The 42,147-nt window shown below is 65.3% G+C and carries 39 protein-coding genes and 1 pseudogene; 25 read left to right on the top strand and 15 right to left on the bottom strand.

Going from position 1 to position 42,147, the window contains the following annotated elements:
- Positions 1 to 382 (top strand): MgtC/SapB family protein (locus OEX18_12390; GenBank protein ID MDH4338062.1); only part of this gene is annotated, 382 nt, incomplete at its 5' end.
- Here OEX18_12390 and OEX18_12385 read toward each other — a convergent pair.
- Both OEX18_12385 and OEX18_12380 read right to left on the bottom strand, forming a co-directional pair.
- Entirely contained in the window at positions 379 to 1,560 is a 1,182-nt protein-coding gene (locus OEX18_12385) for a glycosyltransferase family 4 protein (GenBank protein ID MDH4338061.1), read from the bottom strand. The two genes, OEX18_12390 and OEX18_12385, sit on opposite strands and share 4 nt — an antisense overlap.
- Positions 1,561 to 1,565: 5 nt before the next feature.
- Positions 1,566 to 2,483, bottom strand: coding sequence for an EamA family transporter (locus OEX18_12380; GenBank protein ID MDH4338060.1), 918 nt, complete (start codon positions 2,481 to 2,483; stop codon positions 1,566 to 1,568).
- A gap of 89 nt (positions 2,484 to 2,572) precedes the next feature.
- Between OEX18_12380 and mqnE the strand changes: the two genes are divergently transcribed.
- From mqnE to OEX18_12355, 5 genes and pseudogenes are all read left to right on the top strand, one after another.
- Positions 2,573 to 3,775, top strand: a complete 1,203-nt coding sequence (gene mqnE / locus OEX18_12375) for an aminofutalosine synthase MqnE (protein MDH4338059.1) — start codon at positions 2,573 to 2,575, stop codon at positions 3,773 to 3,775.
- Between the two features lie 11 nt (positions 3,776 to 3,786).
- A complete protein-coding gene (locus OEX18_12370) occupies positions 3,787 to 4,509 on the top strand; it encodes an AsmA family protein (protein MDH4338058.1) in 723 nt (240 codons plus the stop codon).
- A gap of 30 nt (positions 4,510 to 4,539) precedes the next feature.
- Positions 4,540 to 5,319, top strand: coding sequence for a menaquinone biosynthesis protein (locus OEX18_12365; protein MDH4338057.1), 780 nt, complete (start codon positions 4,540 to 4,542; stop codon positions 5,317 to 5,319).
- Complete coding sequence (locus OEX18_12360; protein ID MDH4338056.1) at positions 5,319 to 5,807, top strand: VOC family protein; 489 nt, start codon at positions 5,319 to 5,321, stop codon at positions 5,805 to 5,807. Before OEX18_12365 ends, OEX18_12360 begins: the two co-directional genes overlap by 1 nt.
- Before the next feature lie 38 nt (positions 5,808 to 5,845).
- Positions 5,846 to 7,063 (top strand): annotated as a pseudogene (locus tag OEX18_12355) (SulP family inorganic anion transporter).
- Here OEX18_12355 and OEX18_12350 read toward each other — a convergent pair.
- On the bottom strand, positions 6,996 to 9,020 hold the full coding sequence (locus OEX18_12350; GenBank protein ID MDH4338055.1) for a sulfatase: 2,025 nt from the start codon (positions 9,018 to 9,020) through the stop codon (positions 6,996 to 6,998). The pseudogene OEX18_12355 and the gene OEX18_12350 sit on opposite strands and share 68 nt — an antisense overlap.
- A gap of 120 nt (positions 9,021 to 9,140) precedes the next feature.
- Here OEX18_12350 and mqnC point away from each other — a divergent pair, with 120 nt between their 5' ends.
- From mqnC to OEX18_12290, 12 genes are all read left to right on the top strand, one after another.
- Positions 9,141 to 10,244 (top strand): dehypoxanthine futalosine cyclase, encoded by a 1,104-nt coding sequence (mqnC, locus tag OEX18_12345; protein ID MDH4338054.1) that lies wholly within the window; start codon positions 9,141 to 9,143, stop codon positions 10,242 to 10,244.
- A gap of 6 nt (positions 10,245 to 10,250) precedes the next feature.
- Positions 10,251 to 11,087 carry a carbon-nitrogen hydrolase family protein gene (locus tag OEX18_12340; GenBank protein ID MDH4338053.1) on the top strand — a complete coding sequence of 279 codons (837 nt, stop codon included), beginning with the start codon at positions 10,251 to 10,253 and terminating at the stop codon, positions 11,085 to 11,087.
- A gap of 66 nt (positions 11,088 to 11,153) precedes the next feature.
- On the top strand, positions 11,154 to 11,594 hold the full coding sequence (locus OEX18_12335; GenBank protein ID MDH4338052.1) for a DoxX family protein: 441 nt from the start codon (positions 11,154 to 11,156) through the stop codon (positions 11,592 to 11,594).
- A gap of 110 nt (positions 11,595 to 11,704) precedes the next feature.
- Positions 11,705 to 12,088, top strand: a complete 384-nt coding sequence (locus OEX18_12330; protein MDH4338051.1) for a hypothetical protein — start codon at positions 11,705 to 11,707, stop codon at positions 12,086 to 12,088.
- A 20-nt stretch (positions 12,089 to 12,108) separates the two neighbouring features.
- Positions 12,109 to 13,848: an autotransporter assembly complex protein TamA gene (locus tag OEX18_12325; GenBank protein ID MDH4338050.1), complete on the top strand. Its 1,740-nt coding sequence runs from the start codon at positions 12,109 to 12,111 to the stop codon at positions 13,846 to 13,848.
- Position 13,849: 1 nt separating this feature from the next.
- Complete coding sequence (locus OEX18_12320) at positions 13,850 to 17,611, top strand: translocation/assembly module TamB domain-containing protein (protein ID MDH4338049.1); 3,762 nt, start codon at positions 13,850 to 13,852, stop codon at positions 17,609 to 17,611.
- A 48-nt stretch (positions 17,612 to 17,659) separates the two neighbouring features.
- Positions 17,660 to 18,673 (top strand): deoxyhypusine synthase family protein, encoded by a 1,014-nt coding sequence (locus tag OEX18_12315; GenBank protein ID MDH4338048.1) that lies wholly within the window; start codon positions 17,660 to 17,662, stop codon positions 18,671 to 18,673.
- 3 nt (positions 18,674 to 18,676) lie between these two features.
- Positions 18,677 to 19,066, top strand: coding sequence for a hypothetical protein (locus OEX18_12310; GenBank protein MDH4338047.1), 390 nt, complete (start codon positions 18,677 to 18,679; stop codon positions 19,064 to 19,066).
- A 35-nt stretch (positions 19,067 to 19,101) separates the two neighbouring features.
- Positions 19,102 to 20,463 carry a hypothetical protein gene (locus OEX18_12305; protein MDH4338046.1) on the top strand — a complete coding sequence of 454 codons (1,362 nt, stop codon included), beginning with the start codon at positions 19,102 to 19,104 and terminating at the stop codon, positions 20,461 to 20,463.
- Between the two features lie 79 nt (positions 20,464 to 20,542).
- A complete protein-coding gene (locus OEX18_12300) occupies positions 20,543 to 21,208 on the top strand; it encodes an OmpA family protein (protein MDH4338045.1) in 666 nt (221 codons plus the stop codon).
- A 7-nt stretch (positions 21,209 to 21,215) separates the two neighbouring features.
- Complete coding sequence (locus tag OEX18_12295) at positions 21,216 to 21,872, top strand: bifunctional 4-hydroxy-2-oxoglutarate aldolase/2-dehydro-3-deoxy-phosphogluconate aldolase (GenBank protein ID MDH4338044.1); 657 nt, start codon at positions 21,216 to 21,218, stop codon at positions 21,870 to 21,872.
- Positions 21,873 to 21,980: 108 nt separating this feature from the next.
- Positions 21,981 to 24,989, top strand: a complete 3,009-nt coding sequence (locus OEX18_12290) for a T9SS type A sorting domain-containing protein (protein ID MDH4338043.1) — start codon at positions 21,981 to 21,983, stop codon at positions 24,987 to 24,989.
- A gap of 80 nt (positions 24,990 to 25,069) precedes the next feature.
- On the opposite strand, the gene OEX18_12285 is transcribed toward OEX18_12290, so the two are convergent.
- From OEX18_12285 to OEX18_12270, 4 genes are all read right to left on the bottom strand, one after another.
- Positions 25,070 to 25,255 (bottom strand): Arc family DNA-binding protein, encoded by a 186-nt coding sequence (locus OEX18_12285; protein ID MDH4338042.1) that lies wholly within the window; start codon positions 25,253 to 25,255, stop codon positions 25,070 to 25,072.
- Between the two features lie 14 nt (positions 25,256 to 25,269).
- A complete protein-coding gene (locus tag OEX18_12280; protein ID MDH4338041.1) occupies positions 25,270 to 26,145 on the bottom strand; it encodes an SPFH domain-containing protein in 876 nt (291 codons plus the stop codon).
- Positions 26,146 to 26,257: 112 nt separating this feature from the next.
- Positions 26,258 to 27,094, bottom strand: a complete 837-nt coding sequence (locus tag OEX18_12275; protein ID MDH4338040.1) for an ABC transporter substrate-binding protein — start codon at positions 27,092 to 27,094, stop codon at positions 26,258 to 26,260.
- A gap of 60 nt (positions 27,095 to 27,154) precedes the next feature.
- Entirely contained in the window at positions 27,155 to 27,703 is a 549-nt protein-coding gene (locus tag OEX18_12270; GenBank protein MDH4338039.1) for a hypothetical protein, read from the bottom strand.
- 37 nt (positions 27,704 to 27,740) lie between these two features.
- On the opposite strand from OEX18_12270, the gene OEX18_12265 reads away from it, so the two are divergent.
- Positions 27,741 to 28,349 carry a uridine kinase gene (locus OEX18_12265; GenBank protein ID MDH4338038.1) on the top strand — a complete coding sequence of 203 codons (609 nt, stop codon included), beginning with the start codon at positions 27,741 to 27,743 and terminating at the stop codon, positions 28,347 to 28,349.
- Positions 28,350 to 28,401: 52 nt separating this feature from the next.
- On the opposite strand, the gene OEX18_12260 is transcribed toward OEX18_12265, so the two are convergent.
- The gene (locus OEX18_12260; GenBank protein ID MDH4338037.1) at positions 28,402 to 29,553 is read right to left on the bottom strand and encodes an aminotransferase class V-fold PLP-dependent enzyme; all 1,152 of its coding nucleotides are present in this window, start codon (positions 29,551 to 29,553) and stop codon (positions 28,402 to 28,404) included.
- Between the two features lie 131 nt (positions 29,554 to 29,684).
- Here OEX18_12260 and cobO point away from each other — a divergent pair, with 131 nt between their 5' ends.
- Together cobO and OEX18_12250 are read left to right on the top strand one after the other, a co-directional pair.
- A complete protein-coding gene (gene cobO, locus OEX18_12255) occupies positions 29,685 to 30,245 on the top strand; it encodes a cob(I)yrinic acid a,c-diamide adenosyltransferase (GenBank protein ID MDH4338036.1) in 561 nt (186 codons plus the stop codon).
- A gap of 197 nt (positions 30,246 to 30,442) precedes the next feature.
- On the top strand, positions 30,443 to 30,961 hold the full coding sequence (locus OEX18_12250; GenBank protein MDH4338035.1) for a hypothetical protein: 519 nt from the start codon (positions 30,443 to 30,445) through the stop codon (positions 30,959 to 30,961).
- Positions 30,962 to 31,099: 138 nt separating this feature from the next.
- Here the strand turns inward: OEX18_12250 and OEX18_12245 are convergent, their stop codons facing one another.
- Positions 31,100 to 31,279, bottom strand: coding sequence for a DUF5989 family protein (locus OEX18_12245; GenBank protein ID MDH4338034.1), 180 nt, complete (start codon positions 31,277 to 31,279; stop codon positions 31,100 to 31,102).
- Between the two features lie 144 nt (positions 31,280 to 31,423).
- On the opposite strand from OEX18_12245, the gene OEX18_12240 reads away from it, so the two are divergent.
- Positions 31,424 to 32,218: an SDR family oxidoreductase gene (locus OEX18_12240; protein ID MDH4338033.1), complete on the top strand. Its 795-nt coding sequence runs from the start codon at positions 31,424 to 31,426 to the stop codon at positions 32,216 to 32,218.
- 110 nt (positions 32,219 to 32,328) lie between these two features.
- Here OEX18_12240 and OEX18_12235 read toward each other — a convergent pair whose 3' ends face one another.
- The 6 genes from OEX18_12235 to OEX18_12210 form a co-directional block, all read right to left on the bottom strand.
- Positions 32,329 to 33,219 (bottom strand): GAF domain-containing protein, encoded by an 891-nt coding sequence (locus tag OEX18_12235; GenBank protein ID MDH4338032.1) that lies wholly within the window; start codon positions 33,217 to 33,219, stop codon positions 32,329 to 32,331.
- A gap of 178 nt (positions 33,220 to 33,397) precedes the next feature.
- Complete coding sequence (locus OEX18_12230; GenBank protein ID MDH4338031.1) at positions 33,398 to 34,408, bottom strand: polysaccharide deacetylase family protein; 1,011 nt, start codon at positions 34,406 to 34,408, stop codon at positions 33,398 to 33,400.
- Between the two features lie 4 nt (positions 34,409 to 34,412).
- Positions 34,413 to 35,999 carry a hypothetical protein gene (locus OEX18_12225; protein MDH4338030.1) on the bottom strand — a complete coding sequence of 529 codons (1,587 nt, stop codon included), beginning with the start codon at positions 35,997 to 35,999 and terminating at the stop codon, positions 34,413 to 34,415.
- Entirely contained in the window at positions 35,996 to 37,264 is a 1,269-nt protein-coding gene (locus tag OEX18_12220; protein MDH4338029.1) for a glycosyltransferase, read from the bottom strand. Before OEX18_12220 ends, OEX18_12225 begins: the two co-directional genes overlap by 4 nt.
- On the bottom strand, positions 37,264 to 37,650 hold the full coding sequence (locus tag OEX18_12215; protein MDH4338028.1) for a hypothetical protein: 387 nt from the start codon (positions 37,648 to 37,650) through the stop codon (positions 37,264 to 37,266). The genes OEX18_12220 and OEX18_12215 overlap by 1 nt, the downstream gene beginning before the upstream one ends.
- Positions 37,651 to 37,821: 171 nt before the next feature.
- Positions 37,822 to 39,138, bottom strand: a complete 1,317-nt coding sequence (locus tag OEX18_12210) for a T9SS type A sorting domain-containing protein (protein MDH4338027.1) — start codon at positions 39,136 to 39,138, stop codon at positions 37,822 to 37,824.
- 716 nt (positions 39,139 to 39,854) lie between these two features.
- Here OEX18_12210 and OEX18_12205 point away from each other — a divergent pair.
- From OEX18_12205 to OEX18_12195, 3 genes are all read left to right on the top strand, one after another.
- Positions 39,855 to 40,721: an ATP-binding protein gene (locus OEX18_12205; GenBank protein ID MDH4338026.1), complete on the top strand. Its 867-nt coding sequence runs from the start codon at positions 39,855 to 39,857 to the stop codon at positions 40,719 to 40,721.
- Between the two features lie 142 nt (positions 40,722 to 40,863).
- Positions 40,864 to 41,355 (top strand): hypothetical protein, encoded by a 492-nt coding sequence (locus OEX18_12200; protein ID MDH4338025.1) that lies wholly within the window; start codon positions 40,864 to 40,866, stop codon positions 41,353 to 41,355.
- A 35-nt stretch (positions 41,356 to 41,390) separates the two neighbouring features.
- Positions 41,391 to 42,147 (top strand): nucleotidyltransferase (locus tag OEX18_12195; protein MDH4338024.1); only part of this gene is annotated, 757 nt, incomplete at its 3' end.

The following is a 42,147-nucleotide window of genomic DNA, read 5'->3' as shown; positions in this document are numbered from 1 at the left end:
CGGCAAGCCGCTCGACGTCCGCACCGCCGTTCTCATCTGCCTGGGTACGCACGTGTTCATCCGTCTCGGTGCCGACCTCACCACCGAGCGTGTGGACGCGACGCGTGTGCTGGGCCAGATGGTGACCGGGGTGGGTTTCCTCGGTGCGGGTGTGATCCTCACCCGCGGCGGGCACGTGGTGGGGCTCACCACCGCGTCGGTGATCTGGGTGCTGGCGGGCATCGGTGCGGCCATCGGGTTCGGGCAGTACACCGCCGCAATCGCACTTTCGGTGGTGACGTTCCTGGTGCTGAACGTCCTCGAATGGATCGAGAACCGGGTCGAGCACATGCGCCGCGGAGCACACGCGCGCGCCAACGAGCCGGACGAACGCAGGCTCTAGCCGCGCTGCCGCGCGATCAACCGTTCCAGCAGCTCCCGCTCCATCTCCACGCGCCGTTCCCAGCCCGTAAAGCGTTCGCGCGCGAACGCACGCGCCCCTGCCGCCAGGGAATCCCGCGCCGATTCGCTTTCGACGAGCGCGACAATTGCTTCCGCCAGCGTCTCGACGTCGCCATCCGGAACCAGGCGGCCGGTTTCACCGTCGCGCACCACGTCGCTGGTTCCACCCGCGTCGAATGCCACCACCGGCACCCCGCACAACATGGCTTCGCACACCGCCGCCGACTTGTTGCTGCTCCGGCTGGTTGCGAGCAGCAGGTACGAAGCCGCCATCGCATCCGGCACCCGGTCATGGTCGAAGATACCCGTGGTGTGGACGCCGTCCTGCACTTCGGGGCTTTGCAACAGCACGCCCGGCTCAACCCCCACCATCACCAGCGCCAGCGGAAGGACGGCGCGCGCGCGGGCCAGCGCGAACGCATGCAGTACGTCGTTATCCGCGCCGGCCGGGTGTGCGAACCACAGCAGCACGCGCGCGTCCACGGCCAGGTTGAACGCGCTTCTGAATGAGGCACCATCACCGGCCTGCGACGCCCACGCGGGATCGACGCCGATGGGGAGCACGCGAATCTTCTCCGAAGGCACGCCGTGGTTTCTCAGGGCAACGTCGCCACGCGTACCGTCATCGATCACGAGCCACAGGTCGTGCGGAATCCTGAGTGCCGCCATCATTCCCGGGTTGCGGCGCAGGTGTTGCGCGTGCGATTCGGCCGGCCGGCCCAGGCCTCCCACGCCGGGCAGCTTCATGGCCGATGGAACGCCGCAGACCATGCTCACCAGGAATGCGGCGAGGCTGGAAAAGTGGGTCTGTCCGAGCACCGCGTCCGGTTTCGTGTGGCGCGCAAGCTGCAACGCGCGCACCGTTGCCAGCATTGTGAACGCCACCGGCCACACCAGGCGCCGCAGCCACGCGGGCCATCGTTGTGTCGCCGCGTACACGTCATGGAAGCCATACTCGGGGTCCCGGGGTGACACGTCGAGCACTCGCCAGCCATGGGTGGTGAAGCCGCGGACAAAGTGGGCGTGGGCCGCCATCTCGGCGGCGTTCTCGTCGCGACGCGCCCACGGCGCAATGACGAGCAGCGTTCGTGGCCCGGGTTGCGCGGTTTCGCCGGTCACCGGCATCAGCCCGCCGCGGTGGCCGCGCGCCGGCGGGCGTTGCGCGCGCGTCGCATCTCGTGGAATACACCCATCACACCCAGAATCACCAGCACGGAACCGGCGAAGGTCCACAGTGTGATTTGTTCGCCCAGGATCATCCAACCCAGCAGGACGGCGATCACCGGGTTCACGTATGCGTACGTCATGACGACGCTTACCGGCAGCAGTTTGAGCGCCTTGACGAACGACGTAAAGGCGACCACCGAACCGAAGATGATCAGGTATCCCCACGCCGCGAGCGCCGATGGTGTCGGCGTGGGCCGTGGTTCACCAGCGAGCATGGACACGAGGAGCAGCGCCACGCTCCCGAAGAGCAATTGATACGCGGCGTTGGCCTCTCCCGACAGCGTCACCGGGCGGCGTTTCTGGTAGATGGAACCAACACCCCAGCTCATCACCGCGGCCAGCAGCGCAAGTGCCGAGAGGACGTCGGCCCGGGAACCGTGGCGCAGCACCGGGTAGTTGAGAACGGCCAATCCCGCCAGTCCAATCAGCAACGCGCCCAGCAGGCGCAGGGTGGGCGGCCGACGGTCGATGAACGACTCGACCATGGTGGTCCACAGCGGTGCCGAGCCCACCAGCAGCGCGGCGTAGCCCGATTCAGCGCGCTGCTCCGCCCAGGTCACCAGGCCGTTTCCGCCCAGCCACAGGAGCAGACCGGACGACGCGAACACCGCCACGTCGCCCCGCGTGGGACGCAGCTTCTGGCGGGCCAGCGCGCCCCACAGGAGCAGGATGGAGCCGGCCACCAGGATGCGGCTGCCGGCCATGACGAAGGGAGGAAAGCCGGCGCCTTCGCGAACCGCTATGCGGATGCCCAGGTAGGTGCTGCCCCAGACGATATAGACGATGAGGAGGTGGACGAGACCGCGAATCTGCACGGCGGGCCTCCGGAAAAAGCGCAGGGTACTACACTTGAGAACCGGCCCGCCAGTCCGTATACTGCTGCCGTAAGCACCGCACCATGAACATGTTTGAAACCGTATCCGGTATCACCTTTTCCGACCGCGCGCTCATCCCCGTCTGGGAGAAGGTGCGGGCGGGCGAGCGATTGTCCCCGGCCGACGGACTCACCCTGTTCGAGAGCCCCGATCTGACCGCGGTGGGCCGCATGGCGGACCACGTTGCGCGCGCGAAAAACGGCGAGCGGGTCTACTTCGTCATTAATACCCACATCAACCCCACCAACGTCTGTGTGTTGAACTGCAAGTTCTGCGACTACGTGCAGAACCGCAACGCGGTGGGAGCGTGGGAGATGACGCACGACGAGATCGTGGGGCACATCACGCCGGAGATGACCGAGGTGCACATCGTGGGCGGCCACCACCCCGACTGGCCCTTCGAGTACCACGAGGGATACATCCGTGCCATCCGCGAGGCGCACCCGCACGTACAGATCAAGGCGTTCACCGCGGCGGAAATCGATTTCTTCGCCAGGCGCTGGAAACTCACCGCGGAGGAGGTCCTCGACCGCCTCATCGCGGCCGGCTTGAATGCCATGCCTGGCGGCGGGGCGGAGATCTTCTCGAAGCGCGTGGCGAAAGAGCTGCGCTACACCGGCAAGGCGCAGGCGGAACGCTGGCTCGAAATCCACGGCATGGCGCACGCACGCGGCATTCCCTCCAACGCCACCATGCTGTACGGACACATCGAAACCTACCAGGAGCGCGTGGAACACCTGCGGCTCCTGCGGGAACAACAGGACCGGAGCGGCGGTTTCCTGGCCTTCATTCCGCTCGAATACCAGATCAGCGAGGAGAAGCTGGTTCCCCGGCACGCCTCCGCGCTGGACGACCTCAAGACGGTGGCGGTGTCGCGCCTCATGCTGGACAACTTTCCGCACGTGAAGGCGTACTGGATCATGCTGCAGGAAGACACAGCGGGTATCGCACTCAACTTCGGAGCGGACGACATCGACGGGACCATTGCCAAAGAGCGTATTGCCCACGCCGCGGACGCGCGCAGCCCGGCCGGCCTGACGCGCAAGGCATTGATTCGTCTCATTCGCGATGCCGGAAAGACACCGGTGGAACGGGACGCGCTGTACAACGAGATCAACGAGTACGGGGAAGCGGATATCGCGGCCGTGGTGGAGGACACCTACCGGCCCGTGCAACGCAGCCGCGAGTCGCCCCGCGCGGGGCGGCCGCTGGCGAAGAACCTCAAGCGATGAAGGTGTGAGCCATGAAACGGTTTGTCATCGTCGCTGCTGTACTCCTGCTGCTGGGTATCATCGGGATCGGCGTGTTTCTCTATAATAACATCGATCCGATCGTGAAGAGCGCGATCGAGAAGAACGGTTCGGCCATCCTCGGCACCGATGTGAGCGTGGGGTCGGTGGACATCTCGCTCAAGAGCGGGCGGGGAACCATTCGAAACGTGCGCGTCAAGAACCCCGACGGGTATGAAGGCGACGCGTTCACGCTGGGCGAGATCACGCTGGACATCAACGTGGCCTCGCTCACCAAGGATCCCATCGTCATCGACGAAATCAAGATCTCCGCACCCGACGTCAGGGTGGTTCTGGATGAGCGCGGAAGGTCGAACATCGCCGTCATCAAGGACGCGGCGGATCGTCACCAGGCGTCGTCGGCAAACAGACCGGCCGGCAAGCAGGACGCAGGTTACGAAAAGCGCTTTCGCATAGACCGCTTCTCGTTCGAAGAAGGTCACGTGGCGGCCGATGCCACCGCGCTGGGCAAGGGCAGCATGGAGACGACGCTGCCGCCGCTGCGCCTCACCGAGGTGGGTGGCCCCAGTGGGGACACCCCCGACGGCATCGGCAAGACGGTGTCGCGCGCGTTCCTGGGTGCGGTGATGGGTGCTGTCGGCAACAGCCTCAAGGCGAGCGCCATGCAGCAGGGCGAGGATGCGGCGAAGAAAGCGTTGGAGAAGTTGCTCAACTGATTTGCGCGCAAACAGGAGCGCGAGACAACCATGATACGCATCGGGAAGATCCCATATCTCAACAGCATTCTGTTCTTCCACGGCCTCGAGAACGAGCCCGGCGTGCGGCTGGAGCCACTGGTGCCGCGCGCACTTTCCAGCGCGGTAGCTGAGGACGAGGTGGATGCCGGCCCGGTGCCGCTCGTGACTGCGTGGGAGGTCGAGGATCGCTTCTTACCTCTGGGCGATTTCTGCATCTCCAGCATCGACCGTGCGCGCAGCATCCTGTTCTTCTCCAAGCGCCCCTTCGAGCGCCTGGACGGCGCCACCATCGGCGTTACCAACCAGACCTCCACGTCGGTGCGCCTGCTCAAGACCCTCCTGACCAACGCGTGGCGTGTTCGCCCCGCCCGCTTCGCCCACGTGGACTGGCCCAACAACGACGCGTTCCTCCTGATCGGTGACGAGGCGCTGATCCACCGGCGCGGCGTGAAGGACTACCCGCACGTCGCCGATCTCGGCGAGGTATGGCACAAGTGGACGGGGCTGCCGTTCGTTTTTGCGCGCTGGCTGGTACGCGCGGACCTGCCGGACGCCGATAAGGCACGGCTCGTCTCCATGCTGGATGCGTCCATCGCGGAAGGATGGGCGCATTTTGAGCGCGTCGTGGCTCCGCGGGTGGCGGATCTCAACATGAGCATCGAGGAAATGCGCGAGTATCTGCAGGGGTTCCGTTTTCGCATGACCGCGGCGGAGCAGCAGGCGATCGAAAGGTTCCAGAAGCTCGATGCGGCTGCCCGTGAAAACAACACCGCTTCCTCACGGTCCTGATGGCGGCTTCCCGGAAGAAGGCGACGGCCAGGAGGACGGCGGGCAGGAAGCGCGCGGCCCGGCGCGCGCCGGTAACACCGCTCACCCGCGTCACCGGCATCGGGGGCATCTTTTTCAAGAGCGACAACCCCAAAGACCTCATGGACTGGTACCGCAAGCACCTTGGTATCGAGACCGATTCGTCTGGCGGCTGGACGTTCACCTGGCGCGAGAAACGCAAGAGCAGCCGCATCGGCTGTACCGTATTCAGCCCTTTCGAGCGCGCTACGGAATACTTCGAGCCCAGCGAAGAACCCTACATGTTCAACTTCCGCGTAGCCGACCTGGACGGGCTCCTCAAGGCCCTGCGCCGGGCGGGGGTGCACGTCATCGACAAGGTGGAGGAGCATCCCTACGGCAAGTTCGGCTGGATCATCGATCCCGAAGGCCGCAAGATCGAGCTGTGGGAGCCACCCGACGCCGACGATCCGTTCGGCGAAGCCTCGTGAGGAACGCGTAGGCTGCCCCGCGGCGCCGCCCGATGTCCATGTCAGAATCCAACTTCGAGCCCAAGCTCGTCACCGTCCTGCGCGAAGGGTACACGCGCAAACTGTTCGCGCACGACCTCGGCGCCGGGTTCGTGGTCGGCATTCTTGCGCTGCCGCTGGCGCTGGCGTTCGCGGTTGCCTCGGGGGTGAAGCCGGGGCAGGGCGTGTTCACGGCGATCGTCGGCGGGTTCATCATCTCAGCACTCAGCGGAAGCCGCGTGCAGATCGGCGGGCCGGCCGGCGCCTTCGTTGTCATCGTATACGGCGTCGTGGCGCGGTACGGTTACGACGGACTCGCCGCCGCCACCCTCATCGCCGGGGTGCTGCTGATTGCGATGGGACTCGCGCGCCTCGGCACCGTAATTAAGTTCATTCCCTACCCGGTGACGGTCGGGTTCACCAGCGGCATCGCCCTCATCATCTTCTCATCGCAACTGCGGGATTTCTTCGGCCTGCAGATGAATGCGGTGCCCGCCGACTTCGTCCACAAGTGGGGCGCATACGCCGCCGCGGCTGGCACCTCGAGTATGCAGACGGTCGCGGTGGCGGTTGCCACCATTGCCATCGTCCTGTAGTGGCCCCGGGTCACCGCGCGCGTGCCGAGCCCCATTGTGGCAATCCTGGCCACGACTGCGGCCGTGCACCTGCTGCACCTGCCGGTCGAGACCATTGGCGCGCGCTTCGGCGAGGTTCCCAACCGGATCCCCCTGCCGCGGCTGCCCGATGTGGACTTCGAACTCATACGCAGCGTGTTTCCGGCCGCCGTCTCGATTGCGTTGCTGGCGGGCATCGAGTCGCTGCTTTCCGCGGTGGTGGCGGACGGCATGACCGGACGCCGTCATCGCTCCAACACGGAACTGATCGCGCAGGGAGTCGCGAATATTGCCGCGCCGGTCTTTGGCGGGATTCCGTGCACGGGCGCCATCGCGCGCACCGCCACCAACGTCAAGAGCGGCGGGCGCACGCCCATCGCGGGCATGGTCCACGCCACGGTTCTGCTGCTCATCCTGATCCTGTTCGGAAAGTGGGCCGCGCTGGTGCCCATGGCCACACTGGCGGGGTTCCTGGTGGTGATCGCCCTGCGCATGAGCGAATGGCGCCTTGTCGGATTCGTCTCCGCGATGAACCTCGCGGAGAGATGCTGCGCCGCTACATGTAGCCCAGCGTGCGCAGCATTTCGATGTCCTCGTCATCCAGTTGAAAACTCTGGTTGCTGATGCCGCGCGATTGCCGGAAGGCCACCGCGTTTTGCGCGTGTGTGTCGAGCAGCGCGCGCGCGCGCGCGGCCACGGCGGGCTGGTCGAGCACGACGTTGTGAAGCTCCGATGGGTCGTCCACCAGGTTGAAGAGCTGTTCCCGCCCGGTGGTGGTGGAGCGGATGAACTTCCATCCTTCGAAGGTCACCGACTCGAAGTTTGAACTCCACAGCGTTCCGCTCGCAAAGATGGGACGGCTGCGGCCGTCCGCGCGCCCACCCGCGAGATAGGGCACCAGGGAGACCGCGGTGGGGGCGTCGAGGGCGGGAAGCTCGCACAGCTCGAGCACGGTGGGCGCCACATCGTAGACGGCCACCGTGTTGTCGACTTCGCCCCGGGCCGCATTGCCGGGCGTCTTGATGATCAGCGGGACCCCCAGCAGTTCGTTGTACAGGGTGTGCCCGTGCTCGAAACCGTCGTGCTCCCAGAACTCCTCGCCATGGTCGACGCCGAAAACGATGAGGGTCTCGTCGTACAGCCCGCTCTCGCGCGTCCAGTCCAGCAGACGTCCGATCTCCGTGTCGACATAGCGGGCTTCGGCATCGTACAGCGAGCGCACCCACACGCGGTGCGCGGGGTCGCCGACCAGATCCACCGAAGGGCGCTTGGACGCGGTGTTCTCCAGGACGAAGCCCATTTCGTCGTGCACGTTCATGCGCTCGACGAACTCCACCGGGGGCGAGTAGCGAAGATGCGGATCGAGGTAGTGAACCCACAGAAAGAAGTCCTCGTCGCGGTGCGACTTCATGAACGCGATGGCCGAATCCGTCAGGTCGCCCGTCGCGGTCTCGGACCGGAGCGGCTCGTCCTGCAGCCGTGACGCCAGGTAGTCGCCGATGCACACCGGCGCGAACGGATCCACCGTGAGCTGGTAGTTGTCAAACCCCTGCGCGAACCCGCGGTGTGGCGCCAGGATCATGTTGGCGACCAGGGCCTGGGTCTCGTACCCGGCGTCCTGGAATCGCTCCGCCAGCGTGACCACCGTGTCGGCGAGAACCGCGTTGAACCTCACCACACCGTGATCGCGCGCGGTGAGACCGGTGAACATCGACGCAAACGATGGCAACGTCCACGACGATGCCGCCATCGCATCATGGAATACCACACCGTCGCCCGCGAGCCGGTCGATACCCGGGGTATTCACGGTGGTGGACCCGAAGGCCGATACGGCGTCACGGCGCAGCGTGTCCACCGTGAGCAGGATCACGCGGCGAACCTTGTGCGGCGCCGTTTGTGCGCGTGGCGCCGACAGCTGCGGCCCGCCGGCGACCATCAGGGCGCCCACGGCGCCGGCCGCGAGATACGCCCCGAAGATCGCGCACACCGCGGCTTGCCAGCGCCGCTGACTCAACGACATTGCTACGTGCACGAATAAAGCCGCGACGATCAGCAACGCCGCGAACAACAGGTAGAATCTCGCCGACGTCACATCCCCCAACCCGACGAGTCCGATCCACGCAACCACGAGTGCGGGCGGCAGCACCAGCGGTGCGGCGCGCCCCACGCCGCGCGACACCGGGTAACTCGCCGCGCGGGAGCCCGCCAGGTCGAGCGCGATGGCGCCGGCACCCACCGCGCCGGCGACGCCGACGCGGAGAATCATCTCAAACAGGGTGGACACCGGGGATCCCGGCAGGGGAATTTCCAGAGTGATCAGGAAGACACCCACGCCGGTTGCCGTCGCGACGGATGCCGCCTGCTCGGGTGCCCGGCGCGCAATCGGCGCCACGAGGAGCCAGCGAACCGCCAGGTAGACCAGGAGCGTCGCGGCCGCCACCAGACCCGCGGCGGCGGCGGAGTAGGAAATGGAGTCGAAGCGCGAGCCCGTGGCGATGAACCCGGTCACGGAGTCGATGCTGGCGACCGCGATGGCGGCGGCGAAGCCAGGAACGAGGGATCTGAGGAATGCCCGCTGCAAGGCGGTGGCCTCCCGTCGGGAAAGGAGGTGTGGACATGCGAGGAACCCCTCCATGATGCGAAATGTGGGAGGGGGTCGCAAGCCCTTTTGACCGCCCGGGCGGTATGGTAAGATACCGGCATGCTGCGTGCCATTCAGGCAAAAGTCACTGCGGGACAGCGAATTACGCGCGAAGAGGGGCTGTATCTCCTGCGCGACGCGCCCCTGCTCGAACTGGCGCCGCTGGCGATGACCTGGCGCTGGCGCCACAATCCCGCGCGGCGCGTGTCCTTCGTGGTGGACACCAACCTCAACTACACCAACGTCTGCGACGCCTTCTGTACGTTTTGCGCGTTCTACCGCACTCCCGGGCAGCAGGGTGAGTACACCTATACCATTGAGCAGATGATGGAGCAGTTTGCGCGGGCGCGCGAGATGGGTTGCACCACCGTGCTCCTGCAGGGTGGGCTCAACAACGCCATTCCGTTCGACTACTACACCGACCTGGTCCGCGAGACGCGACACCGGTTCCCCGACATTCACCCGCACTTCTATTCGGCGCCCGAGGTGATGAAGATGGTGGAGGTGTCTGGTCTTTCGCTGGATGACGTGATCGCGCGTCTGTACGCAGCGGGACTGCGCTCGATTCCCGGTGGTGGTGCGGAAATTCTGGCGGACCGCGTGAAGCCGCACATCTCCAAACTCTGGCCCAAGGCCACCACAAAGGACTGGGTGGACGTGCACCGCGCGGCTCACCGGGGAGGACTGCGCTCCACCGCCACAATGATGTACGGCCACGTGGAAACCGACGAGGACGTCATCGAGCACCTCGACGTGGTGCGGGCGCTGCAGGACGAGACCAGGGGCTTCACCGCGTTCGTGCCGTGGAGCTACAAGCGCGACCAGAACCCGCTGGCGCGCAAGGTGAAGACGGAATCAGGGCCCAACCGTTACCTGCGCATCATTGCGTTGTCGCGCATCTACCTGGACAACTTCCAGCACGTGCAGGCGTCGTGGTTCTCGGAAGGCAAGAAGACCGGCGTGGTGGCGCTGCAGTTCGGCGGCGACGACTTCGGCGGCACCATTTTCGACGAAAACGTGATGCAGGAGGCCGGCTTCTTCAACCGCACCACGGTGGACGAAATCACCGCGCTCATCCGCGACGCGGGCTTCACCCCCGTGCAACGCACCACGCTCTACGAGATCATTCGCGAATTCACACCGGAAGCCGCCGCCACCTCCTAGCCGCCAATGTCGCAGCCGCTGCGCATCGCCCTCATCCAGCAACACGCCACCGCCGACCGCGCGGACAACGTCCGTCGTGGCCTCGCGTCCGTGGAGCGGGCGGCCACAGACGGCGCGCGCATCATCGGTTTTGCCGAACTGGCCTTCGAGCCCTTCCATCCCCAGCATCCCGCGCGGGGCGGCGACGTCCTGGGCCTGGCCGAGCCGGTTCCGGGGCCGACCGTGGAACGCTTTGCGGAACTCGCGCGGCGCCTGGGGGTGGTGATCGTGCTCAATCTCTACGAGCGAGCGGGTGAACACGCGTACGACGCCTCGCCCGTGATCGACGCCGACGGGACCCTCCTGGGCGTAACGCGCATGATCCACATTACCGACTACGCCTGCTTCCACGAGCAGGACTACTACACCCCCGGCGACACCGGCGCGCCGGTATACAACACGAAGCACGGACGCATCGGTGTCGCCATCTGCTACGACCGGCACTATCCCGAGTACATGCGTGCCCTCGCGCTGCAGGACGCGGATGTGGTGTTCGTGCCGCAGGCGGGCGCGGTGGGGGAGTGGCCCGAGGGGCTGTACGAGGCGGAGATGCGCGTGGCGGCGTTCCAGAACGGCTACTTCACCGCGCTGGTGAACCGCGTCGGCAAGGAGCCGCGGCTGGACTTCGCCGGCGAGTCGTTCGTGTGCGATCCCGCCGGGCGCGTGATCGCGCGCGCCGCGAGCGGCCGCGACGAAATCCTCTCCTGCGACATCGACCTCGCTGAGATCGCGCAATCCCACGCCCGTACGCTCTTTCTGCGCGACCGCAGACCGGAGTTGTACAAAGATTGGCTCTCGCGGTAGCCTCCCTCCCGCGGGGCGCGGATCTTGCACGCCCCGGGTTCGATCCCTTTCCAGTGGAGGTCTCAGATGTTCGGAAAGATGACGTCGGCCGCTCCCGTTTCCATGGATTTCGGGTTGCTCCTGCTCCGGGTGGGCATCGGAGCCTCCATGTTCCTCTTCCACGGCTACGACAAGATCATGGGCGGACCGGAGAAGTGGGAAGCCGTCGGTGGGAGCATTTCCGTACTGGGGATCTCATTTGCCCCGGTATTCTGGGGGTTCATGGCCGCCTTCTCCGAATCCGTCTGCTCCCTTCTTCTCATTCTGGGACCCCTGTTCCGGATGGCGGCGCTGCTGCTGGGATGCACGATGTTTGTCGCCGTGCTGCGGCACCTCAATCTTCCCGCGGACAACCCCGCATCCGGCTGGTCCGGGGCCTCGCACGCGCTGGAGCTGTTGACGGTGTACATTGCGCTGTTCTTCACCGGCCCGGGGCGGTTTGCGTTCAAGCTGGGCCGCGTGAAATAGGCGCCCCCGGACGGGCCCAGGCCGGCGACCGCGGGGCGGGCGGGTGAGAGGTGACAAACCCCGCGCCCATGGGCTACGATTGTGCCTTCCCCGGCTGGGAAGGAACAGCGATGCCCGTCACCACCCATGTCAACCCCGAGAACTCGCTCGTTACCTTCGAGTGCAGCGGAACGCTGCTGCTCGCAGAAGTCGAACAGGCCTTCGAAGCCATGATCGGCCATCCGTCCTTCCGTCCCGGCATCAACGCCATGTGGGACATCCGCAACGCGTCCATCGGGCTCTATGCCCAGCAGATCCCGGACCTGCTGCGGATGATCCGCGAGCGCCAGTCGGATCGCGGGAAGGGCTACCGGGTGGCGATTCTGGTATCCGGCAGCCCCGATTTCGGCCTGTCCACGCTATTTGAAATGAGCGCGCACGCGATGCCGTTCGAGGTGCGCGTCTTCCGCAGTCACACGCAGGCCACGCAGTGGCTCGCCGGCCAGGCGGTATGACGCGGCGCGCGGAGTAACCGTTGCGCGGACGTTGCGGCTGGCTGGCGGTCGCGCTGGCGACACTGCTTGGTGCGGCAACGGCGCATGCCGCGCGCGTGGACTATCGCATCGAGGGAGTCGCCGATAAGGACATCGTGAAGAATATCGAGGCGGCGCTATCCGTCGCGCAGGTCAGGGGAAAGAAGGACCTGAGCGAGGGCGCCATAGAGCGCATGCACAGGCGTGCGCCGGCCGAGATCGCGCAGGCGGTGGCGCCTTTTGGCTACTACCGCGCCGCGGTGAACGATACCCTTGTCTTGCGCAGCCGAAACCACTACCGGGCGCTCTACACGGTGGATCTCGGCGAGCCGGTGCGCGTGCGCAATGTATCGGTGACCGTTGTCGGCGAGGGTAGCACCCGGCCCCCGTTACCGAAACTCGCTTCGGAGTACCCGCTCAAGACCGGAGACGTACTGGACCAGCGCCTCTACGCGCGACGCAAGAACACGTTCGCGGTGGCCGCCGCGGACAGCGGCTACCTGGACGCGACATTCAGCGCCAGCACCATCCTCATCGACGTCGACGAAAATGTCGCCGACATCAACATTGCCTTCGACACCGGGCCACGCTACACCTTCGGCCCCGTCATGTTCGACTCCTCCGGGGTCGACGAGCGGGTGCTGCGCACATTCGTAACTTTCGAACGCGGCGACCCCTTCAGCTACGACCGCCTGCTCGCCTTCCAGTCGGCACTCGGTGGCGCACCCTACTTTGCTCGCGTGGAAGCGGTTCCGCGCCGCGATCTCGTCGCCGGGAACCAGGTGCCCATCCAGGTGAAACTCACCCCGCGCAAGCCGAAGCGTTTCGAGATCGGGGTGGGGTATGGAACCGACACGGGGCCGCGCCTTCTTCTCGGCGCCGAGCTGCGCCGGCTGAACCGTTCGGGACACCGCTTCAACGGGCGCATCAACGTGTCCGAGGTGGAGCTGTCAGCGAGTGCGGAGTACTTCATGCCGAGCCTGTATCCGAAGACACACGCATACACCCTTGGCGCCACCATCGCCCGCCTCGATCCCACGCCCTACACGACGGACCGCATCGCGGTGGGTCCCACGCGTTCACAGAAACGCTCCGGCTGGCTGGAATCGATCACCCTCGCCTACGAGCGCGAGGACTACGAGGTTGGCTCGGACACCGGCACCACCAACCTGGTCATCGCCGGCATCACCTATCGATGGAAACGCGCGGACGACGACATCTACCCCCAGCGCGGTATCCGGGTGGACCTCGCTCTGCGCGGGTCGCACCGGGGGTTGCTCTCCACGCAGAGCTTCCTGGCGCCGACGCTGTCGGCCAAGGGCCTGCGTGGTCTGGGTGGCAGGTTTCGCCTGATCGGGCGAGTCGATACCGGATGGGTGGATTCGTCCATGTTTCGTGACCTTCCGCCCACCATCCGTTTCTTCACCGGTGGTGACAACACCGTGCGTGGATACGAATACCTTTCGCTTGGCCCGAAGGACGCCGACGGCCGCGTCGTCGGGGGCCCGTTGCTGCTGGTGATGTCGGTGGAAATCGAGCGCGCCCTGCCGGGGAAGTTCGCGGTGGCGGCGTTCTACGACGGCGGCAACGCGTTCAGCGAAGTCGGCTCGGGTGTATACGAACAGGGTGTGGGTGGTGGCGTGCGCTGGCGCTCCCCGGTGGGACCCATCCGCCTGGACGTGGGCTTCCCGGTGCATCACAACGACTGGCGCATCCATTTCACCATGGGACCGGATCTATAAGATGGCGCGATCGCGACGAATACTCGGCATCGCCCTGGTGTGTGCAGCGGTACTCACGGCGCTGGTGGTGACCCTGGTGTTGTTCGTTCTCTTCACCACCCCCGGGGGCCGCCTGGCGCTCGGTGTTGCAAACGGACGAGGACTTCCGGCGCGCGCGGAGTCGTTCGACGGGTCGCTCGCGTCGCGCTTCGGACTCTACGGTGTCACGCTGCGCGTGGGGCCGGTGGAGGCGTGGATCGACACCGTCCATGTTGCCTGGCGCCCGCAGGCGCTGCGCAGCCGGCGCGTGTCGCTGAGTGTGCTGGAGGTGGCCGGCGCACGGGTGGTGGTTCACGAGGAGGAGACGGTAGCGGTGGCGTCCGATGCGGGCGGTGCCGTGACGGCGGAACAACGCAACAACGACATCACTGCCACGCCGTGGTCATTTGCCGCCGACCGTCTGAGCGTGCGCCGTTCGTCGGTGACCGTGCCGGGTGGCGTTGAACTGCGCGAGGTTGCGCTTGCCGGAAGCGGTGGTCCCGACGGTTACCGCGCGGACGTCGTTGCGGCCGGCGACGCGGGGCCGGTGCACGACGCGCGCGTGTTTGCACGCGCCTCGGGGAATACGCTGGGCGCGACGCTCGATTCCCTCCACGTGCGGGCGCTCGGTGGCGTCGTGCGCGGCTCCGGATTCGTGCGCTGGACGCCGGGTGTTTCGTGGAACGCACGCGTGGAGGGAGACAGTGTTCGCGTGGGCGAGATCGCGCCGGCACCGGAAGAATGGCTGGGCGCCATTTCGTTTCGCGCGCGTGGCACCGGCGCGTTGCTCGGCGACTCGACATGGATCGATGTCGATCTGGCATCACTCGACGGCGTGCTGCGCGAACGCCCGCTGTCCGCGAGTGGCAGGGTGGCCCTGCAGGGGTCGCGTATCGAGGCCTCCGACGCCCGTGTCAGTTGGGGAAGCGCGCGCGCCACGCTCTCCGGCAGCATGGGGGAGATAGCCGACGTTACACTGGATGCCACCGTTCCGTCGCTGGCCGAGATACTGCCGCGCGCGCGTGGTTCCGCGCGGGTCAAGGGTCGCCTCAGCGGAACCCCGTCGAGCATTGAACTGAAGGTAACCGCGTCCGGCAGCGGGGTGAGTGCCGCGGGCCGCAATATCCCCGACGTGGAGGCGGTCCTCGACGCGCAACTGGATGCGGACGGCTACGTGCCCTACGCGGCCGCTGTGCGCCGCGCCGACATCGCCCTTGCCGGGGGGACACTGGACGTGCGCGGCCGCGCGTCGTGGAAAGATGGGATCGACTGGGACGTCGTGCTGGCGGCCGAGGACTTCGAGACCGGGACGCTGGCGCCGGCACACTGGAATGTTCGCGGTCCGCTGACCCTGCAGATGAATGCTTCGGGGAGGCGCACCCCCTCCGATCTGCGCGCCCATGTCGCGATCGAGTCGCTGTCGGGAACCTTCCGCGAGCGCGCGCTCAGCGGCAGCGGCACGGCGGACGTGAAGAACGGCGAGGCGGACTTCTCGAACCTGCGCGTCGACTGGGGCGAGACGCACCTCGCCGCCCACGGGCACTACGGAGACTCAATCGATCTGACGGCGGAATTGAATGCCCCCGATCTGTCGCTGCTGCGCGAGGACCTCTCCGGCTCGGTCACGCTGGATGGCACCGCGACCGGGCACCTGCGCCGGCTCGCCGTGGTCGCCAACTTTGCCGCCGACAGCCTGCGCGTGCGGAACTACTCGGTCGACCGGCTGGAGGGTGACGTTGATTTCGACCCGGAGTTCAGCCGCCCCGCGCAGGTGCGCGTGCTGGCGCTGGGCGCGTCCACCGGGGGAACGCCGCTCGACAGCGTGCGCGTGGACGCCGGCGGCCCGCGCGACGGCCACGTGGCCACGGTGGCGGTTGCGCGCGGCGACCTCAGCGGTGCGATCACGCTGCGCGGCGCCTGGGCCGACTCGGTGTGGACGGGGAGTATTGAGCGCTTGCGGGTGCACCACCACATGGCGGGCACATGGCGCACCCGCGCGCCGGCGCGGCTGCGGGCCGCATCCTCCAGTGCGGCCCTGGACACGCTGGTTCTGGTGTCAAACGGGGCGCGTCTCACCGCCCGCGGCGCGTGGGCGCGTGACGACACCGCCACCGTGTGGGCGAATCTCGATGAATTCCCGCTCGGCAACTTTTCGCACCACTTTCCGGCCGGCACGCGTATCACCGGAACCCTGGGCGGCAGCGCACGTGTGCGCATCGACCCCGCCGGCCGGGTCACCGCGCGCGCCGTTCTCGAGCCGGGACCCGGGCGCGTGACGCTTTCCGGGAAGTGGGTGGAATACGACGGCCGCGTCACCGCGCAGGTCGATGACACCGGCGTCACCGCGGCCGTGGATCTGGCGATCACCCGCGATAGCGAGAGCATTGCCACCGTGGACGGCGACGTGGCAATTCCCGGGTTCGTGTTGGGGCGCGACTCGCTGGGCACGCAGCCCATCGACGGCTCGCTGAACCTGGAATGCTCCGACATTGCCCCGCTGCTCGTGGTGCTTGCACCCGATCTCACCACCGCCGCCGCGGGCGAACTCAACGCGCACGTGTCGACGCGGGGCACCGCGGGCGATTTCAGACTGGCCGGAACCGTGGATCTTTCGCGCGCGCGTTTCGACCTCACTTCCGGACTGCGGCTGCGTGACGTGGCACTGAAACTGACCTCGGACGGTGCCGGGGCGCTCGCGGTGGATGGCGGCGTCACCTCGGGTGGTGGGCGGGTAACCCTGACGGCGTCTTCCGCGCGCGCAGACGGGGCGCGCTTCAATGCCAGGTTCCTGCTGAAGGGGGAGCGCTTCCAGTTGCTCAATCAGCCGGACGCGGAGGTGTTCGTTTCTCCCAACCTCGAGGCCCATCTGTCCGACAGCGACCTCGACCTGACCGGCGACGTCAATGTCCCGTTTGCGCGCATCGAAGTGGCCGAGGTTCCCTCGAATGCGGTTACGGTTTCGTCGGACGTGGTCTTCGTGCAGGACACGCTGGCGACGCGCACGCCGATGCGCGTCAAGACGAAGCTGCGGGTCGCGCTCGGCGACAGCGTCACCTTCGACGGGTTCGGCCTGCGTGCCCGCCTGGCCGGAAGTCTCTCGGTGGAGGACGAAGTCGGCCAGCCCACGCGCGGTACCGGCGAGATCCAGATCAAGAACGGCAAGTACCGCGCATACGGCAATGATCTCACCATCGATCGCGGCCGCCTGATCTTCGGTGGCGGATCCATCGACAACCCAGGTCTCGACGTACGCGCCGTGCGTGGACTTACCACGCAGAACGTGATGGCGGGTTCCAACGAAATGGTGGGCGTGCAACTCTCGGGCACGCTGCGCAAGCCCCAATTCTCGGTGTTTTCCAATCCGCCCATGTCAGAATCGGAAGTGTTGTCGTACCTCATGTTCGGACGCCCGCTGAGCTCGGGCTCCACGAGCGACCAGGCCGCCATGGCCAACGCGGCGCTGATCCTGGGCATGTCGCAGGGCAACCAGCTGGCGGGCGACATCGGCAAGCAGATCATGCTGGACGACGCGTACCTCGAGACTGGCGACACCATGAAGGAGGCGTCTTTCGTGGCGGGGAAGTACCTGTCGCCAAAGCTATACGTGAGCTACGCCGCCGGTTTCTTCGAAGAGACAAACACCTTCCGTGTGCGCTATTCACTCACGGACAGCTGGACACTCCAGGCGGAGAGCGGGCGCTATGCCAGCAGCGATATCCTCTACCGCTTCGAGATGGGCAAATAGGTGCCCCGGGGGTTGGCAAGCCGGTCGGCGCGTGCTACCATTCGCGCCATGAAATCTGACACCGAAGTCAGGACGGCCGGGTTGGCCGCACTACCCAAGTCGGGAATCTCCAGCTTTCTTCGTCACCATTACCGCCACTTCAACGCCGCGACATTGATCGACGCCGCGGACGCGTACAAGAAGCACATCGACGGCGGGGGCAAGATGATGGTGACGCTCGCGGGCGCCATGAGCACCGCGGAGCTGGGTCTCTCCCTGGCGGAGATGATTCGCGCCGACAAGGTGCACACGATATCCTGCACCGGGGCGAACCTGGAAGAGGATGTCTACAACCTGATCGCGCACGATTTCTACGAGCGCATTCCGAACTACCGCGATCTGACCCCGCAACAGGAGCGGGAACTGCTGGATCGTCACCTCAACCGCGTCACCGACACGTGCATCCCCGAGGAAGAGGCCATGCGCCGTCTCGAGCACGTCATGCTCGACGAGTGGAAACGCGCCGACAAGAGCGGCGAACGATACTTCCCGCACGAGTTCATGATGCGCGTGTTGCGATCGGGCGCGTTGAAGCAGCACTACCAGATCGATCCCAAAGACTCGTGGCTTGTTGCCGCCGCGGAGAAGAACATTCCCATGGTGGTTCCGGGCTGGGAGGATTCCACCCTGGGCAACATGTTCGCAGCCGCGGTGATTCGCGGCGACACCCGGGCGACCACCATGCGTTCGGGCATCGAGTACATGGTCGATTTGGCCGCCTGGTACCAGGCGACGGCCGCGAAGTCGTCCATCGGGTTCTTCCAGATCGGCGGGGGCATTGCAGGGGACTTTCCGATCTGCGTGGTGCCCATGATCCACCAGGATCTGCGCAAAGAAGTGCCGGTATGGGGCTACTTCTGCCAGATCAGCGATTCGACCACCAGCTATGGCTCCTACTCCGGTGCGGTTCCCAACGAGAAGATCACGTGGGGCAAGCTGCACGAGGACACGCCGAAGTTCATCGTCGAATCCGACGCCACCATCGTTGCGCCGCTCATCTTTGCACTCGTACTCGACTGGTGATTCATGAAGAAACCTCCAGGGATGCACTGGCTGCCGCTGCTACTGTTGCTTGCATCCTGCCAGGGCTCGGGTGACCTTCCCCTCGCCCAGGTGGATCCCGCCGCCGCGCCGTCCGATCCCACCTTCGACCAGGTAAACGCCATCGTGCAGCGCGCCTGTACGCCCTGCCATAAGGGGGGCGGCGAAAGCGACGGCGGCGATACACGCCTCATCATCGCCGAAGACGACGTGAGCCTGGAAACCTGCGCGGAGATCGTTTCGCAGCGCTCCAGCATTCTCGAGCAGGCGGAGGCCAACCTCATGCCTCCGGGCGCGTGGCCGCGGCTCACCAGCCAGGAGAAACTCATCATCCGCCGCTGGATCGACAACGGAGCACCCGCACCATGCAATTGAGGGTCACGGCCGGAATCGCGGTTGTTTTCATTGGAATGTTCGTCGCACGCGTGGATGCAACGCCACAGTACGCCGCGCGCGCGGGCCGCACCTGCGACAACTGCCACGTTTCCCCCAACAAGTGGGAAAACCCGGCGCTTGCCAGCCGCAAGTGCACCCTTTCCTGCCAGGGCTGCCATACCGACCCGTCCGGCGGCGGCATGCGCACCGTGTCGGGGCGCTTCTACGGGCGCGCCACCATACCCGCCATCGCCACCAGTCCGCGCCCCACGTCCGACTGGGATCGCAACCTGTTCGGACGCCGCGACAAGGCGACGAGTTACAACAGCAACATTCCCTACGGCCCGTCCACCATGGCGGACGCGCCTGCGTACATGGATTCGGTCTCCGACCGCTGGGCCTGGTTCGCGCCGCCGGGCGAGACGCGCTACGGGCCCTTCCAGGGCCGCTACGGCGACCTGCGCGCGGATCCCGTGCTGCGCATCGGCGGCGACTTCCGCATGGGGATGCTCTTCTCGCAGTCGTCGCTGGTGTTTCCGATGCAGGTGGATGTGGGAACCACGGTGCATCCCGTCCACCACGCCACCATCCTGATGAACGTCGGCGCACGCGGCCGCGTAAGCGGGTACTCGGATACCATCGACGATTCACACACGCCTTACTTCCGCGAGTTGTTCGTGATGACGAGCGAGTGGCCCTATCAATCGTATGTGAAGGCAGGGCGCTTTGTGCCGTCGTACGGACTCAGGCTCGACGACCACACCAACCGCATCCGCCGCGAGTTCGAACTGGACGGGTCGCTGCCGGAATCGCGCGTGACGGGTGTCGAAGTAGGCCTTTCCCCCAACTACCCGTTTCTGCAGGCGTCATACTTTGGCATGAACAGCAAGTATACGGTGCCGGATGCGTGGGATATCTTCGACCTCGACGAGGGAACCGGCTATGCCATCAACGCGGGCTTCCGCGAGCTGGGGTGGTCGGTGGGGGCGAGCCTGCTGGCCCGGCGCCGTCCGCTCGATGAGGGCGGTGACACCGACACCTACGGTGGATACGCGGTGTTCAACCCGTGGTTCTACTCCCGCGCGGTTCCCATCACCCTGCAGACCGAACTCGACTTCGGCACGTACCAGCGCGCCAGCGGCCTGGAGGCAAAGAGCTGGGTGTGGTACGGCGAGGTGGACTGGCTGGTGGCCAACGGGCTGAACCTGCTGGTGGCGTGCGACTGGGCCGATCCGGATCGCGAAGTGGCCGACGACGAATCGACGCGCTACCAGTTTGGCGCGCAGATCACCCCCTACCCCGGGTTCACCCTGGACGGCCGCGTTCGCGCCCTGCAGGTGGCGACGTCCACCGGGAGCGGTGCCGACTTCTTCCTGCAACTCCACTTCTGGTTCTGATCGCCGGTTGCCAGTCCACGCCGGCGAGTGCTAGGCTTGCGGTGCCCCGTCTGCTGAATCTCACTCACCTGGAGGACATATGAAGACGCTCGTCAAATGTGGCATTGCAGTCGTCGTGACCATTGCGCTGGGTTGTTCGTCCATGAGCAACACCCAGAAGGGCGCCATTGGCGGCGCGGCCGCGGGCGCGGCCATCGGCGGCGCCATTGGCCATCAGTCGGGCAACACCGCCGTGGGTGCCATCATCGGCGCCGCGGTGGGCGGTGCGGCCGGCGCCTACATCGGCAACTACATGGACAAGCAGGCCGCCGAGATGGAGAAGGATCTCGAGGGCGCAAGAGTGGAGCGCATCGGCGAGGGTATCAAGATCACGTTCGACTCCGGGCTCTTGTTCGACGTGGACAAGTCGGATCTCAAGCAGGCCAGCCGGGATAACCTGACCAATCTGGCGGTGATTCTCAACAAGTACCCGGATACGAACATTCTGCTCGAGGGCCACACCGACGCCACCGGCACCAATGAACACAATCTGGATCTTTCCAAGCGCCGTGCTCAGTCGGTTGCCAACTACCTCGCCGGGCAGAAGGTGATGGAGCCGCGCTTCACCATCATGGGTTACGGCGAGGATCAGCCCATCGCGAGCAACGAAACCGCGGACGGCCGCGCGCAGAACCGCCGCGTGGAAGTGGCCATCTACGCCAACGACAAGCTCAAGAAAACGGCCGAGAAGCAGGCCGGCAACTAGGAGTTTCATGCACACACACACCGCCCCCGATGCAGTTGAGCTCACGCTGCGCGACGTTCTCGCGGACGGCGTGTTTCTGTGCGTTCGTCTCGGGGCTGGCGCGCCGCTGGTCGACGCCTGCCGCGCCGCGGTGCGCGGCGGGCTGTCGGTGCTGGAGATCACACTCACGACGCCCGGTGCGTTGCGCGCCATCGAGGCCATGGCAAAGGAAGCCGGCGCCATCCCCGGCGGCGGCACCGTGCTGACGCCCGACGACGCGCGCCGCGTGGCCGATGCGGGCGGGCGTTTTGCCATGTCGCCGGTATTCGATCCGGACGTGGTGGACGAAGCGCACCGCCTGGGGCTGCTGGCGATTCCGGGCACCTCGACGCCCACCGAAATTCTCGCCGCGCACCGCGGCGGCGCACGCCTGGTGAAGGTGTTTCCCGCCGCGGCGCTCGGTGGACCGGCCTACATCCGCGCGGTGCGCGGACCGCTGCCCGATATCCCGCTGGTGCCCACCAACGGCATAACTCCCGATACCGTAGCCGACTACCTCGCCGCGGGAGCGGTCATGGTGGGTGTGGGGGGCGACGTGTTTCCACCGGGCTTCAGCCTGGAACACGTGGAAGCAGCGTCGCGCCGGGTGCGCGCCGCAATGAACGCCGCGCGCGCTGCGCGCTGACCCGCCCCGGGGGGGGTGTTCACCCCGGGGCAACGGGTGTATAATTCTCACCGTCCAGTCAATCTGAATTGCCGACCGCAGTTCACCCTCCACTCCGGAGGTAATGCCATGGCAAGGGCAGCATGGTTCCTTCCCGCCATCCTGTGCGCGGGTATCCTGGCCGCGAGTTCCGCCCCCGCCCGCGAGGGGCTCCGCAGTCCCGAACCCACACCGGTCGAAGAATTCAGCCGCCCCGCATCCCGGATGCTTGATTCCGGCGCGCTGTTCTCCAGTGCGGCGGCCACCACCACGGTTCTCTACTCCGTCTCTTTTGACATTGGCGCCAGCTGCAACGACATGGGCTGGACCAGTGTGGACAACACGGCGCAACCCGGCGTGTTTTTCCACGTGGATGACTATGCGGGGTTGAATCCCGCGGAGATGTTCCCACTCAGGGGCGCAAAGTCCATGTGGTGCGGGGCGCGACCGCAGACCGTTGGCCCGTTGTGCAACTACAGGACGCTTCCAGGCTACGGCAACGGATGGGATCAGTCGTTTGCCACCAAGAACTGCATCCCGGTTTCCGGTGACGGAATTCTCAACGTCAACCTGATCATTCGCGCGGAGTCCGAGCCGGGCTATGACTTCACGTTCACGGAGTACACGCTCGATTGCACCGGCGCGGATGGATGGACGCAGCTCTCCACCACCACCTATTATGACCCGGTTCCCATCGACGGCGACTTCGACATCGGAACCACGGGACCCATCAAGTTCCGCTTCCATTTCACGTCCGACGGGGCATGGTCGGACGAGGATGGCCTCTGGCCCACCAACGGTGCGGTGCACATCGACAGCCTCGCGGTCGAGGGCCTCGCGCTGGAGGACTTCGAGGACGAAGACGTCGGTGCCAGCGAAACCCAGGACTGGGTAGCGTACGGCAAGCCGGGTTATGGCACCACGGCCTCCCTGGTACTGGGCGCATCCACCCTCCAGGAGGACCCGTGTGTCACGGACCTCTCGTGCATGTGGGCGTTCTTCGTCGGCTCAACCGAGCGGTACAACTGCGGCCTGACCCATCCCGAGCAACTCGCGGTTCCGAAGGGCAACAGTCGCGGCCAGTTCATCAACAACTTCATCATCTCTCCCGACATCCCGCTGATCGGGAGCGGCAACGAAATCAATCTTGAGTTCGACGTGTACCGCGACATGCCGCTCGACAACCTCGTGTTCTATAACTGGGAAGTACGCAATGTCACCACCGGGTGCCCGGAGAACTGGCAGAACCGGACGTCGGTCTATTATGGCGCCCAGAAGGACTGGCTCCGGATGATCCAGCCGGTGGGCGACCTCCTCAACCAGGCCACCGCCACGCACTTCACCGTGGGCCTGTGGGTGTGGGACGGGTGCGAGTTCTGGTGCGGCCAGGTGGGCACTGGAGCGTGCCACAACCACGCGCCGCTCTTCGACAACGTGAAGGTCTACCGTGTTGCTCATGAGGGACCGGCCTGGAGCGTGCTTGACCGATACCAGTTCCAGGACAACTTCGCCACCGACGGCACGCTCACCGGCACGGTGCGCGCCGACATCGCGTACGACCTCCTGCCAAATTCCAATCCTGGCATCCTGCCCGGCGATTCCAGTGTGGTCCGGGTCGAGGACCGGACCGCGGGCCTCGCCACTGATCCTACCTATGGCGGCGCGGCGGTATACGCCTACGTGTCGGTATGGCCGCAGGGACAGACCGGAAAGTCGGGGGCGGGCCTCACCGACAACCCGGTGCGCTGGCCGGTGGTGGGCGCATGGACGGATGCAGCCGGTGTGGAGTGGACGTGTCTCCGGCTCGACAGCCTCCGCTGGCGCGGGAACGTGGGACCGGACTACTGCCTCGACCTCAACGACGATCTCTTCACGCCCGGGGACACCATTTGTTTCTTCTATGCCGCAAAGAACACGAACGGTATTGAGACGTGTGCGTTTGGAAGTGATCTCATGCTCCAGACAGACGACCGCGAAGAAGCGGCGTCCAACCCGGGTGAGTTCACCTGCCTGCCCGCCGGGGGCTACAACCGCGGCGGCGACATTCTCTACGTGGACGGCATGGACGGCCGTGGCGCGCAGCCGGCCTTCGACCTCGCCTTTGCGGCGCTGGGGATCGACGGCAAGGTGGACCGATACGACGTGCGTGCGCCATCGTCCAAGTTGGGCAATCGCCCCGCCGGTCGTGTGGCCAATGTTTCCACCCAGCTCGTTGGACCGTACCGCAAGATCCTGTGGGATACCGGCAACGTATCGGTGACACTGGGTGACGGCGGTGGCAACCCCGAGAAGACCGACGACTACGGCCTGCTCAACGCGTTCCTGGACGGCCTCGCGGAGGACGGCGGCGTCTACCTGTGCGGCGACGACCTGGCGGACGCGCTGAACGGATACGCGGGCGCTTCGGCGATTGCGTTCCGGACCACCAACATGCCGTTCGTGTTGACATCGAACGACCACCGACCGTCGTTTGGCATCTCGCCCACCGGCACGTCGACCGGACTGTGCTTCACCAGCGACCCGACGTTCACGGTGCAGGGCGGGTGCCCGCTGCTCAACGACTTCGACGTGCTCGAGCCGTCGGGCTCGAGTGCCATGGAGATCGCGTACGGCGCACCGGCCGGAACCAACGGTGGCGTGCTGTCCAACGCGCGGGTCAACGGCAACACCGCCACCGTGGGCGTGCTGATGTCGGGCTTCGGCTTCGAGTACGTTGCCGACGATGATTTGAACGGTGTCAGCGATCGCGCCGATCACCTGCACGACATCATTACGTGGCTCGGTAACACGGTGGGTGGTGCAACGGGGGCGGGACCGTCGTATCAGACGACGCTGTCACAGAACTATCCCAACCCGTTCAACCCGCAGACCACCATCGGGTTCTCGGTGAAGGCAAGCGGACGCGTGCGCCTGGCGATCTACGACGTATCGGGTGCGCTGGTGCGCGAGCTGGTCAACGGCGACCGCGACCGCGGAAGTTACACGGAAACGTGGGACGGGCGCGACGCGCGCGGCGCGGCGGTGGCAACGGGCGTCTACTTCTACCGGCTGGAGACATCCGACCGGGCGCTGAGCCGCAAAATGGTGCTGCTGAAGTAACGCGCGGAGGAGCGGTATCGCGCGCCCCATGCGACACGAAGAAGGGCGGAGGGTCTTGCGACTCTCCGCCCTTCGTGTTACTACGCCGGCTTTGAGTCGTCCGGTGGCTCCGGCGCCATCGGCTTGCCGCGCCGTTTGCGCAGCGCCTCGCGCAGGATGTACTCGATCTGTCCGTTCAGGCTGCGCAGATCGTCCTTGGCCCAGCGGTTTAGCTCGTCGAGCAGCTCCTCCGGCAGTCTGAGCAGGTACGATTTCCGTCCGGACATTCCGTCTCACATTCCTACTGGTACAGTGTTCCCGTGTTTACCACCGGCTGCGCCGCGCGGTCGCCGCACAGCACCACCAGCAGATTGCTCACCATGGCCGCGCGCTTTTCGTCGTCCAGGTTGATCATCTTGTGCTCGTCGAGGCGCTCGAGCGCCATCTCCACCATGCCCACCGCGCCGTCCACGATGCGCGTGCGCGCGGACACGATGGCGTCGGCCTGCTGGCGCTGCAGCATCGCGGAGGCAATCTCCGGTGCGTAGGCCAGGTGGCTCAGGCGCGCCTCGTCCACCCTCACGCCGGCCAGGCCGACGCGCTCCTGCAACTGCCGGGTGAGCGACTCGGACACCTCGTCCATGCTGCCGCGCAACGACAACTGCCCGTCCTCGGTGGTGTCGTAAGGATACTCGCTGGCCAGGTGGCGGATGGCCGACTCGCTCTGCACGGTGACGTAGTGGGTGAACTCATCCACGTCGAACACCGCCTGTGCGGTGTCGATCACGCGCCACACGATGACCGATGCGATCTCGATGGGGTTACCGCGCGCGTCGTTTACCTTCACCTTCTCCGCGTTGAGGTTGCGCAGGCGCAGCGACACCTTCTCCTTCTTGTAGAACGGGTTGGCCCAGTGGAAGCCGCTGGTCTTCGCCGATCCTGCGTACTTGCCGAACAGGACCAGCACCACCGCCACATTGGGCTGCAGCGTGAAGAAGCCCGTCAACAGGACGCTCCACACCATGACCGCCAGCGACCACGTGATGATGAAGGACGGGGTTGCCCCCATCGTGACGATCTCTTTGAACCAGAAGCCCAGTGCAATGCCTGCAATGAGAAGCACCGGAAGCATCAACCAGCCACTCAGGGGATGAACTTCTTTTTCCCGCGTAACCATGGAATTTCCTCCTTCACGGAAAAGCTATGATTAGCATATCAAGATGATATCATGTCGTCAAGGGGGTTGCCGGGACAAAAAACGGCAACCTATTTAGTGGCAGGAAGTTAAATCAGACCCAGAGGATATCGAGATCGGGGGTGCGATCGAGGATTCCCGCCCCGACCGCCCGGGTGAAGAGGGTCTCCAGGGCGCGGCGTCCGTCGTCGCCCATGTCGACCGTGTCTTCGTTGACGTACATGCGCACGAACGCGCGGCAGGTCTCGCGGTCGACGCCGCGGCCGAACTGCATGGCGTAGTCGACCGCGTCGTCTTCGTGGGTGCGCGCGAGCACGATGCTCTCCTTGAGGCCGCGCGCCACCGAGTTCATGGTTGCGTCACCGAGGCCGCGGCGGATCACGTCGAGTCCCAGCGGAATGGGAAGGCCGGTGTCTTCCATCCACAGGTCGCCGAGATCCGCAATCTTGTGCAGCCCGCTCTCGGGCCAGGTGAGCTGCCCCTCGTGGATGACGACACCCGCGTCGACACTGCCCGACGCGATCGCATCCATGATGGCCTCGAAGTCCATGATCACCGGTTCGAACGGTGCGGGCATGTACAGGCGGAACAGCAGGTACGCGGTGGTGTGCTCGCCCGGGACGGCCACGCGCAGGCCCTTGAGGTCCGGCATGGTGAGCGACTTGCGCGCCAGCACCACCGGACCGTAGCGGCGGCCCACCGATGCGCCGCAGGACATGATGCGGTAGAGCGATGCCACCGTGGGGTACGCGGCCGCGGATATCGCGGTGACGTCCAGCTCGGCGCCACGCGCCCGGCGGTTGAGGGTCTCGATGTCCTCGAGCACGTGGTCGACGGCGTAGCCCTCGACCTTCACGCGCCCGGAGGCCAGTCCGTAGAACATGAACGCGTCGTCCGCGTCCGGGCTGTGACCGATGGAGAGTTTCTTCATGATGTCCCGCAATCTTCTATTGTGTGAGTGGAATGAAATCCGCCGCGCAAGCGGCGCTGCTTAGCGAAGCACTTCGAACCACGAAGCCGCGACCACGCGCGCATCGCCGCCCTCGCTGAGCGCTTCGATTTCGAGCCAGTAGACCCCGGGCGGAAACTGCCCCGCAAAGAGCTTCAACATGAAGCGGCCGTCGTCGAAGTAGTGTGCATCAATCGTGTCCCGGAAGCGCTCGTCGCCCTTGTCGTTGCGGATGACCACGGCGTTGCCGCCGGGGGCCGGCGCGATACGATCGAGGTCGACGCCCACCACCAGCGCGGGAATCCGCTTCATGTCCAGCACAGCGTCGTGGGTGCGGGCCGGCCGCACCACGCCGTCTTTGCCGGCGATGCGGATGGGGAGTTCCTGCAGGGGGTCGCGCGAGGACACCACGTCGAGCGGCGCCCACTCCGCCACCCGCTGGCCGCGCTCCACGCTGAGAAACACCAGCGCCGCCACGACCAGCACGATGCCGAGGAGCGTTGCCCGGACATTGCGGCTCGTGCCCGCAATCCGCCCGTAGACGCCCGGGGACCGGACCCGGACCGACTCCGAGAAACTTCGGGTCGCCATAGCCAGCCATGCTAGCACACTGTGCTACGATTCCGCCATGAGCCGGTCATCCGTCCCCCATGTCGTCGCCATCGCCGGGCCCTCCGGGTCCGGAAAGACGTCACTGGCGCGGCTGCTGGCCGCCGGCGTCCCGGGTGGCGGGGTGGTGGTGGCGCTGGATGCCTACTACCGGGACCAGCGCGGCGTCCCCGACGACCAGATCAACGTGGACGTGCCCGACGCGCTGGACCACGCGCTGTTGATACGGCAGGTGGCCGCGCTCGCGGCCGGCCAGCCGGTCCGGCAGCCCGTCTACGATTACGCCACCCACGCGCGCCTGGACGACACCAGGCGGGTCGATCCGGCACCGTTTGTCATTGTGGAAGGACTCTTCGCGCTGTACTGGTCCGATGTGCGCGCCGTGGTCACCACGCCGGTCTACCTGAACCTCGCGCACGATGCGTGTCTCGCGCGGCGCGTTGCGCGCGACGTCGCCGAGCGTGGCCGGGAAGCGGACGCCGTGCGCCAGCACTACCAGCGCAGCGTGCGCCCCATGTACGACCGGCACGTCCATCCCACCCGCGCCTACGCCCGCCTCTTGCTCGATGCCACCCAACCGCTCGAAGCGCTCGTGGAGAAGACCCTCGCCGCCCTCGCCGTCCGCTGATCCCGCGCCATGTAACCGGTTGCCCGGCCATCCGGACCGTGTGAACGGGGTATTAGGCAGAAATGAAATTGCGGCGCATGCGCTCGACGATGGCGGGGACGTGCTGGATGCAGGCGTCAATATCCTCGCACGTGGTGAGCGAACTCATTGAAAAACGAAGGCACGAAGCGGCCTCCTCCGGCGAGAGGCCCATGGCGCCCAGCACATGGGAGGGAAGCCCGGCGCCCGATTTGCACGCCGAACCGGCGGAGCAGCAGATGCCCACCTCGTCCAGCAGCACCAGCATGGCGTTGCCGTCGATGCCCGCAAAGCCGATGTTGGACGTGTTGGGCAGGCGTTCCGAGGCGATGCCGTTGACGAACGAGTCGGGGACGAGGTCCAGCAACTCGTGCTCGAAGCGATCGCGTAGTGCGCGCACCTCGGTATGGTAATGCACCAGATTGCCCGCCGCGTGCTCGCAGGCCACGCCCAGCGCCGCGATACCCGCCACGTTCTCCGTACCCGGCCGCCGGCCGCGCTCCTGGCTCCCGCCCAGGAATACCGGCGCCCACCGGGTGCCCTTGCGGATGTACACGGCGCCCACGCCCTTGGGGCCGTGAAACTTGTGCCCCGAGAGGGCCAGGAAGTCCACCCCCAGCGCCTTCACGTCGATGGGCAGCTTGCCCACGCCCTGTACCGCATCCACCAGCACGGGAACGTCGCGCCCGTGCGCAATCTCCACGATGCGGTCGATGGGGAAGATGACGCCGGTTTCGTTGTTGGCGAACATGGTGGCGACGAGCGCGGTGTCGTCGCGCAGTGCCTTGCGCAGCGCGTCCAGGTCCAGCCGTCCCGCACGGTCCACCGGGAGGATGGTGACGTCGAAGCCCAGCGCGCCGTAGCGCTTGACGGGGTTGAGCACCGCGGAATGTTCCACCGCGGTCGTAATGATGTGTCGCTTGTTGCGGTTCATCTCCACCACGCCACGGATGCCGATGTTGGTGGACTCGGTGCCGCTACTGGTGAACACGATCTCGGTGTCGGTGGCGCCGAGCAGCGACGCCACCTTGACGCGCGCGTCGCGAACGGCCGACGCCGGTTTGTCGCCCATGCAGTGCGGGCTCGACGGGTTGCCGTAGTGCTCGGTGAGGAACGGCCGCATGGCCTCGAACACCTCGGGCAGCACCGGCGTGGTGGCGTTGTTATCCAGATAGATCGTGCGCATATGTTGGTTCTCACCCCCGGGGGGGGGGAGTGCGGCCCTCGGCGCTTGCCGTCGAGGATGGACGCATGCTATTTTAAAGCCCGCACGCCGCCGTTACAACCCGAATCCGCCGCCGTTTCCCGGGTCGCACCATGCCATCCAAAGCGTCCTCAAGCAAAAAAAAGAACCCCAAAGGCCGCCGCGTGGGACTCGTCATCGTCCACACCGGCAACGGCAAGGGCAAGACCACGGCGGCGCTGGGCACGGCCATGCGCGCGGTGGGTGTGGGCTTCAAGGTGAAGATCATCCAGTTCATCAAGGGGTCGTGGGACTACGGCGAGCTGCACTCGGCGCAGAAGCTGGGCATCGAGATGGTGCCGATGGGCGAGGGCTTCACTTGGGAGACGAAGAACCGCGAGCGCGACACCGCGGTGGCGTGGAAGACGTGGGAGGCGTGCCGCGACGCCATCGCGGCCAAGCAGCACGACCTGCTGGTGTTCGACGAGATCAACAACGCCATTGCCTACGGCTACCTCGACATCGAACCGGTGCTCGCGGCGCTGCGCAAAAAGCCGAAGGACATGCACGTCATTCTCACCGGCCGCGATGCCCACCCCGACCTGATTGCATTCGCCGACCTGGTCACCGAGATGCGCGAAATCAAGCACCCCTTCCAGCGCGGCATCTACGCCCAGCGGGGCATCGAGTACTGAGCGGGCGATGGGGCTACTCGCCTTTTCTCTGTTCGTGTTGCTCGCGCAAACACCCATCGCGCGGTTCCATCCCGAACGCGAACTCGATTCGCTACTGAGTTGCGACCGTGTAGCCCTGGGTACGGTGTATCGGACGGGGCAGCGAATGGTTGTTGGTCTGGTTTGGGAAAGCTCGTTGTTGGGGGGGGATGTACCGGGTGCGTGATGACCGCGTACGCTTTGTTGAGGGCCGGAGCGGCTGGCAGCAACAAAACGACGGTCTCTACTTGAAGGATCTCGGCGAGATTCGCGGGCGTCTTGCCGCAGCGAATCCGCGTCGCGTCATGAGAGAAGCGGAAATTGTGGTAACCGGGTGCCTGCGCCGCGAGGAACATCGGTACGCGACGGCCCCTGACGGGACGGAGTACGCGTTGATTGAATTGCACCTTTCTGAGGTGCGCAGCGTTGGTGGCGAGCCCCTGGACTCAACCATCCAGATCGCAGCGATCGCGAGCGGCGACTACTGGCCGGAGTGGCGGTACGACAGTACCCGGCCGCGGGTCACGACGGGGAGGGACTACTGCGTCGCCCTGCAACGCGTCGATGATGGCTTCGTGGTTCCATGGGGGATTAACGGCATGTTCGAAGTCAGGGATGGGATGCTGTACTTTGCGGGCCGAACCCCCACGGGTTTGAGCCTGGAAGATGTCCGCACCGAGAGAGGCGGAAGGCACTGAGGTTCCTCAGAAAGCTTGTGAAAAAAGTGTGTACTCCCACAGTGGGAGTGAATGTAAAGACGCGCGGACGCGGAACGAAAACGGGCGGCGGCTCGAAAGCCACCGCCCGTTGCGACTCCTGCTGGTGTGCCCCGCGCTCTAGAACAGCGCGTAGATGAACGGGGCCAGCGCCGATCCTTCGGTGAAGACGATCAGGACGCCGAGCAGCATGAGAAAGATCATGATCGGGCCGAGCCACCACTTCTTGCGGACCTTCATGAACGCCCAGAGCTCGCCGAACATTCCAAAGCGGCTCCTCATGTCCTTCATAACGCTCATTGCGTGCAACTCCTGCGGCTGTGAGGTCGATGCTGTGAAACGGCCGCGGGCACCTTTTCAGGGCGCCCGGGACCATCTATTATAGCCGAACGGCGGGGCGCCTGTCCACGGGGTGGGGGCCGCCGGAAACCACGGAGGAAATCGATGGAACTCGGCATCAGGGGGCGCGCGGCGCTGGTCGCCGCGGCCAGCCAGGGGCTCGGATACGCGTGCGCGCTGGAGCTGGCGCGCGAGGGGGCGTCGGTGGCCATCTGCTCGCGCGACGAGGGGCGCATCAACGACGCGGCACGCCGCATTACCGCCGCGGTGCCGGGTGCGAAGGTGCTCGCGTCCGCGGTGGATCTGTCGAACGCAGAGGCGTGCGCGGCGTTCGTCGAAGAGGCCGCCGCGGCGTTCGGTAAACTGGATATCCTGGTCACCAATTCCGGTGGCCCGACACCGGGTTCCTTCGACCAGGTCAGCCTGGACGACGTGCGTCGCGGGGTGGACTCCACCCTCATGAGCGCGCTGGCTCTCATGAGCGCCGCCGTCCCGCACCTGCGCGCCAACGGCTGGGGCCGCATCGTCAACATCCTCTCCTCCACGGTCAAGCAGCCGCGCGTGAACCTGCTGGTCTCCAACACCATGCGCCCCGGCATCCTGGGATTCTCCAAGTCCATCTCGCTGGAACTCGCCGCGCAGGGGATCACGGTGAACAACGTGGCACCGGGCTTCACCAGGACGGAACGTCTCGACGAGCTCGCGGCGCACACCGCGGCAACGAAAAGCGTCGAGGCAGAGAGCGTGTTTGCGGAGTGGGAGAGAACGATCCCCGCGCAGCGGCTGGGGCGGCCGGAGGAGCTGGCGGCGGTGGTGGCGTTCCTGTGCTCGGAACGCGCGAGCTATGTGACCGGCGTCACCATCCAGGTAGACGGCGGCGCCATCCAGAGCCTGCTGTAGAAAGAGCGGGGCGCACGCGACATCGGGGGAAGCAGCACGGCGGCGCGATTTCAAATGTTTCGCGCGAGGATCATGAGCGGAGGAGCGATGCCTCTTGCCGCTTGAAGTGCCTACAGATCGTTGATCTCGCTGGGTGTCGCCGACTGCGCCGCCGGGATCACGGTGGAGACGCCCGCACGGTCCTTCTGGTCCTGAAGGTGCTGGATGGTGGCGCGCATCCACGCGGCCTGCTCCGTGTGCCGCACCGCGACGCCCACGTTTTCCGCGAACACCTGCAGCGCGCGCATGTCCTCGTTGTCGAACACGGTCTGCTTGCTACGCGAGCTCACGTTGATCACGCCCACCAGTTCGTCGCGCATGATTATCGGAACCACCATGGCGGCGGTGAGATCCTTCTGCTTGAACTCGATGCCCGGATTGTCCGCCGGCTTGCCGCCGGGGAGAATCAGCAGCGGCTCGCGGCGCATGCCCACCCAGCCGGCGATGCCCACGCCCAGCTTCTGCCTGGTACCGATGATTCCCTCGGGGACCATCTTGCCACTGGCCGCGCGAACCTCGAGCGAATTGCTGTCCTTGTCGAAGATCATGAGGGAGGCCTGGTGGCACGCAAACACGCCCACGCAGGTGTCGGTAACGCAGGTAAAGACCGCGTTGACGTCGTTCTGCGCCACCATCATTTTGCTCACGTTGAGCAGCGCGTAGTCGCGTGCCCGCGCCTTTTCGGCGCGCTCGGCGATCTCGCGCTGGGCGGCTTCGTACAGCGCCCACAGGCGCATGAGATCCCTGCGCTGCAGCACCAGTCCGCCGGCCACTATCACCGAGCTGGCGGAAATGACCAGAAACGCCATCTGTGCGTTGGTCAGCAGGTCGAGCGGATCGAACTGTGCGGACAGTGAAGGCAGCGAGAAGAACAGACCGGTCGCGCCCATGGCGCAGACCATGACCAGGACGAACCAGTTCAGGTGCGTCCCGTGATGAATGCTTTTGCGTACCGACGACATGGACTCCCCCTTCGAGCGATGTATTCGGGTTTGTTCGAAGCGGCGAGCGCAAGTTGTGTGCCACCACCACTTCGCGGCGCACGGGCCCATTCCGGGCATCAGGCGGAAAAACCTGCCGCCCGCAGCCCGTGCGAGATGCAATTCGGAAAGGGAGGAGTTGGGGAGATCCCGCGAGTGGCTAGACGTCGGGACTGTACGTCCCGGAAATCATGGCGCGGAACACACGCAGGGATGTGCGCGCGGTGATGGTGTAGCGCGCAATCTCGAACGCGTCGGTGTCCGCGGTCACCGGTGTGGCGCGCAGGGGGGTGTTGGTGCCCAGGCGCAGCGAGCACGTGCGCGTAAAGCCAACTTCGCGCGCCACGCGGTCCACGCGCGGATTGCCGAAGCCGTACGGCCAGGCGAGGTAGGCGGGGGTGCGCCCGATGTGCTGGCGAATGGCGTCGCGCGAGCGAGTGAGGTCGGTTCGCACCAGTTCCTCCCATGAGGTCACGCCATCGACGGTTTCGCCGGGCCGCGTGGCAGCCAGGAACACCGGCTCGGCGTCGCCGCCGTCGTTGATCTTGTAGTGCAGGTCGTGCGTGTGCGACTGAATGTCAAACACGCCGCTCGCCTGCATCTCGCGCAGGCGGGCCCAGTCGAGCACGCGCACCTCGCCCCAGCGCTTTCCCACGTGGCCCGTCACCACGAAGACGGTTGCGCGCAACCCGAGGCGCTTGAGCACGGGGTAAGCGTAGTCGTACACGCTCTCGTCGGCGTCGTCGAAGGTGATGACCACCGGCCGCGGGGGCAGGTCGCGCAGGCCGATCTGCCACTCGTTCAGTTCGTCCAGGGTGATGGTGTTGTAGCCGCGGCGGGAGAGATACTCCATCTGCCGCTCAAAGCCGCCGGCGCTGGTGGTCCACAGCTCCGAGTTGTCCAGCAGCGGCAGGCTCAGCACCACGTAGCCGAATACGCGCGCGAGGCGGATGGGGTCGGACTTGCCGCGGATGTAGTGATAGCACAGCACCGGAACGTGCTCAACGCGGGCGTCCACCGACACGGTATCGCGGGCGCGGTCGGAACGCAGCTGTGAACCCGCGTTGCGGCCCGTCACCACCATGCGGCCCACGGTGAGTGCAAACGCCACCGCCACCACCACGGTTATAAGGAAGGCGATGTAGGCGTCGCGGCGTGTCATGTGAGACATGGTGCTATTTCCAGTGGAGATAATCCACCGTCACGTAGAAGCCGTTGGCCTGGTAGCCCTCGCGCGTGGAGAGCCGTGATTGAGACGCGTAGCCCCCCACCGTCACGCCGAGACCGCGCCACACCGCCCACGAGACCGAGGCACTGCCCGATCCCGCGGTAAACCAGTCGCCGCTGTCCTCCCGTTCCAGCGCGATGCGGCCGGAAACGGTGGCGCGAACCCGCGCGGAAAAGCGCATCTCCAGCGCGAGGTCCTCGTACAGGCTCAGGTACTGCCGGGGGTCGTAATAACCGTTGTCCTTGGTTTCGCTGAAACCGAAGATGGCAAACCCGGTGGTGGAGGTGAACCGGTTGTTGAAACCGGGCAGCCGCCAGAAGGGCTGCCAGGCGAGGCGCGTGCCGGCGCCGAGGCGGTTGTTGACGTCGCTGTACCACCCGGTCTCGAAGTTGGTGATCCACACCGCGTTGGTGGCGAAGCGCAAATCCAGCCCGGCCGACAGCTCGGTGAGCGAGATGCCGCGGTAGATGGCCTCGGGGTTCTGCAGCGACCCGTGGAAGAGCCCCACGTCGATTCGCGTCCAGTCGTGGGGGAGGAAAGTGGCGTAGCCGTCGAAGGTGAACAGGTTGAACTCGTCCTGCCAGTACGTCTCCGGCCCCAGCGCGCTGCGGTCGTACGCGTTCCACTGGTAGCCGGCCGCCGCGGTGAGCCCCACGTACTCGTTGAAGCGGCTCTGCAGCCCGGCCGCCAGCCAGTTGCGCGACACGTCGGGCAGCCCGGGCTGGGTGTACTTCGCGTGGCCGTAGTCGCCGAAGATGCGCGTCGCGTCCGCAATGCCGGTGCTCACCCGGAACGAGTGGGTGCGCCGCTCGATGTCGTCGCTGTCCTTGTTGCGATCGAACGCATAAGTGATACCGGGCGCGCGATCGCGCTCGATGTCGCGCTGGATGGACGCAAGCCCGGAAGTCATCCCGCCCTCGGCCATGACCTCGCGCGCCCAGTCGGGACGCCCGCCCCAGTAGTAGGCCTGCGCCAGCCCCTCGCGCGCGTCCGCGTTGCCGGGGAAGCGTTTCAGGATGTCGCTGTAGAGCCAGGTGGCCTCGCGGTTGCGCCCCGACCAGTTGACCACCTGCGCGCGCCCCAGCAGCGCGTCGATGTTGTCGGGATCGTCCTCGAGCACGCCGTTGTACATCGCCTCCGCCCGCCCGTGGTCGTCCTTCCAGCTGGTGAGCCGTGCCACACCGTTGCGCGCCTCGATGTTCTCCGGGTCGTATTCGAGCTGCTTCTCAAACCAGATCATCGAGGAGTCGGGCTGGTCCGCCCACATGTACTGGTGACCCAGCTCCACCGCCAGCTCTTCTTCCAGCGGGGGATACAGCTCGATGGTGCGCCGGTAGTAGCGAATGGCCTCCTGGTGGCGGTCGTTGTAGGCGGCCACACGCGCGCGGTCCAGCGTGGTGAGCGCGGCGGGGAGATTCTCCGCCAGCACCGGGTCCGGTATGGGCACGCCCGTTGTGTCCGCGGGCGCGGCCACGGCCGCGGACGCCGCCGACACGAGGACGAATATGATGAAGAGCGCGCGGCGCATCATCATTCGCCCCTCACCGGCTTCCAGCGCACCGGCTCCGCCTTGCGCATGCCCAGCATGGCGCCCGGCGTGGCGATGGAGGTGACGATGGCCATGATGATCCAGTACATCAGCGGGTAGAACACGGCGGTGAAGTAATAGAATGGAATGCGCCGGTCGTAACGCCGGTCGAGCAGCACACCGGTGAGCAACTGAATGAGGCACATGGTGCCAATCAACATACCCCACCAGTTGGGAATCGGCGAAGCACCCACCGGCGGGTAACCGATGGCGTAGCAGAAAATCCACAGCGAGGTCAGCACCACAAAGCAGTACGCCCAGGTGATGGAGAGCCAGGACTCGATCACCAACGGCCACAGGCGCCGGCGTCTCCACGTCATGGCGGAGGCGCCGTGGCGGCGCAGCACCTGGGCGAGACCGCGCGCCCAGCGCAGACGCTGGCGCCACAGTCCGCGCATGGTGGACGGCACGCGCATCCACACCACCGCGCGGGGCTCGTAGCGGATCTCCCACGAGCGCAGTTGCAGCTTCCAGGAGAGATCGATGTCTTCGGTGGCCATGTCGGGGCTGTAGAGCCCGGCGTCGAACAACGCGCTGCGGTGGAAGGCGCCCACCACACCGCTCATGGTGAGGATGCGTCCCCACACGCGCTGCGCGCGCCGCTGCAGCGAGATGATGGCTGTGAACTCGATTGCCTGCAGCTTGGCCAGAAGCGTATCGCGATTGAACACGCGCGGGTTACCGGTGACGGCACCCACGCGCGGCTGCTTGAAGTGGGGTGTCACGAAGCGCAGGATGCCGGGGTCGGGGATCGCATCCGCGTCCATGATGAGAATGATCTCGCCGGACGCGCAGCGCAGGCCGTCGTTGAGCGCCATGGCCTTGCCCTCGTTGCCCAGTTTGCGCACCAGGCGCACGCGGCCGTCGCGCACGTAGGGCAGGATGCGCGCGGTGGTTCCGTCGCTGCTGCCGTCGTCGATGACGATGACTTCGAAGTCGGGATAGTCGATGGCGAGAATACCGTCCAGGGTGGCCTGGATGTGCTCGCTCTCGTTGAAGGCGGCAATCACCACCGACGCCGAGGGGGTGTACTCGGCGTCGAGGAACGGCCGGATCTTTTTGGAGCTGCGCTCGCGGCGGGTGTAGTACAGCATCGACACCAGCACCAGCACGCCGCTCGACACCAGCGGATACCACGCGAAGAACGAGAGCGCCGCCAGGTAGACGAAGTTGCGCTCGATCGCTTCCAGGATGCCGATGATGTCGATCATCAGGCCTCGGGTACCTCGCCGGTCACGCGGAACATCTTGTGGCCGGCCGCGGACTTGTCGTCTTCCACCTGGATCACATGCACCTCGATGTAGCGCGCGGCCCGCAGCTCGGCGTCGTTGTGGGCCACAAAGGTCCGCCCCAGAAAATCCAACGACGGCGCGGGAATCTCGACCGGCCGGGTCACGCGCCGGGTGCGGCGTCCGAGCCGCACGTTGTACAGGATCCAGAAGAAGTCGAACACGGTTATGGACGCCACGATGATTCCCACCACCGAGAGCGCCCGCTTGGTCTCGTCGGTGACGGGTTGATTCATGACCAGGTGCCAGTAGTAGATGAATACCACCCACAACAGCACGCCCAGAATGATGTGCAGTGTCGTTCTCATAGTTCCCTGGAACGGCGCGAAAGTAGTTGAGTGCACGTCGCACTGGCAAGAACTGCAATGCCCGTGCCCCGGAGCGGAGGGGATTGTGTCATCGCGCGGGGGTGCGTTGTTCCCTGTTGTGCCCCGGCCCATGGGGGGAACGACCCGGCGGGCGCGCAAAAAGGCGCGGGGCTACTTGATCAGGACCATCTTCCGTGCTTGTGCCCCGGAAGCGGTTTCCAGGCGATAGAAGTACACGCCGGACCCCACCGCGCGGCCGTCGTCGTCGCGGCCATTCCAGGTGAGCGCAGTGACACCCGCATCGGCGACGCCGGAGAAGAGGGTGCGCACGGCGCGACCGCGCGCATCGTAGATGCGCAGCGTTGCGGTGCCGCGTGATGCCAACTCGAAGCGGATGGCGGTGGCGGGGTTGAAGGGATTGGGATGGTTGGGGTGCAGCGTGGCCGCGTTCACCGCCGCGGGGCGCACACCGGTCGATGTGCTGGAGAGGTTGTCGAGCGACCACACGTCGTTGCGATAGGCCACGTCGAAGCCGCCGAACACGACCATGCGATCGTTGGCGCCGTCATAGATACCGGCCGATCCGTAGCGCGCGCTGGGCGGCGTGCCCGCCGGCGCGAGTTGTGTCCACAGACCGGTCCACAGATCGAACACCCATGCGTCGTTCGCGTTCGATGGTGTCTGCCCGCCGAAGATGGTCGCACGATGATTGCCGGCGTCGTAGACGAGCGTGGCGAAGTAGCGGCCGGGCGGGTTGCTCGCCGGGGTGAGTTCCGTCCACGTGTCGGTGTCGAGATCCAGCGCCCAGATGTCACCCAGCGGACCGCCGTTCTGGCCGCCGTACATGATCATGCGGTGATTGACGGCGTCGTAGCACGCCGCGTGCAGGCAGCGTTCGATGGGACCGCTGCCGGGCGAGACGTCCGTCCAGGTGACGGCCTGGTCGTTGAAGCGCCACACGTCGTCGAAGCGCCCCTGAAAGGTGAAGCCCGCGAACGTCACCAGGTCGCGCGCTTTCGGATCCCACGTGTAGCCCACGCCGTAACGTATCGCGGGCGGCCCTCCGGCGGGCGCGTACTGCGACCACGTGTTGTCGGTGAGATCGAACGACCACACGTCGTTGAAGAACGTGCCGCCCTGACCCTGCCCCGACCACATGATCATCTGGTGGCCGTAGGGGTCGTAGACGCTCGCCGGCGTGATGCGCGCCGTCGGTGCGGGGGGGCCCGCGGCCGGAGTGAGGTTCTCCCAGGTGTTGGTGTCGAGGTCGAAGGCCCACACCTCGTTGCTGGTGGTGCCGGTGGTGCCGCCGAAGATCACCATGCGATGGTCGACCGGGTCGAGAATGGCCGACGCCTGGCGACGGCCCGTGGGCGCGGTGCCCACGGGGGTAATGTCGGTCCAAGTCTGCGCCCCCGCGTCGTAAACGACTGCGGACAGGGCAATTGCGGCAACGGTGGGCAATGCTCGAACGGTCCTGCGCGACATTGGCGGCCTCCAGCTGAAGTAACAATCCCCGTGAACGTATCTCCTACGAACCCCCCGCGCCAGTCAGATCACGGAGAAATTGCGCCAGGATTCGGGAACAGTTGCAGATCTGCGCGGCAACGCAACCCTGCCACTGCGTTGCCCTTTTGCCATTTGCGGCTGAAGGCACGAAAACCCAGGCCGGAGGACTATCCGGACCAGCCCAAGTCGTTTGGACAACACGTGAAGAAGCGACGGATGGATCTGGGACTCCTACAGAAGGATGTGGCCGTCCAGATGGGTGTCGACAAAGCGACGGTCGCGAATTGGGAGAAGGGAAAAACCCAGCCAGTGGTCCGGTACCTGCCGGGGATCATCCGATTCCTGGACTACAACCCGCTCCCGCCGGTCGGCGACACCCTCCGGGAGCGCCTCAAGGCGGCCCGCAGAGAGCAGAGGTCTGTCATGGAAGCGCCTGGCCAAACACCTCGGCGTCTGGGAAACAGCAGTACGAGATTAGGAGAACGGAACACACCATCCGACGAAATCACTATACGACCGACTCGGCCGTTTCTTGGAGCTTCACTGATACGGTGTGATCAACCGCCAATAAGTGCTCCTTATGGCTGGGTACGGAAGCCTTGCGGGTGAATGTATCAATTCCCACAAATCGCATGTCGAAAGGTGTAGGTCTGGACGATATCCTCAACTTCTGCGTAAATGGATGGGTGAACTCCATGAACGATGAAACTCATCGAATAGAACTCCAAGGCACCAAACTGGACACACCACAGGTTGACGGCCTGTTCGCAGCCGTGATGGCGGCAGGCGCTTCAATTTGCAGCGAAAAATTTCTCATCGATCTTTCCACCCACACGTTCGTGAACCCAGCAGGGATGACGGGTGTGGCGCTTGCGGTGAGAGTGCTGCGAGAACGGGGATGGTCGCCGGTTGTGCTTTTCCCGACATCTGATCAGGCGGCGGGCTATCTGTGTTACATGGGCGTCGATACAGTGCTCAAGGATATGGCCGAGTGCCGAAACGCTGATGGGCCGAAACACGCTGGTTCATCCGACGTGCTCCTCGAGCTGACCAAGATTGAGAAGTCGGCTGACGTGGAGGGAATTCGGCGCGAAATCCACGACCGCGTCACAGCTATTCTGCGCAATCAACTCAAATACAAAGAAAAAGACGTGCAGGCGTTCGCGGGCGTCATTTCGGAGCTTGCCCAAAACATCGTCGATCATAGCGCTGGCATTGGATACGTGGCCGCGCAAACCTACCGCTCTGCGCAGGGAAGGTTCGTTTACTTGAGTGTTGCGGATTCGGGGATCGGTTTACGAAACAGCCTTGCCGAACGGTTCCCCCAGGCGGCGAACTGGGAGGACACAGAGGTGATCGTTAACGCGATGCGACCGGAATTCTCTCGCTTTGCGAACCGAGGTCTCGGGCTAACTTTCGTTCGCAAAGTGTGCCTTGATTTCAAAGGCACGCTCCAGATCAGAACGGGCCGCACTCGGCTATATCTCCGGGCAGCCAAGGTCCACCCATTTACGGGCGATGCATTCCCCGGGACCCAGGTCGCCATCTCCTTCTTTCAGTAGGGGCTTGACGCCCATTCTTAGCTTGGCTATACTTACACTGTAAGCAGTGAAACTTATGACATTTCAGCGAAAAGTATCTAACTATCATGTTCCCAAAGGTTTTATTGGGGGGCGGGAGCGAGGGGGTGGCCTCCGCGAGGACGTGCTGGCTGCGCTCGTGTCGCGGACACCCGACGAAGTCATGGTGATCGACTTTCAGGAAATTGAGTTTTTGGACTTCTCGGCAGCCGACGAGTTCCTCACCGTTCTGGTCAGACGGGTCATCTCGGGCGAATTGGGCACCCGCAGATTCGTGCTGACGAACCTTAGTGACGCGGTTCGGGAGAATGTCCAGGCGGTGCTCGCGTTGCGGGGACTCCACTGCCTGGAACGACGAGCAGATGGCTCCGTGACTGTGCTCGGAAGAATCAGCCCGCCGCTCGCCCAAACATTGGACCATATCAATAGGATGGGACGGACGACATCCAACGAGGTTGCGAAGATGCTGGGCGACATTGAGCTTAACGCAGCCGCGAATCGCCTCAAGACTCTGGCCGATGCCGGCCTAGTCGTTGAGGATCCGACGACGTCGGGGGGAAGAGGCGCGCGCCGCATCTTCTACTCGGTCATGCCTGTTTCTGCGGAAGCGAACTAAGTGGCTCAAGCCACAAGGACAAAGGAAGTAAGTATATGTACAACACCCGAACCGAGAACCTCGATGCTCTTCTCTCAATAATCTGCGAGGAACTGCAGCTGCCAACCTCCGAGTACGATCGCGCAGAAGAGCACTATGTCGCCGTAGGCCACTGGCTGGATGCGGAAGGGAGTCTCCTGCGCTCATGGAAACCAGTGATCTACCCACAGGGTTCGTTTCGCATCGGCACAACGGTCAAGCCGCTCAAGGAGGACGAATTCGATCTCGATCTCGTGTGCGAGCTGCAGCTGGGTGAAGCGAACATTGCACCACTCTCAGTTCTCGACATGGTCGAGCGGCGTCTCCGCGATCACGGCACGTATCACAACATGATCGAGCGCAAGCGTCGATGCGTGCGGCTAACGTATGCGCATGAGTTCCACCTGGACATTCTCCCCGCGCGCCCCGACGGCCAAGCTTCTGGAACGCGCGTGCGCATACCAGACGGAGATCTGAGCATGTGGTTGCCGAGCGACCCGAGGGGATACGCGCGGTGGTTTGAAGGACAGGCCGAGAGAATCAAGCTCGCTCGCGTTGAACCCGTACCTGATCAGGAATCGGTGGCGGAGAAGAGCTCACTCCAGCGCGCTGTGCAGCTGCTTAAGCGATGGCGCGATCTGGCTTATCAGGACAACACGGACGTGGCCCCGCGCTCGATTGTACTGACAACACTTGCTGGCGAATGTGTGGTGGAGGCAACTTCAACGAGCGCTGCTCTTCGCGAGATCATCGACGGAATCACTATTCGAGTCG

This window comes from Candidatus Krumholzibacteriia bacterium, assembly GCA_029865265.1.
In the GTDB taxonomy this organism is placed as follows: domain Bacteria; phylum Krumholzibacteriota; class Krumholzibacteriia; order WVZY01; family JAKEHA01; genus JAKEHA01.
Note: the sequence above shows the minus strand (reverse complement) of the source record. Positions and strands in the feature narration are given on the sequence as shown.

What these genes read in the sequence shown, in the direction of transcription:
- OEX18_12235 (MDH4338032.1), bottom strand. Translation starts at nt 33,219, where the DNA reads ATGTCGTCGGTACGCAAAAGCATTCATCACGGGACGCACCTGAACTGG.
- mqnE (MDH4338059.1), top strand. Translation starts at nt 2,573, where the DNA reads ATGTTTGAAACCGTATCCGGTATCACCTTTTCCGACCGCGCGCTCATC.
- OEX18_12320 (MDH4338049.1), top strand. Translation starts at nt 13,850, where the DNA reads ATGGCGCGATCGCGACGAATACTCGGCATCGCCCTGGTGTGTGCAGCG.
- mqnC (MDH4338054.1), top strand. Translation starts at nt 9,141, where the DNA reads ATGCTGCGTGCCATTCAGGCAAAAGTCACTGCGGGACAGCGAATTACG.
- OEX18_12215 (MDH4338028.1), bottom strand. Translation starts at nt 37,650, where the DNA reads ATGAGAACGACACTGCACATCATTCTGGGCGTGCTGTTGTGGGTGGTA.
- OEX18_12260 (MDH4338037.1), bottom strand. Translation starts at nt 29,553, where the DNA reads ATGCGCACGATCTATCTGGATAACAACGCCACCACGCCGGTGCTGCCC.
- OEX18_12340 (MDH4338053.1), top strand. Translation starts at nt 10,251, where the DNA reads ATGTCGCAGCCGCTGCGCATCGCCCTCATCCAGCAACACGCCACCGCC.
- OEX18_12225 (MDH4338030.1), bottom strand. Translation starts at nt 35,999, where the DNA reads ATGATGATGCGCCGCGCGCTCTTCATCATATTCGTCCTCGTGTCGGCG.
- OEX18_12265 (MDH4338038.1), top strand. Translation starts at nt 27,741, where the DNA reads ATGAGCCGGTCATCCGTCCCCCATGTCGTCGCCATCGCCGGGCCCTCC.
- OEX18_12370 (MDH4338058.1), top strand. Translation starts at nt 3,787, where the DNA reads ATGAAACGGTTTGTCATCGTCGCTGCTGTACTCCTGCTGCTGGGTATC.
- OEX18_12220 (MDH4338029.1), bottom strand. Translation starts at nt 37,264, where the DNA reads ATGATCGACATCATCGGCATCCTGGAAGCGATCGAGCGCAACTTCGTC.
- OEX18_12205 (MDH4338026.1), top strand. Translation starts at nt 39,855, where the DNA reads ATGAACGATGAAACTCATCGAATAGAACTCCAAGGCACCAAACTGGAC.
- OEX18_12295 (MDH4338044.1), top strand. Translation starts at nt 21,216, where the DNA reads ATGCACACACACACCGCCCCCGATGCAGTTGAGCTCACGCTGCGCGAC.
- OEX18_12290 (MDH4338043.1), top strand. Translation starts at nt 21,981, where the DNA reads ATGGCAAGGGCAGCATGGTTCCTTCCCGCCATCCTGTGCGCGGGTATC.
- OEX18_12315 (MDH4338048.1), top strand. Translation starts at nt 17,660, where the DNA reads ATGAAATCTGACACCGAAGTCAGGACGGCCGGGTTGGCCGCACTACCC.
- OEX18_12365 (MDH4338057.1), top strand. Translation starts at nt 4,540, where the DNA reads ATGATACGCATCGGGAAGATCCCATATCTCAACAGCATTCTGTTCTTC.
- OEX18_12305 (MDH4338046.1), top strand. Translation starts at nt 19,102, where the DNA reads ATGTTCGTCGCACGCGTGGATGCAACGCCACAGTACGCCGCGCGCGCG.
- OEX18_12270 (MDH4338039.1), bottom strand. Translation starts at nt 27,703, where the DNA reads ATGGCGACCCGAAGTTTCTCGGAGTCGGTCCGGGTCCGGTCCCCGGGC.
- OEX18_12210 (MDH4338027.1), bottom strand. Translation starts at nt 39,138, where the DNA reads ATGTCGCGCAGGACCGTTCGAGCATTGCCCACCGTTGCCGCAATTGCC.
- OEX18_12360 (MDH4338056.1), top strand. Translation starts at nt 5,319, where the DNA reads ATGGCGGCTTCCCGGAAGAAGGCGACGGCCAGGAGGACGGCGGGCAGG.
- OEX18_12300 (MDH4338045.1), top strand. Translation starts at nt 20,543, where the DNA reads ATGAAGACGCTCGTCAAATGTGGCATTGCAGTCGTCGTGACCATTGCG.
- OEX18_12285 (MDH4338042.1), bottom strand. Translation starts at nt 25,255, where the DNA reads ATGTCCGGACGGAAATCGTACCTGCTCAGACTGCCGGAGGAGCTGCTC.
- OEX18_12275 (MDH4338040.1), bottom strand. Translation starts at nt 27,094, where the DNA reads ATGAAGAAACTCTCCATCGGTCACAGCCCGGACGCGGACGACGCGTTC.
- OEX18_12230 (MDH4338031.1), bottom strand. Translation starts at nt 34,408, where the DNA reads ATGTCTCACATGACACGCCGCGACGCCTACATCGCCTTCCTTATAACC.
- OEX18_12245 (MDH4338034.1), bottom strand. Translation starts at nt 31,279, where the DNA reads ATGAGCGTTATGAAGGACATGAGGAGCCGCTTTGGAATGTTCGGCGAG.
- cobO (MDH4338036.1), top strand. Translation starts at nt 29,685, where the DNA reads ATGCCATCCAAAGCGTCCTCAAGCAAAAAAAAGAACCCCAAAGGCCGC.
- OEX18_12330 (MDH4338051.1), top strand. Translation starts at nt 11,705, where the DNA reads ATGCCCGTCACCACCCATGTCAACCCCGAGAACTCGCTCGTTACCTTC.
- OEX18_12335 (MDH4338052.1), top strand. Translation starts at nt 11,154, where the DNA reads ATGTTCGGAAAGATGACGTCGGCCGCTCCCGTTTCCATGGATTTCGGG.
- OEX18_12240 (MDH4338033.1), top strand. Translation starts at nt 31,424, where the DNA reads ATGGAACTCGGCATCAGGGGGCGCGCGGCGCTGGTCGCCGCGGCCAGC.
- OEX18_12310 (MDH4338047.1), top strand. Translation starts at nt 18,677, where the DNA reads ATGAAGAAACCTCCAGGGATGCACTGGCTGCCGCTGCTACTGTTGCTT.
- OEX18_12280 (MDH4338041.1), bottom strand. Translation starts at nt 26,145, where the DNA reads ATGGTTACGCGGGAAAAAGAAGTTCATCCCCTGAGTGGCTGGTTGATG.